General features: G+C 57.0%; 55 protein-coding genes, 1 tRNA gene and 1 pseudogene (1 of these 57 running past the window's edge). 28 read left to right on the top strand and 29 right to left on the bottom strand.

Annotation, left to right across the window (positions count from 1 at the left end; genetic code table 11):
- Positions 1 to 667 carry the 3' portion of a mannose-1-phosphate guanylyltransferase/mannose-6-phosphate isomerase gene (locus AWM69_RS13710; RefSeq protein WP_218727182.1) on the top strand. 797 nt of this gene lie to the left of the window's left edge, so the window shows 667 of its 1,464 coding nt (coding positions 798-1,464); the start codon falls outside the window, past its left edge; it ends in the stop codon at positions 665 to 667.
- Positions 668 to 692: 25 nt separating this feature from the next.
- Here the strand turns inward: AWM69_RS13710 and glp are convergent, their stop codons facing one another.
- Both glp and moaB read right to left on the bottom strand, forming a co-directional pair.
- The gene (glp, locus tag AWM69_RS13705) at positions 693 to 1,919 is read right to left on the bottom strand and encodes a gephyrin-like molybdotransferase Glp (RefSeq protein WP_218727180.1); all 1,227 of its coding nucleotides are present in this window, start codon (positions 1,917 to 1,919) and stop codon (positions 693 to 695) included.
- Positions 1,903 to 2,442: a molybdenum cofactor biosynthesis protein B gene (moaB, locus tag AWM69_RS13700; RefSeq protein ID WP_131655224.1), complete on the bottom strand. Its 540-nt coding sequence runs from the start codon at positions 2,440 to 2,442 to the stop codon at positions 1,903 to 1,905. Before moaB ends, glp begins: the two co-directional genes overlap by 17 nt.
- A 78-nt stretch (positions 2,443 to 2,520) precedes the next feature.
- On the opposite strand from moaB, the gene AWM69_RS13695 reads away from it, so the two are divergent.
- The gene (locus AWM69_RS13695; protein ID WP_218727187.1) at positions 2,521 to 2,730 is read left to right on the top strand and encodes a hypothetical protein; all 210 of its coding nucleotides are present in this window, start codon (positions 2,521 to 2,523) and stop codon (positions 2,728 to 2,730) included.
- Between the two features lie 78 nt (positions 2,731 to 2,808).
- Positions 2,809 to 3,030, top strand: coding sequence for a YgdI/YgdR family lipoprotein (locus AWM69_RS13690; protein ID WP_048382314.1), 222 nt, complete (start codon positions 2,809 to 2,811; stop codon positions 3,028 to 3,030).
- 60 nt (positions 3,031 to 3,090) lie between these two features.
- Here the strand turns inward: AWM69_RS13690 and AWM69_RS13685 are convergent, their stop codons facing one another.
- On the bottom strand, positions 3,091 to 3,981 hold the full coding sequence (locus AWM69_RS13685; protein ID WP_131655226.1) for a pseudouridine synthase: 891 nt from the start codon (positions 3,979 to 3,981) through the stop codon (positions 3,091 to 3,093).
- Between the two features lie 263 nt (positions 3,982 to 4,244).
- Between AWM69_RS13685 and AWM69_RS13680 the strand changes: the two genes are divergently transcribed.
- From AWM69_RS13680 to AWM69_RS13665, 4 genes and pseudogenes are all read left to right on the top strand, one after another.
- Positions 4,245 to 4,946, top strand: a complete 702-nt coding sequence (locus AWM69_RS13680; RefSeq protein WP_218727178.1) for a PspA/IM30 family protein — start codon at positions 4,245 to 4,247, stop codon at positions 4,944 to 4,946.
- 51 nt (positions 4,947 to 4,997) lie between these two features.
- Complete coding sequence (locus tag AWM69_RS13675) at positions 4,998 to 5,627, top strand: hypothetical protein (RefSeq protein ID WP_218727176.1); 630 nt, start codon at positions 4,998 to 5,000, stop codon at positions 5,625 to 5,627.
- Positions 5,628 to 5,723: 96 nt separating this feature from the next.
- Positions 5,724 to 7,766 (top strand): flotillin family protein, encoded by a 2,043-nt coding sequence (locus AWM69_RS13670; RefSeq protein ID WP_218727175.1) that lies wholly within the window; start codon positions 5,724 to 5,726, stop codon positions 7,764 to 7,766.
- Positions 7,767 to 7,885: 119 nt separating this feature from the next.
- Positions 7,886 to 12,829 (top strand): annotated as a pseudogene (locus AWM69_RS13665) (DNA repair ATPase); the annotation flags it as partial.
- 84 nt (positions 12,830 to 12,913) lie between these two features.
- Here the strand turns inward: AWM69_RS13665 and AWM69_RS13660 are convergent.
- Positions 12,914 to 13,150: a glutaredoxin family protein gene (locus tag AWM69_RS13660; protein ID WP_131655338.1), complete on the bottom strand. Its 237-nt coding sequence runs from the start codon at positions 13,148 to 13,150 to the stop codon at positions 12,914 to 12,916.
- 257 nt (positions 13,151 to 13,407) lie between these two features.
- Between AWM69_RS13660 and AWM69_RS13655 the strand changes: the two genes are divergently transcribed.
- The 7 genes from AWM69_RS13655 (at position 13,408) to AWM69_RS13625 (ending at position 22,471) form a co-directional block, all read left to right on the top strand.
- On the top strand, positions 13,408 to 15,144 hold the full coding sequence (locus AWM69_RS13655; protein ID WP_131655339.1) for a monovalent cation:proton antiporter-2 (CPA2) family protein: 1,737 nt from the start codon (positions 13,408 to 13,410) through the stop codon (positions 15,142 to 15,144).
- Positions 15,145 to 15,249: 105 nt separating this feature from the next.
- Positions 15,250 to 15,564 (top strand): YqjD family protein, encoded by a 315-nt coding sequence (locus tag AWM69_RS13650; protein ID WP_131655340.1) that lies wholly within the window; start codon positions 15,250 to 15,252, stop codon positions 15,562 to 15,564.
- A 1-nt stretch (position 15,565) separates the two neighbouring features.
- Positions 15,566 to 15,943, top strand: a complete 378-nt coding sequence (locus tag AWM69_RS13645; protein ID WP_048382309.1) for a phage holin family protein — start codon at positions 15,566 to 15,568, stop codon at positions 15,941 to 15,943.
- Positions 15,940 to 16,278 (top strand): hypothetical protein, encoded by a 339-nt coding sequence (locus AWM69_RS13640; protein WP_131655341.1) that lies wholly within the window; start codon positions 15,940 to 15,942, stop codon positions 16,276 to 16,278. Before AWM69_RS13645 ends, AWM69_RS13640 begins: the two co-directional genes overlap by 4 nt.
- Before the next feature lie 216 nt (positions 16,279 to 16,494).
- Complete coding sequence (locus AWM69_RS13635; RefSeq protein ID WP_131655342.1) at positions 16,495 to 17,826, top strand: deoxyguanosinetriphosphate triphosphohydrolase; 1,332 nt, start codon at positions 16,495 to 16,497, stop codon at positions 17,824 to 17,826.
- A gap of 392 nt (positions 17,827 to 18,218) precedes the next feature.
- Positions 18,219 to 18,845, top strand: a complete 627-nt coding sequence (locus AWM69_RS13630; protein WP_131655343.1) for a response regulator transcription factor — start codon at positions 18,219 to 18,221, stop codon at positions 18,843 to 18,845.
- Positions 18,846 to 18,853: 8 nt separating this feature from the next.
- Positions 18,854 to 22,471 carry a transporter substrate-binding domain-containing protein gene (locus AWM69_RS13625; protein ID WP_218727171.1) on the top strand — a complete coding sequence of 1,206 codons (3,618 nt, stop codon included), beginning with the start codon at positions 18,854 to 18,856 and terminating at the stop codon, positions 22,469 to 22,471.
- A gap of 86 nt (positions 22,472 to 22,557) precedes the next feature.
- Here the strand turns inward: AWM69_RS13625 and AWM69_RS13620 are convergent, their stop codons facing one another.
- Together AWM69_RS13620 and AWM69_RS13615 are read right to left on the bottom strand one after the other, a co-directional pair.
- A complete protein-coding gene (locus AWM69_RS13620; protein WP_048382304.1) occupies positions 22,558 to 23,040 on the bottom strand; it encodes a GAF domain-containing protein in 483 nt (160 codons plus the stop codon).
- Entirely contained in the window at positions 23,033 to 23,926 is an 894-nt protein-coding gene (locus AWM69_RS13615) for an ATP-binding protein (RefSeq protein ID WP_218727169.1), read from the bottom strand. The genes AWM69_RS13620 and AWM69_RS13615 overlap by 8 nt, the downstream gene beginning before the upstream one ends.
- A 175-nt stretch (positions 23,927 to 24,101) precedes the next feature.
- Here AWM69_RS13615 and AWM69_RS13610 point away from each other — a divergent pair, with 175 nt between their 5' ends.
- Entirely contained in the window at positions 24,102 to 26,420 is a 2,319-nt protein-coding gene (locus tag AWM69_RS13610) for a response regulator (RefSeq protein WP_218727168.1), read from the top strand.
- 78 nt (positions 26,421 to 26,498) lie between these two features.
- Here AWM69_RS13610 and AWM69_RS13605 read toward each other — a convergent pair whose 3' ends face one another.
- On the bottom strand, positions 26,499 to 26,981 hold the full coding sequence (locus AWM69_RS13605; protein ID WP_218727166.1) for a glutathione peroxidase: 483 nt from the start codon (positions 26,979 to 26,981) through the stop codon (positions 26,499 to 26,501).
- A 16-nt stretch (positions 26,982 to 26,997) separates the two neighbouring features.
- Positions 26,998 to 27,393: a peptide-methionine (R)-S-oxide reductase MsrB gene (gene msrB, locus AWM69_RS13600; RefSeq protein WP_131655348.1), complete on the bottom strand. Its 396-nt coding sequence runs from the start codon at positions 27,391 to 27,393 to the stop codon at positions 26,998 to 27,000.
- 222 nt (positions 27,394 to 27,615) lie between these two features.
- Between msrB and AWM69_RS13595 the strand changes: the two genes are divergently transcribed.
- Together AWM69_RS13595 and htpX are read left to right on the top strand one after the other, a co-directional pair.
- Complete coding sequence (locus tag AWM69_RS13595) at positions 27,616 to 28,827, top strand: pyridoxal phosphate-dependent aminotransferase (RefSeq protein ID WP_131655349.1); 1,212 nt, start codon at positions 27,616 to 27,618, stop codon at positions 28,825 to 28,827.
- Positions 28,828 to 29,199: 372 nt separating this feature from the next.
- A complete protein-coding gene (gene htpX / locus AWM69_RS13590; RefSeq protein WP_048382298.1) occupies positions 29,200 to 30,087 on the top strand; it encodes a protease HtpX in 888 nt (295 codons plus the stop codon).
- Positions 30,088 to 30,144: 57 nt separating this feature from the next.
- On the opposite strand, the gene AWM69_RS13585 is transcribed toward htpX, so the two are convergent.
- The gene (locus AWM69_RS13585) at positions 30,145 to 30,804 is read right to left on the bottom strand and encodes a thiopurine S-methyltransferase (protein WP_218727164.1); all 660 of its coding nucleotides are present in this window, start codon (positions 30,802 to 30,804) and stop codon (positions 30,145 to 30,147) included.
- A gap of 101 nt (positions 30,805 to 30,905) precedes the next feature.
- Between AWM69_RS13585 and AWM69_RS13580 the strand changes: the two genes are divergently transcribed.
- Positions 30,906 to 31,673 carry a class III extradiol ring-cleavage dioxygenase gene (locus AWM69_RS13580; RefSeq protein WP_218727163.1) on the top strand — a complete coding sequence of 256 codons (768 nt, stop codon included), beginning with the start codon at positions 30,906 to 30,908 and terminating at the stop codon, positions 31,671 to 31,673.
- Positions 31,674 to 31,786: 113 nt separating this feature from the next.
- Here AWM69_RS13580 and AWM69_RS13575 read toward each other — a convergent pair whose 3' ends face one another.
- Both AWM69_RS13575 and AWM69_RS13570 read right to left on the bottom strand, forming a co-directional pair.
- Positions 31,787 to 33,457, bottom strand: coding sequence for a DEAD/DEAH box helicase (locus tag AWM69_RS13575; protein WP_048382295.1), 1,671 nt, complete (start codon positions 33,455 to 33,457; stop codon positions 31,787 to 31,789).
- Between the two features lie 371 nt (positions 33,458 to 33,828).
- Positions 33,829 to 34,584 carry a spermidine synthase gene (locus AWM69_RS13570; RefSeq protein ID WP_048382294.1) on the bottom strand — a complete coding sequence of 252 codons (756 nt, stop codon included), beginning with the start codon at positions 34,582 to 34,584 and terminating at the stop codon, positions 33,829 to 33,831.
- A gap of 159 nt (positions 34,585 to 34,743) precedes the next feature.
- On the opposite strand from AWM69_RS13570, the gene AWM69_RS13565 reads away from it, so the two are divergent.
- Complete coding sequence (locus AWM69_RS13565; protein ID WP_131655352.1) at positions 34,744 to 36,090, top strand: class II 3-deoxy-7-phosphoheptulonate synthase; 1,347 nt, start codon at positions 34,744 to 34,746, stop codon at positions 36,088 to 36,090.
- A gap of 69 nt (positions 36,091 to 36,159) precedes the next feature.
- Here AWM69_RS13565 and AWM69_RS13560 read toward each other — a convergent pair whose 3' ends face one another.
- Entirely contained in the window at positions 36,160 to 36,381 is a 222-nt protein-coding gene (locus tag AWM69_RS13560) for a DUF1127 domain-containing protein (RefSeq protein WP_218727161.1), read from the bottom strand.
- Positions 36,382 to 36,477: 96 nt separating this feature from the next.
- Between AWM69_RS13560 and AWM69_RS13555 the strand changes: the two genes are divergently transcribed.
- The gene (locus tag AWM69_RS13555) at positions 36,478 to 37,335 is read left to right on the top strand and encodes a LysR substrate-binding domain-containing protein (RefSeq protein ID WP_048382291.1); all 858 of its coding nucleotides are present in this window, start codon (positions 36,478 to 36,480) and stop codon (positions 37,333 to 37,335) included.
- Here the strand turns inward: AWM69_RS13555 and AWM69_RS13550 are convergent.
- The 3 genes from AWM69_RS13550 to earP form a co-directional block, all read right to left on the bottom strand.
- A complete protein-coding gene (locus AWM69_RS13550; RefSeq protein WP_131655354.1) occupies positions 37,325 to 38,077 on the bottom strand; it encodes a sulfite exporter TauE/SafE family protein in 753 nt (250 codons plus the stop codon). The two genes, AWM69_RS13555 and AWM69_RS13550, sit on opposite strands and share 11 nt — an antisense overlap.
- Before the next feature lie 141 nt (positions 38,078 to 38,218).
- Positions 38,219 to 38,791 carry an elongation factor P gene (locus tag AWM69_RS13545; RefSeq protein WP_048382289.1) on the bottom strand — a complete coding sequence of 191 codons (573 nt, stop codon included), beginning with the start codon at positions 38,789 to 38,791 and terminating at the stop codon, positions 38,219 to 38,221.
- Positions 38,792 to 38,840: 49 nt separating this feature from the next.
- On the bottom strand, positions 38,841 to 39,977 hold the full coding sequence (earP, locus tag AWM69_RS13540) for an elongation factor P maturation arginine rhamnosyltransferase EarP (RefSeq protein ID WP_218727159.1): 1,137 nt from the start codon (positions 39,975 to 39,977) through the stop codon (positions 38,841 to 38,843).
- Positions 39,978 to 40,136: 159 nt separating this feature from the next.
- On the opposite strand from earP, the gene AWM69_RS13535 reads away from it, so the two are divergent.
- Positions 40,137 to 40,619: a GreA/GreB family elongation factor gene (locus AWM69_RS13535; RefSeq protein WP_218727158.1), complete on the top strand. Its 483-nt coding sequence runs from the start codon at positions 40,137 to 40,139 to the stop codon at positions 40,617 to 40,619.
- A 37-nt stretch (positions 40,620 to 40,656) separates the two neighbouring features.
- Here the strand turns inward: AWM69_RS13535 and AWM69_RS13530 are convergent, their stop codons facing one another.
- Entirely contained in the window at positions 40,657 to 40,908 is a 252-nt protein-coding gene (locus tag AWM69_RS13530) for a hypothetical protein (RefSeq protein ID WP_003446553.1), read from the bottom strand.
- Positions 40,909 to 41,086: 178 nt separating this feature from the next.
- Between AWM69_RS13530 and AWM69_RS13525 the strand changes: the two genes are divergently transcribed.
- Complete coding sequence (locus AWM69_RS13525; protein WP_048382286.1) at positions 41,087 to 41,407, top strand: YqjD family protein; 321 nt, start codon at positions 41,087 to 41,089, stop codon at positions 41,405 to 41,407.
- Between the two features lie 5 nt (positions 41,408 to 41,412).
- Here AWM69_RS13525 and AWM69_RS13520 read toward each other — a convergent pair whose 3' ends face one another.
- Positions 41,413 to 41,556, bottom strand: coding sequence for a hypothetical protein (locus AWM69_RS13520; protein WP_218727156.1), 144 nt, complete (start codon positions 41,554 to 41,556; stop codon positions 41,413 to 41,415).
- A 41-nt stretch (positions 41,557 to 41,597) separates the two neighbouring features.
- Between AWM69_RS13520 and AWM69_RS13515 the strand changes: the two genes are divergently transcribed.
- Together AWM69_RS13515 and AWM69_RS13510 are read left to right on the top strand one after the other, a co-directional pair.
- Positions 41,598 to 42,800, top strand: a complete 1,203-nt coding sequence (locus tag AWM69_RS13515) for an MFS transporter (RefSeq protein WP_131655357.1) — start codon at positions 41,598 to 41,600, stop codon at positions 42,798 to 42,800.
- A 106-nt stretch (positions 42,801 to 42,906) separates the two neighbouring features.
- Complete coding sequence (locus tag AWM69_RS13510) at positions 42,907 to 43,203, top strand: DUF6388 family protein (RefSeq protein WP_218727154.1); 297 nt, start codon at positions 42,907 to 42,909, stop codon at positions 43,201 to 43,203.
- A 53-nt stretch (positions 43,204 to 43,256) separates the two neighbouring features.
- Here the strand turns inward: AWM69_RS13510 and AWM69_RS13505 are convergent, their stop codons facing one another.
- The 3 genes from AWM69_RS13505 to AWM69_RS13495 form a co-directional block, all read right to left on the bottom strand.
- On the bottom strand, positions 43,257 to 43,787 hold the full coding sequence (locus AWM69_RS13505; protein ID WP_131655358.1) for a DUF4142 domain-containing protein: 531 nt from the start codon (positions 43,785 to 43,787) through the stop codon (positions 43,257 to 43,259).
- A 490-nt stretch (positions 43,788 to 44,277) separates the two neighbouring features.
- Positions 44,278 to 44,367: transfer RNA gene (locus tag AWM69_RS13500), tRNA-Ser, on the bottom strand.
- Positions 44,368 to 44,375: 8 nt separating this feature from the next.
- Positions 44,376 to 44,588, bottom strand: coding sequence for a hypothetical protein (locus AWM69_RS13495; RefSeq protein ID WP_218727152.1), 213 nt, complete (start codon positions 44,586 to 44,588; stop codon positions 44,376 to 44,378).
- An 88-nt stretch (positions 44,589 to 44,676) separates the two neighbouring features.
- Here AWM69_RS13495 and AWM69_RS13490 point away from each other — a divergent pair, with 88 nt between their 5' ends.
- The 3 genes from AWM69_RS13490 (at position 44,677) to AWM69_RS13480 (ending at position 47,418) form a co-directional block, all read left to right on the top strand.
- Positions 44,677 to 45,366, top strand: coding sequence for a crotonase/enoyl-CoA hydratase family protein (locus AWM69_RS13490; protein WP_218727151.1), 690 nt, complete (start codon positions 44,677 to 44,679; stop codon positions 45,364 to 45,366).
- Positions 45,367 to 45,581: 215 nt separating this feature from the next.
- Positions 45,582 to 46,364, top strand: coding sequence for a 1-acyl-sn-glycerol-3-phosphate acyltransferase (locus AWM69_RS13485; RefSeq protein ID WP_218727149.1), 783 nt, complete (start codon positions 45,582 to 45,584; stop codon positions 46,362 to 46,364).
- A gap of 82 nt (positions 46,365 to 46,446) precedes the next feature.
- The gene (locus AWM69_RS13480; RefSeq protein WP_218727147.1) at positions 46,447 to 47,418 is read left to right on the top strand and encodes a magnesium and cobalt transport protein CorA; all 972 of its coding nucleotides are present in this window, start codon (positions 46,447 to 46,449) and stop codon (positions 47,416 to 47,418) included.
- 34 nt (positions 47,419 to 47,452) lie between these two features.
- On the opposite strand, the gene AWM69_RS13475 is transcribed toward AWM69_RS13480, so the two are convergent.
- Positions 47,453 to 48,178 carry an amidotransferase gene (locus AWM69_RS13475; protein ID WP_218727146.1) on the bottom strand — a complete coding sequence of 242 codons (726 nt, stop codon included), beginning with the start codon at positions 48,176 to 48,178 and terminating at the stop codon, positions 47,453 to 47,455.
- 661 nt (positions 48,179 to 48,839) lie between these two features.
- On the opposite strand from AWM69_RS13475, the gene AWM69_RS13470 reads away from it, so the two are divergent.
- Positions 48,840 to 49,637 (top strand): cytochrome c, encoded by a 798-nt coding sequence (locus tag AWM69_RS13470; RefSeq protein WP_218727144.1) that lies wholly within the window; start codon positions 48,840 to 48,842, stop codon positions 49,635 to 49,637.
- 123 nt (positions 49,638 to 49,760) lie between these two features.
- Here the strand turns inward: AWM69_RS13470 and AWM69_RS13465 are convergent, their stop codons facing one another.
- The 8 genes from AWM69_RS13465 to AWM69_RS13430 form a co-directional block, all read right to left on the bottom strand.
- The gene (locus AWM69_RS13465; RefSeq protein ID WP_131655261.1) at positions 49,761 to 50,102 is read right to left on the bottom strand and encodes a ribonuclease E inhibitor RraB; all 342 of its coding nucleotides are present in this window, start codon (positions 50,100 to 50,102) and stop codon (positions 49,761 to 49,763) included.
- Positions 50,103 to 50,374: 272 nt separating this feature from the next.
- Positions 50,375 to 50,977 carry an START domain-containing protein gene (locus tag AWM69_RS13460; protein ID WP_131655262.1) on the bottom strand — a complete coding sequence of 201 codons (603 nt, stop codon included), beginning with the start codon at positions 50,975 to 50,977 and terminating at the stop codon, positions 50,375 to 50,377.
- A 47-nt stretch (positions 50,978 to 51,024) separates the two neighbouring features.
- The gene (locus AWM69_RS13455; protein WP_131655263.1) at positions 51,025 to 51,279 is read right to left on the bottom strand and encodes a YkgJ family cysteine cluster protein; all 255 of its coding nucleotides are present in this window, start codon (positions 51,277 to 51,279) and stop codon (positions 51,025 to 51,027) included.
- 153 nt (positions 51,280 to 51,432) lie between these two features.
- On the bottom strand, positions 51,433 to 51,906 hold the full coding sequence (locus AWM69_RS13450) for a translation initiation factor 2 (RefSeq protein WP_218727143.1): 474 nt from the start codon (positions 51,904 to 51,906) through the stop codon (positions 51,433 to 51,435).
- 103 nt (positions 51,907 to 52,009) lie between these two features.
- Positions 52,010 to 53,449 (bottom strand): PLP-dependent aminotransferase family protein, encoded by a 1,440-nt coding sequence (locus AWM69_RS13445; RefSeq protein WP_218727141.1) that lies wholly within the window; start codon positions 53,447 to 53,449, stop codon positions 52,010 to 52,012.
- A gap of 321 nt (positions 53,450 to 53,770) precedes the next feature.
- Entirely contained in the window at positions 53,771 to 54,586 is an 816-nt protein-coding gene (locus AWM69_RS13440; RefSeq protein ID WP_131655265.1) for an OmpA family protein, read from the bottom strand.
- Positions 54,583 to 54,939, bottom strand: a complete 357-nt coding sequence (locus AWM69_RS13435; RefSeq protein ID WP_218727139.1) for a DUF4398 domain-containing protein — start codon at positions 54,937 to 54,939, stop codon at positions 54,583 to 54,585. The genes AWM69_RS13440 and AWM69_RS13435 overlap by 4 nt, the downstream gene beginning before the upstream one ends.
- 9 nt (positions 54,940 to 54,948) lie before the next feature.
- Positions 54,949 to 55,767 carry an ABC transporter substrate-binding protein gene (locus AWM69_RS13430; RefSeq protein ID WP_218727137.1) on the bottom strand — a complete coding sequence of 273 codons (819 nt, stop codon included), beginning with the start codon at positions 55,765 to 55,767 and terminating at the stop codon, positions 54,949 to 54,951.
- Positions 55,768 to 55,958 lie beyond the last annotated feature (191 nt).

Below are 55,958 nucleotides of genomic sequence, written 5' to 3'. Positions count from 1 at the left end.
AAAAGTCGCTGTGGTTCCATGTCAATTAGGCTGGAGTGATATCGGCAGCTGGCAGGCGGTGCGCGAGCTGAGCCCGGGGGATCACAATGGCAACCACTGCAATGGCGAACACGTGCTGCACGACGTGCATAACTGTTACATCGATTCACCCAAACGTCTGGTGGGCGGGGTCGGCCTCAATGACCTGATCATTATCGACACCCCGGATGCCTTGCTGGTTGCCGACGGCAAACGCAGTCAGGAAGTGAAGTTCATCGCCCAGGCGCTTAAACGCCAAGGCCATGATGCCTACCGTTTGCACCGCACCGTTACGCGCCCATGGGGCTCATACACCGTGCTCGAAGAAGGTCCGGGGTTCAAGATCAAACGCATCGTGGTCAAACCCCAGGGTGCACTGTCCCTGCAAATGCACCAGCACCGGAGCGAGCACTGGATCGTCCTCAGCGGTACCGCGCAGGTGACCAATGGCGATCTCGAATACCTGCTTGCCACCAATGAGTCCACGTTTATCAAGCCCGGCAAGCACCATCGGCTGGTCAACCCGGGCGCCGTGGATTTGATGATGATCGAAGTGCAAAGCGGGGAGTATGTCGGCGAGGACGACATCGTGCGTTTCGCCGACATTTATGGCCGGATGCCGCTGGAGACTGATCCGGGCAGCGCCTGACTGCCCGGCCCTTCACTGCCGTGATTTAGCCCAGGATTTCGCTCAACGGGATAAAGCCGACCGGGTCGCCCTCGGCCAGAGTGCTGCCTTCAAGGACCTCCACCAGGCCGTCGGCCCAGGCCGCGCTGCGCAAAACCCCCGAACTCTGGTTTTTGTAGATCACCGCGCGACCGTTCTCCAACCGCCCGCGCAAGTATTCCCGGCGGTTACCGGGTTTAGTCCAGGCAAACCCGGCCGGCACCTGGAACGTCAGCGGGTCGACAGCCTGCACTCCCAGACGACGCAACAGATAAGGGCGAGCCAACAGCGCGAAGGTCACCAGCGTCGAAGCCGGATTGCCCGGCAAGCCAATGACCGGGGTTCCTTTGAAATGCCCGAAGGTGAGAGGCTTCCCGGGTTTGATTGCCAGCTTCCACAGGTCAAGTTCGCCGGCCTCACGCAAGGCCATGCCGAGAAAATCCGACTCGCCGACCGAAACGCCACCCGTGGATAAAATCAGGTCGGCGGCACCCAGCTCCGCCAAGCGTTGACGGGTCGCGGGCAAGTCGTCAGGCAGGATGCCTGCATCGATAACCTCACAGCCCAGTCGAGCCAACCAACTGCACAGCACCCTGCGGTTGCTGTTGTAAATTTGCCCCGGCCCCAAAGGCTGACCAGGCTCGATCAACTCATCGCCCGTCGACAGGACCGCGACTTTAAACCGGCGGACCACCTCCAGCGTGGCGCATCCCAAGGACGCTGCCAGCCCTTGCTCGATCGGTCCGAGGCGAGTCCCGGCAGACAGTACGATTTCGCCAACCGTGGTTTCCTGACCCTGGGGACGAATGTTCTGACCTGTCTTTAAGGCTTCGGTAAACAGCACCCGGCCGTCGGCCATCACCTGGGCGTTTTCTTGCATTTCAACGCAGTTGGCACCCGCCGGCACCGGAGCCCCCGTAAAGATCCGCGCGCAGGTGCCCGGAACCAAGGGTTCGGGTGCATGCCCGGCGAAAACACGTTGACTGACCGCCAACGGCTCACCTGTCCAGTCAGCCAGGTTCAGCGCGTAGCCGTCCATTGCACTGTTGGGCCAGGGCGGAAGATCGAGGGTTGAAATCAAATCGCGGGCCAGAACCCGCCCATCGCTTGCGGCCAGTGCCACCGACTCGCGTTCGCGGACAGGCGAAGCATGCGCCAGCGCCAACAGACGCTCCCGGGCCTCCTCAAGAGGCATCAGCGCGCCGGTGCGACCCGGCTTACCCACGAGAGTCACAGGCCGGTGCCTGCTTCAAATGGGCCACAAAGTTGCAGGGACGATGCCGTGAGTCCAGCTGCTCGGCCAGAATGCCGTCCCAACCGGTGCGTACCGCATTGGTTGAACCCGGCAGGCAACACACCAGCGTGCCATTGGCCAAGCCGGCCAAGGCTCGCGACTGCACGGTCGAAGTGCCTATGTCTGCCAGCGAGATGTGGCGGAACAACTCGCCAAAACCATCAACCTGTTTGTCCAGCAGGCAGCTCACCGCCTCGGGTGTACTGTCGCGGCCGGTAAATCCGGTGCCACCGGTAATCAGCACCACCTGCACGCGCTCATCGGCAATCCAGGTTGCCACCTGAGCGCGGATTTTGTAGAGATCATCCTTGAGCAATACTCGCGCCGCCAACTGGTGGCCGGCAGCATTCAGACGATCGACAAAGACCTGCCCAGAGGTGTCGGTTTCGAGGGTACGCGTATCACTGACTGTCAGCACAGCGATGTTCAAAGGGACGAAGGGTGCGTCAACCTTGGCTTTCATAGGCGAGGTCCAGGGAATAGTAGAATCAGCCCGGAGTTATATCACAGGCCTCTTTTATCGGGTGGAGCAGAGTCCTGCATGAACCCGTTTCAACGCTCCACCCCGTTACTCGCGGGGCTGGCACCCGCGTTCGAGCCAGCCTGGCAGCCGGGCGAGCGCAGCACGCACAAAATCATGCTTCAGCTCAATGCACAGGCCTGGCAATGCGCAGAGAATGGCCCTCGAACAAGCAGTTTCAGCCCCCCGGACTTGCTCTGCCAGGCATTCCTGGCGCATGAACGCCACTAGCCAAGGAACTTGCGGACGATGTATACGTCTCAGGGACAGTCATTTAAAAAAAGTACATTCATTTGTTGGAGAAACACCATGACACATCGGACTCTCGCTGCTCTTATGCTCGCTGCCGGCATGGCCGCTCTTGCTGGCTGTGCTTCGCCGACAGTGATCACGCTCAACGACGGCCGCGAAATTCAGGCAACCGATACACCACAGTACGATGAGGACTCGGGCTTCTACCAGTTCAAGCAACTGGACGGTAAAGAAACCCGCATCAACAAAGATCAGGTGCGCACCGTTAAAGAGCTGTAAGCCTTAACGTCAAAACAAAACCCGCCCTGTGCGGGTTTTGTTGCTTGTGGGCGACGCACATCACCAATCCAGTCGAATCCGGCTTTCAAAGTAGCGTTCCTCCCCGGTCAGCGGGTCGGCAAACCGCAAGCTCCGGGCCAGCAGTTTCAGCGGATTGGCATAGTCATCCGGCGCATCCTTGAGCACGTCGGGGTAGAACGGGTCATTACAGATCCCGGCCCCCAATGCGGCCATGTGTACCCGCAGCTGATGTTTTTTCCCTGTCACCGGGTATAAAGCATAGCGCCACAAGTCGGCATTTTTCTCACAGACCTCGACCCGAGTCTCGGTGTTGCTGACGCCCGGTCCTTCCTGCATCCGAAAAAAAGGCTCGCCTTCTACCAGGCGACTTTTGTGTACCCGCGGCAGTTCGAGATCCGGCAAGGCCCGGGCGATGGCCTCATAGTGCTTTTCAATCCTGCGGGTCGGAAACAACGACTGGTAGGCCGAGCGACTCTGCGGATTGGCAGAAAACAGCACCAGCCCCGCCGTGTGCCGATCAATCCGGTGCAGCGGCACCAGATGCGGATTGTCCAGGGTTCGGATCAAGCGCCGCAGCAGGGTTTGCTCAACGTATTCACCGGCAGGGGTCACCGGCAAAAAATGCGGTTTGTCCGCCACCACCAGATGCTCGTCGGCATACAGAATGGTCTCTTGCACCGGGATCGGCACTTCGTTGGGCACTTCACGAAAGTAGTGAATGCGCAGGCCTTCCTTGTACCCCAACTCAAGGCCAATCGGCGCACCGCTGGCATCCAGCACCCGGCCACGGGCGATGCGATCGAGCCACTGCTCACGACTGATGGCCTGAAAGTGCTCGCACAAACAGTCAACCACCGTCCGCCATGTGCCAGGAGGCAGATACAAGGTACTGGCTTGGTGCTCGGCGGCGTTAAACGGCTGGGTCGACATAGAAAACTCGGAGGGATCAATACAATGCGCGATTATCACTCAGGGGTTGGCGATGGCCTAAGGTAAATCACCTCTCGTTTGCATGACATGACAACCAGAAACGTACTCCAGCGACAACCATTAAGGAATATACCTACATACAAGCATGGGATCCAAACGCTTAACTTCACGGCCAGCATACGAATGATTCCACCCCTCCCAGGCTGGCAATCCAACGTACGGCCAAGAAGCTCTCAAGCCCGCTATCTGTCAGGAGACTCACCATGAATATCTGGAGCAAATTGCTGACCGCACTACGTGGCGGTGCCAATGAAGTCGGAGAAACCATCGTGGATAGCCAGGCCCTTCGCATTCTCGACCAAGAGATCCGAGAGGCTGGCAGCGAGCTACAAACATCCAAGGAAGCACTGGCAGGTCTCATGGCCAAGCACATGCTGGCCAACGTCAATGTCACCGACACCCAGTCCACCATCCACGAGCACGAACAGCACGTTATCAAGGCCCTGGCAGCGGGAGATGAAAGCCTGGCGACCGAGGTGGCGCATAGAATTGCCGCGCTTGAAACGGAGCTCCCCGTCAAGCAAAACCAGGCTGCGAACCTCGGTTCCAGCGTCGCCCAACTACGCAAAGTCGTCACCCGGGCGCAGGAACACCTCACACACCTCACGCAACAGGTGGAGCTGGTCAAGGCGACCGAAAGTGTGCAGCAAGCACAACTAGCCGTGAGCAAACGCACAGGCAACTCTCAGAGCAGCCTGCAAGCTGCACTCCAGTCACTGGCACGACTCAAGCAACAGCAAGCGGAGCGTGAAGCCCTGATCGAGGCCACCACACAACTCGCCGATGAAGAGGCGGTCGATGACGTCCTCGAAGCCAAACTCAAAGCCGCCGGCATAGTGACCACGCAGCCCAGCGCCAGTAGCGTGCTGGCCCGTTTGAGAGAAAAAAGCCTGCGCTGTACCTGATTGTCAACTTGCGCGACTTCCCGATATCCCATTGCTTGAGCCGTACTAGAGATGGAACTTTTTCTGCACACCTCCCTGCACTTTCCCGTCGTACTGTTCAGCTTCCTGCTATGCCTCTCCATCCTGTACTGGATCGTCGCAGCAATGGGAATCCTTGAAGTTGATCTCCTCGACATAGACGCCGATTCATCATCAACACCCGAAGGCCTGGCTGGTGTCTTGCTCAAGCTGGGTCTTCACGGTGTTCCTGTGACCCTGACTTTGACCCTTCTGTTCTTCTTTGCCTGGCTGATGACTTACTACATCGACCTGCTTTTACTGCAGCGTTTGCCCTTGGGCATCTTGCTGTATCCACTTGGTCTGATCGTTTCCGGTATCTGCTTGATGGCAGCAGTCCCTCTGGCCGGGCTACTGGTCAGACCGCTACGTCCGTTTTTCAAAAAACTTGAAGTCAACAGCAATACGTCAGTCATAGGCCGCACCGTGGTTGTTCGCAGCGGCAAGGTGACCTCCGTGTTCGGGGAGGCAACCCTTGAAGATGGAGGCGCCAGCTTGATCGTGCATGTGCGGGCCGATGAAGCAATGGGCTTCAAACGTGGCGATCCGTTGGTCCTGATCGAATACCTGGAGCACGAAAACGCTTATCGGGTTGTATCCGAATCTGCTTTCCAAGGCGATTAAGGACCTCATTCGCCAGCAAGCAACATTCAAAAAACACATCCGGAAGCAACGCTCGGGACAGGCCCCTGCCCCGTGTATTTAAGGAGATGAACTGTAATGAGCTTAGCGATTCTAATGCCTTTCCTGACGAGTCTCGGCTTGTTTTTTCTGTTGATCATCGGATTCTTCACCTTGTTCAAGGCCTTCTATATCAAGGTCCCGCAAGGTACGGCACTGATCGTCAATGACATGTCCACCACCCCGAAGGTGCACTTTACGGGAGCTCTCGTTTATCCGGTCATCTATAAAAAAGAGTTCATGAAGATCTCTCTGATTACCCTGGAGATTGACCGCCGCAGCAAGGATGGCCTGATCTGCCGCGATAACCTGCGCGCCGACATCACCGTCGCGTTTTATTTGCGAGTCAACGAAACCTCTACCGATGTACTCAAGGTTGCCAAAGCTATTGGCGCAGAGCGCGCTTCAGACCGTATCGCCGTCAACGAGCTGTTCAACGCCAAGTTCTCGGAAGCCCTTAAAACTGCAGGCAAGCAATTTGACTTCGTGCAATTGTTCGAAGAACGTCAGAACTTCCGTGATCGCATCCTTGAGGTGATCGGCAACGACCTTAATGGTTACGTGCTTGAGGACGTGGCAATTGACTATCTGGAACAGACGCCAAAGAACTCTCTCGATCCGAGCAACATCATGGACGCTCAAGGCATTCGCAAAATCACTGAGTTGACGGCGACACAAAACATCATCACCAATGAATTCGAGCGTAACGAAGAGCTGGCCATAAAGAAGAAAAACGTCGAGACACGTGAGGCAACGCTGGCACTCGAACGCCAGCAAGCAGATGCAGAGGCCCGACAGAAACGCGAAATCGACACCCTGCTTGCCCGTGAAGAAGCCGAAACATCCAAGGTTCAGGAAGAGGAACGACTGAAAGGGGAAGGCGCACGCATTCAAACTCAGCAGGAACTGGACATCCGTGCCGAAAACCATCTTCGCGAAGTGGAAGTGGCTCAACAAAACCGGCAACGCGCCGTCGCCATCGAAATTGAAAAAGTGACACGTGCCAAAGACCTGGAAGTTGTTGCCCGTGAGCGCGAAGTTGAGTTACAGCGTATCGACATGGAGAAAGCACTGGAAGTGGAACGCAAGAACATTGCCAGCGTGATCCGGGAACGCGTTGCAGTAGAAAAAACCGTCGCCCAAGAAGAGGAGCGAATCAAGGAGGTTCGCGAAGTTTGCGAAGCAGAACGTGGCAAACAAGTGGTTGTATTGCACGCCCAGGCCGAGGCAGAACAGGAGCTGGTTCGTCAGGTCAAGCAAGCCGAAGCAAACGAAACCTGCTCCAGACACAAGGCCATAGAGATCAATAACCTGGCACAGGCCGAACTGGAAGCGGACGCCAAGCGCGCCGACGCCAAAAAGAAGCTGGCCGAAGGTGTGTCAGCGGAGCGTGCCGCGCCCGGTATCGCCGACGCCAAGGTCATCGAAGTAACGACCGCGGCCAAGGAGAAAGAAGGCTTTGCCGAGGCCAGGGTGCATGCCGAACGCTTGCTCGCCGAGGCCAGGGGAGAAGAAGAGAAAGGCCTCGCCCACGCCCGCGTTCAGGAAGCACAGGCATTGGCCAAGGAGAAAAATGGCTTGGTCGAAGCCAGAGTCATGGAAGAAATGCTCACGGCTCAAGCCCGGGGCGAACAACAGCTCGGTAGCGCCAAGGCAACGGCAACCCAGGAACTGGGAGCAGCTCAGGCACAGGTACTTCTGGAGCGTCTGAGTGCTGAAGCCGAAGGCCTGAGCAAGAAATTCAACGCACTGGATGCGCTCAGTGACAACGCCCGTCAGCACGAAGAATTTCGTATGCAACTGGAAAAAAACCTCGAGGAAACATTGGCCACTATCGCAGCCAACAAAGACATCGCCAAAGATCAGGCAGAAGTACTGGCAGCGGCCATGTCCAAGGCAAACATCGATATCGTCGGTGGCGAGGGCGACTTCTTCAACGCTTTTGCCAAGTCTCTTTCCGTAGGCAAGGCAATAGAGGGTGTTGTGGGTAAAAGTCCCGTGGTTCAGGACATTCTGGCCCGAGTCCTGAACATTCGTAATCAGGACGCCTCCCCTCTTGCCACATGTGACGACCAAAACTAGAACAACTTAGCAGCCTTCGTTCGACGGCCAACCTTATATCAATCATCCACCTCCATTTGCCGGGCGAGCAATCATCCGCCCGGCTTCCGTCTAGCCGTCGCAACCTCAGGACTATCACAATGTCGGATGCTATCGTCGTACCCCAGGAAAATAGAGCGGACATGGCGGTCGCAGAGGGCGGCGCCTATGAAGTTCTGCAAAAACGGCTTCAGGAGCAAGGTCAACGTTTACAGCAATTGAGCGACACACTTAATCAACAACGCCTGAACACGTTTGGCAGCAGTCAAATGGAAACAATCGGGCGAGTCAGAGTGCGGACTGAGAACAATTGTATAGCTCGTGACATTGTCCAGGTCGGTGATTATCTGTTATTCGGTTACAACGTATTCATCGGCCTTAAAAGGGAAACTACGGTCGAGGATGTATTCTCGCTGCATCGACTGGTAGAGCTGGAGGAAAGCTATGAGGCTGAGTCAGTACCGCTGATAGGTAGCTTTCTGACACAACCCGGCTTCGTTAATGACTTCAATGAGCTTTATACCTACTACAAAAGCACACGCTTACTGCAATTAGCCATTCAAGACGGCAAGCTTCTGGCCAGCTTTCAAATCGGTGAGCGAATCACCGACATCAGGGTTTTTCGCTGGTCAATATCCGTTGACGGTCAGAACGTGCGCTATATCGACAACCGAGGTGAGCGCGATATAGCACTTCCCGCAACCTTCGATTTCGAATGGAAAAAAACCTCACGCGAGATGATCGAACAAGGACGCCATCCTCACATCAACATCCTCGATACTGTTTTCGTCGAAACCATTGGTGGCCATCTGACCCTCAAGGTCGAAAACAATACCCGGGAAGGTAACGGTATTTACAGTGAACCCGTGCAAGACTTGACGCAATCGCTGGACGACGCCCAAATTGAATTTGCTCGGCTTGGTAGTCTGATTTTGCTCAAGATCCTCCCTTACCAAGAGGAACAATGGCGCTACCTGGTGTTCAACAGCCTGATTCAGCAGGTAATACGAATAGATGCGATAGGGCTGGCATGCATGCAGCTGCCTGAGGATCACGGCATCATATTTCCGGGCGGCTGCTATTTGCAGAGTGGCGAATGCAAGACCTTTGAGCAGAGCATGACCGGCATGCGTTTCAAGCGCATCGCACGCTCACCTAATGGCGAAGACGTTCAATTTATTTTCTACAACCCTGAACAGGGTCGTTCGGCACTGTTCACCTACAACCTGATCAACCGCCAGTTGCAAAGCCCGATTTTCGGCCATGGCTACGCACGCCTGGAAGACGGTCGAATGGTTATATTTTCTTCTGAAGGGGATGAGCCTACTCGTATACACCCTATGCAAATCTGGCAGACACCTTTCTGTAGCGAAGAATTTGCCGCTAGACAGCCGGCTCGTAATGACTTCTTCGGGCGGATTGGGAACTCCGATCTGGTACGAGGTATTTCCGATCTGATCAAGCTTTGTCGCGAAATTGAAAGCCGGGAGATCTCGGTCGCACGTTATGTGCAGCTCTGCCAAACCACACGCAGGCTATTCGACGCTTATCACTGGCTGGAAGACGCACAATGCGATGGTCTGGCTCCGCTTTTGAGGGACATTGCCGCCACGGGTGAGCGGGTACTGGATGAATTTGAAAAGGTGCATGACATCCAGCAACAGTCGATCAAAGTCATGGCTGAGGCTGAAACCCAGATAACGTCGTTGTTTGAGACAGTGGCAACCAGCAGTCGAAGCAGTGCGCAGGATTTTGTTGACGCCTTAAATGCCCTCAATGCCCAGCAAGGCCGGCTCCTGACCATTCGCAGCTACCGCTATATCGACATGGCCCGCATCGATGCCATGCAAGCCGAACTGCTCGAAATACGTGATAGCGTGGCCGCCGAAACCTCCGTCTTCCTGACCACAAAGGCTGCACTGCAACCTTTTTACAAACAACTGGATGAGTTGAACGCCCTCGCCCAAAAAGCTGAAACGGCCAGCCAGCTAAGCGCACCTTTCACGGCAATGCAAACCATGGCCGGGGATCTGGACATGCTCAGCGAATTAATGACATCGCTGGACATTACTGACGTCACCCGACGCACGATGATCGCCGAATCGATCTCGGAAATTTACGCCCGCCTCAATCAGGCCAAAGCCCAAGCAGAACAGTTGCGCAAAAAATTGGGGACTACCGAAAAACAGGCCCAGTTCGGAGCTCAGCTCAAACTGTTCGGCCAGAGCATAACCAGTGCTATTGCACAGGCCCTGGACCCGGAACGTTGCGATGAGCAGCTATCACGCCTGCTGCTGCAGCTTGAAAACCTGGAAAGCCAGTTCGGCGAACATGAACAGTTTCTAAACGACATCCTCATAAAACGCGAAGAGCTTCTGGAAACGTTCGAAACGCGCAAACTAACCTTGCAGGACGAGCGCCAGCGGCGAGTTCAGGTTCTGTATGACGCAGCGTTGCGCACATTGACCAACCTTACCCGCCGAGCTTCGCGCATCGCGCACATTGATGAGATTAACGCTTTTTTTGCAGCTGACCCGATGATCCTCAAGCTGCACGAGATGATCGAGCGTTTCCGCAAACTCAAGGACAGTGTCAAAGCTGAGGACATCGAAACCCGTCTGAAGAACGCAAGGGACCAGGCAGTACGCTCCCTGCGCGACAAGCATGAATTGTTTGAGGAGGGTGGCAATGTCATCCGGCTCGGCCCGCGACATCGATTCAGCGTAAACATCCAGGATCTGGATCTGACCCTGATGCCACGCGGCGACCAACTATACCTGCATCTGACCGGCACCGACTTTCTAGAGCCTTTGGAACACCCTGAGCTGCAAGCCCTGCGCCCTTACTGGCAGATATCCCTGGAGTCCGAATCTCCGCAACTGTACCGAGCGGAATATCTCGCTGGTGAGGTATTGGCTGCCGCAGACTCAGGCAAGGAGGAGGTCGACCTCGACCAACTCAAGCAACTTGTGGCAGATCCCAACAGGTTGGCCCGCCATATCCGTGATTTTGCTGCATCACGCTACAGGGAAGGCTATGAAAAAGGCATTCATGACCATGATGCCACCTTGATTCTGAGCAAACTGTTACCTCTGCGCGAGCGTGCAGGTTTGCTACAGTTCTCGCCTGAAGCTCGTGGCCTGGCCAGTTTTTTCCTTGCTCAGCAATTGAACGCCGAAAAAGATATCCCCCTGGCCAGACGAACGACAAACCTTTGGGGCGCACGCGCTCGTAACAGTCGTCATATCGAGCAGCTATTTGGCCTTCAAGACGGACTGCGGCAGCTTGAACAAGACGCCACCCTGCATATTCATGACTTTGTTGAGCGTGAAGGCCTTAAGCAATCCCAGGCTATCCGTATCGAGGCGGCAGAATACCTGGTGAGAGAACTGGCAGCCGATCGGCTAGAGCTTTCCTTCAGTAAATATGCCCGCGATCTGCTTTCTGCGTTGCAAGCCCAATTGATTTCAGCAAACGCTCTGGATGAATACTTACAGACACTCACGGACCTGGAAGGCAACCCGGCACAACAATGGTTCCAGGTAGAAAACTGGTTGCTGGGTTTGTGCAGCAAAGGCGAAATGGCAGAGTTTTCAGCCTATGTCCCCGAGGCAGTTTCTCTGACGTTATCGCCTGATGCACTCAGCAAACATATTACTGAGGTGGACCTGAGCGTTACCCTCGATAACATGATGGGCGAGCATCCCCGGGTCAACAAACAGCACCTGGTGCTGACGCTGGATGATTTCTTCTCTCGCTTGCGTCTTCACCGCCAACAGTTTCTTCCTGCGCTGCATCATTACCAGACGCTGCGCCAAAGCGTGATTCACCAACAACGAGAAGCCTTGCGCCTTGACGAGTTCAAACCGCGTCCCTTGTCTTCATTTGTGCGCAACAAATTGATCAATGATATTTACCTGGGCTTTATTGGTGACAATCTGGCCAAGCAGATAGGTGCATTGGGCGTAAATAAACGCACTGACCTTATGGGGCTGCTGATGCTGATTTCACCCCCTGGTTATGGCAAGACCACCCTTATGGAATATATCGCGCATCGCCTGGGCCTGGTCTTCATGAAGATCAATGGCCCAGCACTGGGCCATCAAGTGCGCTCCATTGATCCAGGCCAAGCGCCGGACGCCACCTCGCGGCAGGAGCTTGAAAAACTCAATTTGGCACTCGAAATGAGTAACAACGTCATGTTGTATGTTGACGATATTCAACACACCCACCCAGAGTTTCTTCAAAAGTTCATCTCCCTGTGTGACGGTACCCGTCGGATGGAGGGTGTTTGGCGAGGAAAAACCAAAACCTACGACCTGCGAGGCAAGAAGTTCTGCGTCGTAATGGCTGGCAACCCCTACACCGAGTCCGGAGAAGTTTTCGCCATTCCTGACATGCTGGCCAACCGTGCCGATATTTATAATCTGGGTGATACCCTGAGTGGCATGCAGGAGACTTTCGACCTTAGTTACCTGGAGAATACGCTGACGTCCAACCCCATACTTGCCCCCTTGGCGACACGCGACATGAGCGACGTATATCGCTTCATTGCACGGGCCGAAGGCAAACCCTTTTCATCAAATGAACTGATGCATTCCTATAGCACCGCAGAGATCAACGAGATCGTCGCGACGTTTGAGCGTTTGATGCAGGTCCGGGATGTGGTTAGTGAAGTCAATCGACACTACATAATCAGTGCGGCACAAGCCGACGCCTATCGTACTGAACCACCGTTCAAACTTCAGGGCAGTTATCGCAACATGAACAAAATGGCAGAAAAGGTCAGCGCTGCGATGAACGACTCTGAGCTGGTCCAACTGATTGACGACCACTATCAGGGGGAATCACAGCTGCTAACGACGAGTGCGGAAGAAAACCTGCTCAAGCTGGCTGAGTTGCGCGGAAGCATGAGCAGTGAGCAACGGGAACGCTGGGAACAGATCAAGCACGATTTCATGCGTAACAGGTCAATCGGAAACAGTGATGTCGATACCGGGTCTCAAGTGGTCGCACAACTTGGCGATCTGGTTGAAGGTTTGCGCGTCGTCGGTAACAACTTGCAGCGCCAGTCATAAGCATGATTTCAACCTGAGGGAATCCTAATCCGATCCCCTCAAACACAGCCGCTACTGAAGAAAGTGCACGACCTGCTCGGCATCAAACGGCCAGCCAAGCTCTTCACCGGTATCGACACGACGCAGGACCGGAATCCGCAAAGAGTAGGCTTCAAGCAAGGCGTCACTGTCGGCAATGTCGACCAGTTCAACCATCAGCCCATGCTCAACCAAAGGCATTACTACCTCTTCGGCAATTTCGCAGAGGTGGCAGCCCAATGTGCCGAACAGTTGACATTCGGGTGGCATAAATAACGGCCTGAATTAAATAGGCCTTCAGTTTAAGAGCCTTGCCAGCCCGCGTCGACCCGGAGAATTTTCTGAATGCAGTCACCCCCGTCAGCATCGGGCGACTACGCTTGCTCCATATCCGGAAGAATTCGCGTTAAGCGATGATGTGCATCAGCGCCATGCTTAAGCAATTGATAGAGTCTGTGACTGCGTTGTAAGACCCGAACTTTTGATTACTTGCGACTTGTGTACTCGTACTGACAAGGAAGACCTTTGTGTTTGCCAATTTGCTCATCATCCTGGCCTCATCTCTGGTGGTCATCGCGCTGTTCCGGCGCCTCCAGTTACCACCGGTTCTGGGTTACTTGTGCGTCGGCCTGCTGGTCGGCCCCACAGCACTGGACTGGATCAACGACAGCCCTAACCTGCCTGATTTGGCCGAGTTGGGCGTTGTATTTTTGCTGTTCTCGCTGGGACTGGAATTCTCGCTGCCCAAGATGCTGGCGTTGCGCAAAGTAGTATTTGGCCTTGGCAGCCTGCAAGTAGCCTGCACCACTGCCGTGCTGGGCAGCCTGTTGTATGCATTTGGCATGAGCCCCACCGCCGCGTTTCTGCTCGGCGCCGGGCTCGCGCTGTCATCCACGGCCATCGTTAGCAAAGAGCTCACCAGCCTGAGCGAAATTTTCAGCCGCCACGGCCAGAATGCCATCGGTGTGTTGCTGTTTCAGGACGTGGTCGCGGTCCTGCTGTTGACGTTGGTGCCCGTTTTCGCTGGCAACAGCGATCAGGTCTGGTATTGGGCCTTACCGGTAACGCTGGGCAAGACCATCATTTTGTTCGTCGGCCTGCTGCTCGCCAGCCGCTACCTGCTGCCGCGGCTGTTTCACGAAGTGGCCGCCTCCCGCTCCGCCGAGCTGTTCGTCATGCTCGCGCTGGTCATCGTCCTGCTGACGGCCTGGCTCACTCACCTGCTCGGCCTGTCGCCTGCACTGGGCGCGTTCCTGGCGGGAATGTTGCTGGGTGAAAGTCACTACCGGCATCAGATCGAAGCCGACATCCGCCCTTTCCGCGACATCCTGCTTGGCCTGTTTTTCGTCAGCATCGGCATGCTGATCGACCTGCAACTGTTCATCCATGACGGCTTTTTGATCATGGGCCTGACACTGGGCCTGATGTTGATCAAAGGCTGCGTGGTCGCGGTGCTGGTCAAGTTGCGTGGCAGTGACGGCGAAACAGCGTGGCGCAGTGGATTGGCATTGGCTCAGGGCGGCGAGTTCTGTTTTGCGCTGATGGCGCAGATGCAACTGAACTCACTGATCCCGGCGAATATGGCGGGCCACTTGCTGGCTGCCACGTTCACCTCAATGTTACTCACCCCTCTGCTGCTGCGCGCTGCGCCGAAAATCGCCGCAGGCTTGCACCACAAGTCTTTTGAAGAGGCTGAACTGGAAGACATCGCGTCTCAGAGCGCCGAACTGCAAGGGCACGTCGTGATGTGCGGCTATGGCCGCGTCGGGCAGTCCATTGGCCGGTTCCTGCGTCAGGAACGGCTGGACTTCATCGCGCTGGACTACGATCCGGATCGTATTCAGGAAGCAACAAAAACCGACAACAGCGTGCATTACGGTGATGCCCGTCGAGGGGATCTATTGCGCGCGGTGGGCCTGGACCGTGCTCGCCTGCTGGTCATCGCGGTGGATAACACCGAGATTGCCATGAACGTACTCAAGGAAGCCCGACGCATTACACTCACGGTACCTGTTCTGGTCAGGACCCGGGATGACAGCCTGCTCACTGAACTCAAGGCCGCAGGCGCTACTGAAGTCGTGCCCGAGTTGCTGGAGTCGAGCCTGATGCTCGCTTCCCACGCACTGATCATGCTCGGCCTGCCGGAAAAAACCGTGCAACGCCGGGTGGATGAAGTTCGGGTTGGTCGTTACCACTTACTGGAAGGCTGTTTTGAAGAGAACGATCCCCGTGACGTTCCCGGTTTTTCCCGCGAGACCGAGTAATTTAAGCTACTGTCTTGACCGACTCAGTCGGTCCCCGCGAAATGCAGTGAACCTTCAACGAGTGCCTACACTCGAACCCTCAAGAAGCCACTAATGGAGTTCATCATGGCCCGCAAAACAGCAACGAATGCTCAAGACATACTGATGGCGGATTTCCAGGCCCTGGTCAGCGACACCGAACGTCTGCTGGAACACACTGCGTCTTTGGCTGGCGACCAGGTCGACGAACTGCGTGAGCAAATCAAAGAAAGCCTGCTCAAAGCCCGCGAGTCCCTGGAAGAAGGCAAGGAAACGCTGGAAGCCCGTGGCCAGGCCGCTATGGTTGCCACTGAAGAGTATGTTCAGACAAACCCTTGGCAGTCAGTGGGTATCGCGGCTGGCGTTGGTTTTTTGATTGGTCTGCTAGCAACTCGGCGCTGATATGACAAACGAAGACTCCGACTCCTCTCGTTCTTCACCGCGGCGCTTGGGCGCTGCGTTTCTGGGACTGCTGCACAGCCATGTCGAGCTGCTGGGCATTGAACTGCAGGAGCAGAAAGCGCGCACCGTCAGCCTGTTGCTATTTGCCGGGTTGGCACTGGTGTTCGGGTTGCTGCTGCTGGTGGGGCTTTCAGCACTGGTGCTGATACTGTTGTGGGACAGCTACCGGCTTCCCGGCATTATCGGACTGTGCCTGTTTTACGCGATCGCCGCTGTATTCTGTGGCCTGCGCCTCAAAGCCGCCGTGTTCGACGAATCCTCTCCTTTCAACGCCACGCTCGAAGAGCTGGCCAAAGACCGCGAGCGCTTGCTGCCATGAGCCTGCCTGAAATGCCGCATAACCCCTCACGCCGGGAAATGCGCAAAATGCTGATCCGCTTGCGGATGGAAATGCATCGCCAAGAGATTCGCCACGAATCCCAACAGTTGATGGAGCCTTTGCTCAAAATGCGTGGCATGACCAGCAACTGGCGAGAAAGCCTGGGGTTCAAGCATGCACCTTTGTGGGGTATCGGGGCGGTGACCCTGCTCGGGTTCCTCACCGGCAAAGGCGCCAAGAGCAAAGGCGGCGGCATGTCGCGCTTGATCGGACTGACGACAGGCCTGCTGCCACTGATCAAGATGATCATCCAGGGCTCTTCGCGCAAACCGTGAATTCCGGGCGACACACAGCGCTCACTCGCAAAGGAAGCGATCTTCTGGAGGCAAGGCAACCCATGCTTGCCCGACCTCGAACCAGAAGATCGCAGCCTCGGATGATTCCTCCCCCGCCACCCAGGCCTGCCGAGCGCGACTAAACGTTGCTCCCCCTTGCGCCATCAAGCCTGAGGCGAGAAGCTGCGTCATCAGTCACTTACGGAGCACAGCGCCTTGGATTGGCATACCCTGCTTAATCGCGAACGCCTTGGCAAACCTCACCCGAGTCCCGAAGAGCTTGGGCGCAGTCCTTTCCACAAGGACCATGACCGGATCATTTTTTCGGGCGCATTCCGGCGCCTCGGGCGAAAAACCCAGGTTCATCCCGTCACCAGCAACGATCATATCCACACCCGGCTCACCCACTCGCTCGAAGTCAGTTGCGTGGGCCGTTCATTGGGCATGCGCGTAGGCGAAACCATCCGCAGCGTCTTGCCTGAATGGTGCGATCCCGCCGACCTGGGCATGGTGGTGCAATCGGCCTGCCTGGCCCATGACATCGGCAATCCGCCGTTTGGTCATTCCGGTGAAGACGCCATACGCAACTGGTTTCTCCAGGCGGCTGACCGCGGCTGGCTGGATGACATGAGCGAGGCGGAGCGCAACGACTTCCTGAGCTTCGAAGGCAATGCGCAGGGCTTCAGGGTGCTCACCCAACTGGAATACCACCAGTTCGATGGGGGAACTCGCCTGACCCACGCCACGCTGGGCACCTTTCTCAAATACCCGTGGACAGCGCGCCATGCGGACTCCCTGGGCTACAAGAAACACAAGTTCGGGTGCTACCAAAGCGAGTTGCATCTGCTTGAAGGCATTGCCCACAAGCTGGGCCTGCCCCAGATAGAAGACCAGCGCTGGGCACGTCATCCCCTGGTGTACCTGATGGAAGCGGCCGATGACATTTGCTACGCGCTGATCGACCTGGAAGACGGTCTGGAAATGGATCTGCTGGGGTACGCCGAAGTCGAGTCCCTGCTGCTGAATCTGGTAGGCGATGACTTGCCGCAAACCTATCGTCAGCTGGGCCCGAGGGATTCCCAGCGGCGCAAACTGGCGATCTTGCGCGGCAAAGCGATCGAGCACCTGACCAACGCCGCTGCGAAGGCGTTTGTCGAACAGCAGGACGCCTTGCTGGCGGGTACCCTGCCGGAGGATCTGGTCGAGCACATGCATGGCCCTGCAAAGCGCTGTGTGCTGGATGCCAAAAACATGGCACGGAACCGAATCTTTCAGGACAAACGCAAAACCCTGCATGAAATCGGTGCCTACACCACGCTTGAAATTCTGCTCAATGCCTTTTGCAGCGCTGCACTTGAGCAACATGGCGGTCGTACGCCGTCCTTCAAAAGCCGTCGCATCCTGGATCTGCTAGGTAATAACGCGCCCGACCCGCACTGGCCCTTGCATCGCTCATTCATGCGCATCATCGACTTTATTGCGGGGATGACCGACAGCTATGCCACTGAAATGGCCAGAGCAATGACCGGGCGCTCAGGTCAGGTCTGAACCTGGCCGATACGCCCTATAAACCGGAGAGTAACCAGTGTCCTTTAACCAGGACACTGGGTGTCACCGCGCGAGTGAGTACACAGTTCATCACTTGTTTATTTAAACGTGAAAGTCGCCAAATTAAACACCCAGCCTTATATAAGAAAGCAACTGTAGGAATAGTCCTGCAACTACAAATAATATGTAAGCACACACAAAGTTTTACATTAAAAAACCGACACCAAGGCGCTTCCAGACACCTGCCACCCATTAATTAAATCGTGAGTCTACGCCTTATTTAATGTAGGAATATTCCCATACTACGTTTGTAGGCCGCTCGATTCGTGTCCCCATCCATATATCTAAGCTAAGGTGCGCGCTTTCTATGCAGTACTTTATGGGGATCCCACATGAACACGGTTTTTATTGTCGACGATCACCCGGTAATCCGGTTGGCCATTCGCATGTTGTTAGAGCATGAAGGGTATGAAATAGTCGGCGAAACCGACAATGGTGTAGATGCAATGCAAATGATCCGCGAGTGCGTCCCTGACTTGATCATTCTCGACATCAGCATTCCAAAACTTGATGGCCTGGAAGTTCTGGCGCGCTTCAACGCAATGAATTCGACCTTGAAAACACTGGTCCTGACAGCTCAGTCACCCGCATTGTTCGCGATGCGCTGCATGCAATCAGGGGCTGCCGGGTATGTATGCAAACAGGAAGACCTCAGTGAACTTATCAGCGCGATAAAGGCGGTATTCTCTGGCTACAATTACTTCCCCAGCCAAGCATTGACTCCTGAAAAACACGAGGACGACAACTTTTCCGAAATCGAGCTATTCAAGTTAGTCAACGACCGTGAACTCATGGTTCTGAAGCTCTTTGCCCAAGGCAAAACAAACAAGGAAATTGCCACCGGCATGTTCCTGAGTAATAAAACCGTGAGCACTTACAAAAAGCGGCTCATGCAAAAATTAAAGGCCGACTCCCTGGTTGATCTCATCGAACTGGCCAAACGTAACGCCTTAGTGTGAGAAACAGGATGCCCACGCGGTTAAACAAGTACCTATCACTGCTCGCAGGCGTACTCTTCTGCGTGCCCGTGTTTGCCGACTCATTACGAACAGAACGCTATTCCCTGCTCAGCCGTTCGGGCACCTATCACATGGAAGTCCCGCTGGATAAAAAGCAGCGCTACTGGCTTCAGGAGAAACGCGAACTCGTGGTGGGAGCTTCCTACCCGGACTATCCACCGTTCGACATGACCGTCAGCAGTCAGGACTATGAAGGCTTCACTGCCGATTACGTCGGCCTTCTGGCCAACGCCCTGAACGTATCGATCACCGTGCAGCGTTTTCCGTCCCGGGACGCTGCCATCCAGGCACTTGAAGACGGCAGGATTGACCTGCTCGGCACTTCGAACGGTTTCGAGGCTGCCAACCCTGAGCTGAAACTTTCCCGGCCTTATGCCATCGACCAGCCTGTGCTGGTGACCCGCGAGGGAGAGACGCGCTCGCTCTCCCAGGGTCTTGCAGGCTTGCGCTTGAGCATGGTCTACCATTATCTGCCTCTGGATGAAGTCAAAGCGCTTTATCCCAAGGCAATCATCCAGTCATACCCGTCTTATCAAAATGCGATCAACTCAGTGGCTTTCGATCAGGCCGACGTGTTCCTGGGGGACACGGTGTCAACTCACTACATGATCAACAAGGGGTATCTGAAAAACATCAAAATGGCCAATTTCGGCAAGCACGAAGCTCACGGTTTCAGTTTTGCCGTACGCCGCGATAACACCCAATTGCTGGACATCATCAATGCCACACTCAGCGCGGTCCCCAACTCTGAGCGGGAGAGCATTGCCAAACGCTGGAGCGCTGGCAGCGACATACTGCTGACCGACCAGAAATTGCAACTGACGGAGCGCGAGGAGCGCTGGCTGGCCCGGCACCCGGTCGTCAAAGTGGTGATCAATGACACACTGGCCCCCCTGACCTTTATTGACTCAGAAGGAAACTTCAGGGGAATCACGGCCGACCTGCTGGAAGTCATACGCCTGCGCACCGGGCTACGCTTCGAAGTACAGCGAGCACGCAGCGTCAACGCCATGATCGAAATGATCAATCGGCATGAGGCCGACATCATCTCGGCCATCAGCCCTTCGACTTTTCGGGAAAACGCCCTTCATTTCAGCCGCCCCTATCTCGAGAACTCCTTTGTCCTGCTCACCACCAAAGGCTACGAGCAGCCGTCAAGCCTTGAACAATTGGCCGGTAAACGCCTGGCCCTGCCCCTGGGCAACCCCCTGACCGACTACCTGCGCAAAGAGTACCCGCAGATATCGCTGGTCGAAACCGGCGATCTTTATCACGCCACGGAATTATTGGCGCAAGGCGAAGTGCAAGGCGCGGTCAGCACCCTGGTCATTGCCAACTATCTGCTGTCATCCCAACTGTTTCAGAATCGCTTGCAGATCAGCGCAACGATCGGCACGCAACCCGCAACGTTCTCATTGGCCACCGCCCGGGATGCCACCGAGTTGAGCTCAATCCTCAACAAGGCATTGCTCAGCATTGCGCCTGATGAACTGGGCATCATCAATAGCCGCTGGCGCGGATACGTACCGGCATCCGACACTTATTGGCGCAATTACCACCGCCTGATTTACCAGGTCATCATCGGCACAAGCCTGTTGTTGATGTTGTCGCTGCTCTGGAATGCCTATATGCGGCGCCAGATTCGTCAACGGGAAATGGCCGAACGGGCCCTGAACGATCAGTTCGAGTTCATGCGGGCGCTGGTCGATGGCACCCCTCACCCGATTTATGTCCGTGATCGCCGAGGGGTTCTGCAAACCTGCAACGACAGCTACTTGAAGGCCTTTTCGGCCAGACGCGAAGACGTCATCGGCAAAACGGTGATGCAGACCTGCAGCATTCTGAACAACGAGCACGAAGCCCATGATTATCAGGCCGACTACCTGAGGGTCATGCGCGAAGGCACACCGATGATCGTCGACCGCCCGCTGCATATCGGCGACAGAACGCTCACTATCTACCACTGGATCCTGCCCTACCGGGACTCTCTGGGTGAAGTACAGGGCATCATTGGCGGCTGGATCGACATCAGCGACCGGCGCCAGCTTTTCGATGAACTGCGCACAGCCAAGGAGCTGGCAGATGACGCCAACCGCGCCAAAAGTACGTTCCTGGCCACCATGAGTCATGAGATCCGAACCCCGATGAACGCCGTCATCGGCTTGCTGGAGCTCACCCTCAAGCGTGCAGACCAGGGGCACCTTGACCGCCCCTCCATCGAAGTCGCCTATAACTCGGCCAAAGACCTGCTGGAGTTGATCGGCGACATTCTGGACATCGCCCGCATCGAGTCGGGGCGGCTGAATCTGTCTCCGGAACGGGTCAATCTGCAAGACCTGGCACACTCGGTGATCCGTGTCTTCGATGGACTGGCCCGACAAAAAAACCTGAGCCTCTCATTGATTTTCAAACCGGCCGACCAGGTCACCCACGTGCTGATCGACCCGCTTCGATTCAAGCAAATCCTGACCAATCTGGTCAGCAATGCCATCAAGTTCACCGAGCGCGGCCAGGTCATTCTCGAAATCAATATGCTGCCAACCGGGAACGCGGATCAGGTTGAACTGCACATGAGCGTTACAGACACCGGTATCGGCATCAGTGAAGCTGATCAGGCACGTTTGTTCGAACCCTTTGCCCAAGTTGAAAACAGCGGCCAACTGGCGCTCAATGGCGCCGGGCTAGGGCTGGTGATATGTCGCAGCCTGTGCGAAATGATGGGGGGCAGCCTCGAGCTGAGTAGTCAGCCGAACGCAGGTACTCAGGTACGTGTCTCGCTCAGGATCCCGAGACTGGCACCTGGCTTGTCCCCCGCCACACAAGAACCGGAAATCACCCCCGCCACCTGTCCGTTAAACGTGCTGGTGGTAGACGACCATCCTGCCAATCGTTTGTTGATGTGCCAGCAGCTGGGGTTCCTGGGGCATTGTTTTACCACCGCGCAGAACGGGGCTGCCGGGTTTGATCTCTGGAAAGAAGGCACATTCGACCTGGTTATCGCTGACTGCAACATGCCAGTGATGAACGGCTATGACCTGACCCGGGCCATCCGCGCGCATGAGCAGGCGTCGCAACGCCAGCGCTGTACGGTGCTGGGTTTCACTGCCAATGCTCAACCCGAGGAACGCTTGCGTTGCCAGCAGGCAGGCATGGACGACTGCCTGTTCAAGCCCATCAGCCTGACACTCTTGAACCAACGCTTGAACAGGCTTGAGCCGCTCACCCCGTCGGAAAACGTGTTTAACACAGAAAGCCTCTACTCGCTTTCAGGGCAAGACGACGCACAAATCCAGCACTTGCTTGAAGAGCTGTTGCGCAGCAACCGACAGGATCTCAAGGTGCTGCTTGAACTGCGTCCCGAAGACGGCTTGCAACGTTTTGCCGAGATTGCTCACCGGATAAAGGGCGCCGCGAGAATTGTGGGGGCCCATGAACTGATCAGGCACTGCGAAACACTGGAACACGCCAGCCCGTCCACACTTGAACCAAGCCGCGAGGCCGTGAAAAACGCCATGATGTCTCTGGAGCGGGCGTTGACCCGGGAGCTGGCCAGGTCCAGAGCGTAACGCTGGATGCGCGGCGCTTTCGAGCCTGAACACATCGCCCGGGGCGATGCGTCGAGGCTCAGGGCTGGCTGCACATCAATTGATGATCAGCACTCGCTCAAACGCATGAAAATGGCAGCCAGGGCTTCAATCCCTTGCTGATCCTGCTCTGTAAACCGGCCTATACAAGGACTGTCCAGATCCAGTACGCCGATCAGACGACCCTCCTTGATCAAAGGCACCACCAACTCGCTGTTGGAAGCACTGTCGCAGGCAATATGCCCGGGAAACGCGTGTACATCTTCCACGCGCTGGGTTTGCCTGCTTGCCGCCGCCGCCCCGCACACACCCCGCCCGAAAGGAATACGGACGCAGGCGATCTGGCCCTGGAACGGTCCCAGCACCAATTCTTCATCGCGATTCAGGTAAAACCCCGCCCAGTTCAAGTCTTCAAGCTGGTGGTACAAAAAAGCCGAAAACTGTGACGCATTGGCAATAAAATCGCGTTCATCCGCCAGCAAGGACTCCAACTGGGCCTTTAGCAAGGCGTAGCCGTCCAGGCCCGCGCCCGTGGCGTTCAAATCAATCATGAGCTTGCTCCAAGAGTTTCAATCCAACCCAGTAACGTGCGAACTGATAAGCACAGCGGCCGTTACGGTTGCCACGCCCGGTCGCCCAGCGTACGGCCAAAATATCCAGCGCCTCATCGCGCTGCCATTGCAAACCGGCTTTGCCGGCCAGTACATCAATCCAGTGCTCGACGACACTCAGGAAGTGTTCCTGGGTAAAGGGATAGAACGACAGCCAGAGACCGAAACGATCGGACAAGGCAATCTTGTCTTCCACCGCTTCGTTGGGGTGCAGTTCGCCATCGACGTTCTTCCAGTTTTCGTTGTCGCTCTCTTTTTCAGGCACCAAGTGCCGGCGATTAGAGGTGGCGTAGAGCAAGACGTTGTCCGGAGCCTGCTCCAGCGAACCATCAAGCACGCTTTTCAGCACCCGGTAATCGCTCTCGCCAGCCTCGAAGGACAAATCATCGCAAAACAAGACAAATCGTTGCCCCAACCCCTGCAGCTGTTCAACCACACGCGGCAGGTCGGCCAGATGATCACGTTCGATTTCAATCAGGCGCAAGCCCGCCGATGCATACTCCGCGAGCAAGGCCCGAATCAGCGAGGACTTGCCAGTACCGCGCGACCCCCAAAGCAGGGCATGATTGGCCGGCAGCCCGTCGATGAATTGTTTAGTATTGCGGCCCAACTGATCACGCTGATTATCGACACCGATCAAGTCTGTCAGACGCATTTCAAGGCTGACATCCAGCGGCATCAGATAACCCGAACGCCCCTCACGTTGCCATCGGGCAGCCAGACAATCGTGCCAGTCGATGGGCTCACGAGGGGCCGGCAACAGCGGCTCAAGACGCGCCAGAACCGCTTCGGCACGCTCTAGGAAGGCATTCAGTTTAGACTCCACAATATCTCCTTGGACTGATACACATGGATGGCATGTTAGTGATGCATGCATGGAACGTCCCTCTACGAGCCGACTCACATGCAATACCCGGAAACAGCGCAGTTCGCCTGCCGGTCAGGTCGTTAATCGACTACTCTTGCCCGCCGACAGAAAATGGAATCAGGTGCAGCACCCTATGGATATAAAACTCGCTCACCGCCTGTCTTTCAAGCAAGCAAGGCTGACAGTGCTGGTCGGCTTTATTCTGGGGACATTGCTCAGCCTGCTGCAAATCGGCATCGATTATGCCAGCGAAAACGCGGCTATCAATCGTGAAATCGACTCACTGCTTGAGATCAGTCATAACCCGGCATCACGCATTGCCTACAACCTGGACTCAGAACTCGCCCAGGAGTTGGCGCTGGGCTTGTTGCGCTCACCGGCAATCGTTGGCGTGCAGATCCTTGATAACGATAAAGCGGCGCTCGCCTCGGTACGGGATCAACCTGAAGATGGACGTTATCGGGCACTCAGTGATTTTTTATTCGGGACCAACCGCTCATTTGACGACCGGCTGTACTTCGATCACTTGCCTGAACAAAGCGTGGGTGTACTGCACGTTGAAGTGGACACTTATCCGTTTGGCAGCCGATTCCTGCACCGCGCCGAAATCACGCTCTTATCCGGTTTTGCCCGCAGCCTGATCTTGATATTCATCCTCCTGGGTTTGTTTTACGTGATGCTGACCCAGCCGCTGGTGCGGGTTATTCGCGAGCTCAGTAACAGTAAGCCGGGGGATCCCAAGCAATCGCGGATCCATTGCCCGCCCGGCCATAAAGACGATGAAATTGGCGTGCTGGTCAATGCCGCCAACCAGCAATTCGACGCCATGGCCCGTGAAATTGAACATCGACGCAACGCCGAGAACCGCCTGACCGAATACCTGGCGCAGCTGGAAACCATCGTATCGGCACGCACTCAAGAACTGAAAGCAATCAACGACCGGCTCTGCCTGTCCAATCAAGCGCTTGAAACCGCACGAAGCACCGCACTGGAGATGGCTCAGGCACGATCGGCCTTTCTGGCCAACATGAGCCACGAAATACGCACCCCTCTCAACGGCCTGCTTGGCATGCTGGCTCTGTGCCTGGACAGCCCGCTGAATGCCGAGCAACACCAGCAGCTATCGATTGCCCACGATTCGGGCAAAGTGCTGGTCGAACTGTTGAACGACATCCTCGACCTGTCGAAATTCGATGCCGGCCAACTGGAGCTTGAACATATCGCGTTCGACCTCGGCGCGCTGGTTGAGGATACGGCCAACCTGCTATCGCAGAACGCAGCCCCCAGTGTCGAGCTGACCTGCCTGATCGACCCGCACTTCCCTGCGCTGGTGCTGGGAGACCCGACCCGGGTTCGCCAAATCGTCAGTAACCTGCTGTCCAACGCACTGAAATTCACCCGCTTTGGCCGTGTGGATGTACGTCTTCACGCCCAGGACGATCGTGTTCGCATCGAGGTGTGTGACACCGGCATTGGCATCGCCCAAGAAGCCCAGGCAAAGATATTCAGACCCTTTACCCAGGCAGGAGCCGGTATCACTCGCCAGTTCGGCGGCACAGGCCTGGGGCTGGCGCTGACGTGCAGCCTGTGCGAAGTCATGCAAGGGCGGTTGACCATCAGCTCAGAAGTCGGCTTTGGCAGCCAGTTCTGTGCCGAACTGCCCCTGCCCTGCCATACCCCTGCGCCGCCGCCAAAACAGTTGTCTGGCTGTGTCATTGCGGTCAGTGCTGCAAGCAGCGGCCTGAGCGAGTTGCTGAGCCTGTATTTGCCATTATGGGGGGTGAATTATCAGCGCTTTTCAATGAACGATTCATTGGCCGGCATCGACCCGCAACTGCTGATTACGGACTGTCCCGAATGCCTGTTTGGCCTGCGCCCCGCCATCAGCGCGCCCATTTTGCTGGTTACGGCCTATGGCAATTTCATGCCCGGGGATCAAGTCAAGGCGCTTGCCCCGTTACAGCAAAAAGCCCGTCCTCTGTCACGGCATGCGTTGTATCAAAGCCTGCAGTTATTGCTGCAAAAAGAGGCCGGCGAAAACACCGGCACCCCCGTCGACAGCAAGCCAGTGTCGCATCGCGCACGCATCCTGCTGGTCGAAGACAACCCGGTCAATCAACTGGTGGCCAAGGGAATGTTGAGCAAATTGGGATGTGACGTGGTGGTCGCAGCCCATGGCGGCGAAGCACTCAGTCAGTTGGAACAGCACAACTTTGATCTGGTGCTGATGGACTGCAACATGCCGGTGATGGATGGCTACGAGGCTAGCCGCCAAATCCGGCACAGCGGGCGCTGGCCGGAGCTGCCCATCGTCGCATTGACGGCCAATGCCATGCCCGAAGAACGTGAGCGCTGCCGCTCGGCAGGCATGAACGACTACCTGGCCAAACCGTTCCGTCGCGAAGAACTCGCCGCCCTGCTCGACACTTGGGTGCCGCATCCCCCCCTGTAGGAGCAAGCGCGTGCTCGCGGCGGGATCAGCCAGGTTGAACGACCTGCCGCGCTGCCTGCATCGCGAGCAGGCCCGCAGCTACAGACAGGCTTCGATATCACTTTTGAGTGCTTCTGGCCTGGTGGTCGGGGCATAGCGTTTAACCCGCTGCCCCTGTGCACTGATCAGAAACTTGGTGAAGTTCCATTTGATGCGTTGAGACCCCAACAGCCCGGGCGCGCGCGTTTTCAACTGGACAAACAGCGGATGCGCCTGGTTGCCATTGACTTCGACCTTCTTGAAGAGCGGGAAGCTCACACCGAAATTCACTTCGCAAAACCCGGCAATGGCCGCCTCGTCACCGGGCTCTTGCTGCCCGAACTGATTGCACGGGAAGCCCAGCACGACCAGACCGCGATCCTTGTATTGCTGCCACAGCGCTTCAAGCCCGGCGTATTGCGGAGTGAAGCCGCATTTACTGGCCGTATTGACCACCAGCAGCACTTTGCCCTCGTACTCCGCCAGCGTCTTGTGCTGGCCGTCGAGGGTGATACAAGGGATATCGAGCAAGTTGTCGTTCATGCCAGGCCTCGAAAAGTCAGTCGCGGGGAACCAGATCCAGGCAGACCGAGTTGATGCAGTAACGCAGCCCGGTGGGCGGCGGGCCATCGGGGAATACGTGTCCCAGGTGCGCATCGCAGGTGGCGCAGACCACTTCGGTACGAATCATCCCGTGGCTCACATCACGGATCTCGACCATCGCACTGTCGCCAATCGGCTGATAAAAGCTCGGCCAGCCACAACCCGAATCGAACTTGGCGCTGGAGTCGAACAGTGGCTGACTGCAGCACACGCAGTGATAAACACCCTCGGTTTTGGTTGCGTTGTACTTGCCCGAAAATGGGCGTTCGGTGCCTTTCAGGCGGCACACGTTGTACTGCTCCGGATCGAGCATGGCCTTCCATTCATCCAGGGTTTTGCTCAACTTTTCCATTGTTCTGCCTCTGCTGCTGAAAAACCCCGACCTGTGGCTTTTCCAGGGGTCGGGCGGCACGTATGATTGGGCCTCGTTATGCGCCAGTCTGGCACCCGCTCAAGTTGCATTCAAACGGATTCTTGAAGCGAAGCGGTGTTAGTTACTGTGTGAAAACGCAGAATTTCCCAGCGCAACAGTGTCCTCACTGTCTGGATCGTTCATTTTCGGGATCACATCGCCATGCAGGTCAGCAAATCAAACAAGCTCGCCAACGTCTGCTATGACATTCGCGGCCCAGTGCTCAAGCACGCCAAACGACTGGAGGAGGAAGGACATCGCATCCTCAAGCTGAATATCGGCAACCCGGCACCTTTTGGTTTTGAAGCGCCGGACGAGATCCTTCAGGACGTGATCCGCAATCTGCCGACAGCCCAGGGCTACAGCGACTCCAAGGGGTTGTTCAGTGCCCGCAAGGCGGTGATGCAGTACTACCAGCAAAAAGAGGTAGAAGGCGTCGGGATCGAAGACATCTACCTGGGCAACGGTGTTTCCGAGCTGATCGTGATGTCGCTCCAAGCACTGCTTAACAATGGCGATGAAGTGCTGGTGCCCGCACCGGACTATCCGCTCTGGACTGCCGCTGTGACGCTGGCGGGCGGCCACCCGGTGCACTACCTGTGTGACGAGCAGGCCAACTGGTGGCCTGATCTGGAAGACATGAAGGCCAAGATCACCCCGAACACCAAGGCCATGGTCATCATCAACCCGAACAACCCGACCGGTGCGGTGTATTCCAGGGAAGTGCTGCAGGGCATGCTCGAGCTGGCACGCCAACACAACCTGGTGGTGTTCTCCGACGAGATCTACGACAAGATCCTTTACGATGACGCCGTTCACATCTGTACGGCCTCGCTGGCCCCGGATGTGCTGTGCCTGACCTTCAACGGCCTGTCCAAATCGTACCGGGTCGCGGGTTTCCGCTCCGGCTGGATTGCCATCTCAGGGCCCAAGCACAACGCCCAAGGCTACATCGAAGGCATCGATATGCTGGCCAACATGCGCCTGTGCGCCAACGTGCCTAGCCAGCATGCCATCCAGACCGCGCTGGGCGGCTACCAGAGCATCAATGACCTGGTGCTGCCAAACGGTCGCCTGCTGGAGCAACGCAACCGTACCTGGGAGTTGTTGAACAACATCCCTGGCGTCAGTTGCGTTAAACCGATGGGCGCGCTGTACGCCTTCCCGCGGATCGACCCTAAAGTGTGTCCGATCATGAACGATGAAAAGTTCGTCCTTGACCTGCTGCTCTCGGAAAAGCTGCTGGTGGTTCAGGGCACCGCGTTCAACTGGCCGTGGCCCGACCACTTCCGCGTCGTGACCTTGCCGCGTGTCGATGAGCTGGATCAGGCCATTGGCCGCATCGGTAACTTCCTGAAAACCTACAGCCAGTAAACGCGTGCAGGACACCGAGAATCCGATCTGGAAATTATTGATAACCTGCTGTCAGTAATTTCTTTACATGGTGTGCGACCAAGGAAAAGTCGCACAACATGTGTCGAATGAAAAAAACTTCACCCGCGCCCCCAGCCCCGCTTCTTTCGCCACCTTACCCACGTCAAGACATGACAGCGCCCAATATTTACAGGGCCGCAACTGAATTTTCGGGCCAAAAAAAAGTCAATCCGTATTAGGAAATGGCTGGCCTTGAATCAGAATCCAGCTGTAGGACACAGTTTGAAATAGTCACTCGGTTGAATAGCCTGTAGCAGCACCTTATATACCCGCATACGGCAACACCCTTAAGACGAGGAGATTCTTACAACCATGATGCGCATCCTGCTGTTTTTGGCCACTAACCTGGCGGTCGTGCTGATAGCCAGCATCACCTTGAGCCTGTTCGGCTTTGACGGGTTCATGGCGGCCAACGGGGTTGATCTGAACCTCAATCAGCTGTTGGTATTCTGTGCAGTCTTTGGTTTCGCCGGGTCTTTGTTCTCGCTTTTCATCTCGAAATGGATGGCGAAAATGAGCACCAGCACCCAGGTGATTACTCAGCCTCGTACCCGTCACGAACAATGGTTGATGCAAACCGTTGAACAATTGTCCCGCGAAGCCGGGATTAAAATGCCTGAAGTGGGGATTTTCCCGGCTTACGAGGCAAACGCCTTTGCCACGGGCTGGAATAAGAACGATGCATTGGTCGCTGTCAGCCAGGGCTTGCTGGAGCGTTTTTCGCCCGATGAAGTGAAAGCCGTACTGGCCCATGAAATCGGCCACGTTGCCAACGGCGACATGGTCACGCTGGCACTGGTGCAAGGCGTGGTAAACACCTTCGTCATGTTCTTCGCCCGCATCATCGGCAACTTTGTCGACAAAGTGGTGTTCAAGAACGATGAAGGCCGCGGCATTGCGTATTACGTCGCGACCATCTTTGCCGAACTGGTGCTGGGTTTCCTGGCCAGCGCCATCGTGATGTGGTTCTCGCGCAAGCGTGAGTTCCGCGCAGACGAAGCCGGCGCTCAGTTGGCCGGCACTGCAGCCATGATCGGCGCCCTGCAGCGCCTGCGCTCGGAGCAAGGCCTGCCGGTGCACATGCCGGACACCATGGCGGCCTTTGGCATCAATGGCGGGCTCAAACAAGGCCTGGCGCGGATGTTCATGAGCCACCCGCCTCTGGAAGAGCGCATTGACGCACTGCGTCGTCGCGGTTAATACCCGCGGCCATTAAAAAAGGGCGACCCGGGTCGCCCTTTTTTATGCCCATCCATTTCAGGCCGTTTTTTGCAGCCGATACACCCTCTCCACCAGCCGGGTGGCCCCGCCCTTGAGGAACTTCCAGCTCTGACCAAGGATGTCTGGCTGTTCGATGATTGCCAATGCCCAGGCAGGCCCCAGCAAACGCTGAACCTCGGCATCCGGCACCGAGAATGGCGGCCCCTTCATTTCGCTCTGCTCATAATCAAGCGTGATCAACAAGCCCTTGCAGCCCTGCGGCAAAATCCGTGACAGGTGTTGCACATAGGCTTCGCGCATCTCGGGTGGCAAGGCAATGATTGCCGCCCGGTCATAGATCCCGACACAGTCCGCGACATCCGCCGCACCCAGGGCAAAAAAGTCTCCGCACCAGATTGTCACCGGCCCCGCCTCGTACACCGTGAAGGCGCCTTGCTGGCGAACCTGCGGCGTGACCTGCTGCTCAGTGAAAAAGCACTCTACGGCGGTCTGGGACAGCTCTATCCCCATCACCTCATAGCCTGTTGAAGCCAGCCAGCTCAAATCCAGGCTTTTTCCGCACAACGGCACCAGTACGCGACCGCCCTGGGCCAGATCAAGCGCTGGCCAATGACGCTGAAGGTACGGATTGACCTCCTCCAGATGAAAGCCGATCTGATTGCGGTTCCAGCGGTCGTGCCAAAATTCGGGCTGCATGATTCACCTTTAAATTCGATAAATAAGCACTAAAACTTATATTGGATTTAGATCAATGATCCGACTGAAGATAGCGCATCTTACCTCTGAGGACCCTCACCATGCTGCCCAGCCTGTTCATCTCGCACGGCTCCCCGATGCTCGCGCTGGAGCCCGGCGCCAGCGGTCCTGCCTTGAAGCGCCTGGCCGCCGGGCTACCCCGCCCAAAAGCGATCGTACTGGTATCGGCCCACTGGGAAAGCCCTGAACTGAGTGTCACCAGTCACCCCGCACCGGCCACCTGGCATGATTTTGGAGGCTTCCCCCCTGCCCTGTTTGCCGTGCAATACCCGGCCCCGGGCGAACCCGCCCTGGCCGCACGGATTGTTGAGCTGCTCGCAGCCCACGGCCTGACGGCCAGGCTGGACGCCAAACGGCCATTCGACCACGGCGCCTGGGTACCAATGTCATTGATGTACCCAGCGGCCGACATTCCGCTCGTACAAATCTCGCTGCCCAGCCAGCTCGGCCCGACAGGTCAAACCGAGATAGGCCGTGCGCTGTCCAGCTTGCGCAACGAAGACATTTTGCTCATTGGCTCGGGCAGCATCACTCATAACCTGCGCGAACTGGACTGGCAGGCAGGGCCTGAAAGCATTGAGCCGTGGGCCAAGGCCTTTCGCGACTGGATGATCGACAAGCTCACCGCTGACGATGAAATTGCACTTCACGATTACCGTCGTCATGCGCCGTTTGCAGTGCGCAGCCACCCCACTGACGAACATCTGTTGCCGCTGTATTTTGCCCGCGGGGCAGGCGGGTCGTTCGGCCTGGCTCACCAGGGCTGGACTCTGGGCGCGCTGGGGATGGATATCTACCGGTTTGATTGACCCAAATCTGTAGCCCTTATCGCAGCCTGCGCCAGCGTCTACAGCAAATTGCAGGCAAAAAAATCCCCGAACCAGTCGGGGATTTTTTTAGCGATCAATCACTGCAGCAGTGATTAATCTTCGCGATAGCGACGCAGCTTGAGCTGCTTGCCGGCAACGCGGGTGTCTTTCAACTTAGCCAGCAGTTTTTCCAGGCCATCTTCCGGCAGTTCTACCAGGCTGAAGCTGTCACGCACCTGGATGCGACCGATTGCTTCACGTGCCAGGCCACCCTCATTGAGGATAGCGCCCAGCAGGTTCTTGGCAGCGATACCATCACGCGCACCCAGCGCGGTACGGCAACGAGCACGGCCTTCGGCCAATGGAACCGGAGCACGACGCTCGCGATCACCACGATCCGGACGGTCACCCGAACGCTCGGAACGCTCACGCGGTGCGCTGTTAGGCACCAGTGGACGCTCACGCTCGATGGCAGCCAGGGTCAGGGCCTGACCGTTGGTTGCCTTGCGCAGCAGGGCTGCGGCCAGGGCACGCGGGCTGCAACCGATATCGGCAGTCAGACGATCCAGCAACTCGCCATGAGTCGATTCAGCGTCAGCAACCAGTGGCGCCAGGCTGTTGGTCAGTTTCTTGATGCGTGCATCGAGAACGGCCTGAGCATCCGGCAGGCGGACTTCAGCAACCTTTTGACCGGTTACACGCTCAATCACTTGCAGCATACGGCGCTCACGCGGCGTTACCAGCAACAGCGCACGACCTTCGCGACCTGCACGGCCAGTACGGCCGATACGGTGAACGTAGGACTCTGGATCGTAAGGCATGTCAACGTTGAACACGTGGGTGATACGTGGAACGTCGAGACCACGAGCAGCTACGTCAGTCGCTACAACGATGTCCAGACGGCCATCCTTGAGGGAATCGATAACGCGCTCACGCTGGTTCTGAGCAATGTCACCGTTCAGCGCAGCGGCTTTGTAGCCTTTGGCTTCAAGGGCGCTGGCCAGATCCAGGGTCGCTTGCTTGGTACGCACAAACATGATCAGCGCGTCGAAATCTTCAACTTCCAGCAGGCTCAATACAGCCGAGGTCTTCTGGTCAGCGTGAACCAACAGGTGAGCCTGTTCGATCGCGGTAACGGTCTGAGTCTTGGTCTGGATCTTCACGTGTTGCGGATCGCGCAGATGGCGTTCAGCAATGGCACGGATCGACTGCGGCAAGGTTGCCGAGAACAATACGGTCTGACGGGTCGGTGGCAAGGCCTTGAAGATAACTTCGAGGTCGTCCATGAAACCCAGTTTGAGCATTTCGTCGGCTTCGTCGAGAACCAGGTGGTTCACGGTTGCCAATACTTTTTCGTCACGACGCAAGTGGTCGCACAGACGGCCCGGAGTGGCGACAACGATCTGTGCGCCATTACGGATTGCTTTCAGTTGTGGGCCCATCGGGGCGCCGCCGTAAACGGCTACAACAGTAACGCCCGGCATTTGCTTGGCGTAGGTTTCGAAAGCGGTTGCTACTTGCAGCGCCAACTCACGGGTTGGCGCCAGGATCAGGGCTTGCGGCTCGCGCTTAGCAGGATCGATGCGGTGCAGGATCGGCAGGGCGAACGCGGCGGTTTTACCCGTACCGGTTTGCGCCTGACCAATCATGTCGTGACCGGCCATGATGATCGGGATCGATTGCTGCTGAATAGCCGAAGGCTCTTCGTAGCCAGTCGCGATGACGGCTGCAAGAATATTCGGATTAAGATTAAAAGCGGCGAAGCCGCCGGTTTCCTGGGTCATGGGTCTGCCTCTAAGTGCATCCGCAAAGACCCATGCTCCAAAGCTGCGCATGCCGTGTAAGACTCAAGAGTCGCCCTGGCTGCTTTGTCGGCGGGGATTTGCGAAAACGTTTAAATGAATGGAGCGTTCAGGGTAGTCCGCGAAACGGACGAGCAGCCGAAGCGTGCTTCGGGAAATGCAACACCTAAACGTGGCCCGGCTAAAGGCCGGCGCGCACTATACCGGATTTATCAAAAAAAAGAAGCGCTTTTTTAGGGCGCAATCGTCTGTATGCCTCTACGGAGGGGGCTTTGACGATATTTTCGATCGCGAAAATATCGTCAGCCCCTGGCCCCGCAGGGGCAAACGCTAAAACGGTTCATCTTGTTGCGTCAGGTGGCCGGACGAATAGCCTTGATCAGCGACTCCAGCGAATAGCCCAGGCGTGGGGCCAGGGCTTGTGCCCGCGCCATCAGCGCGTCCATGTCCAGGGTCTGATCGAGATCGCCGGGAACCAGCAGGATAACGTTGCCTTCCTTGACGGGCAGTTCCCAGTAATGGCGATGGTACAAGCCACGGAACAGGGCCGCGCCTAGCGGTTTGCCGTCATCGGTTGCCCACTGATTAATGATGAGCCAGCCGTTGGGGGCGAGCTTCTTTTGGCAGTTCTCGAGGAATGTCCACGCCAGATGACCGGCAGCGGGGCCCAGGTCGTTGTACAGGTCGACGAAGATCAGGTCGGCGGGCTCGGCGCTGTCCAGCAGCTCCAGAGCATCACCGATGCGGATGTACAGCCGTGGGTCATCGTCCAGCCCCAGGTATTCGATGGCCAGACGCGGCACGTCGGGGCGCAGCTCAATGGCTTCAACATCTTCGAGGGGCAAAAACTTGAGGCAGGCTTGCGTCAGGGTGCCCGCCCCCAACCCCAGGAACAGAGCGCTTTCAGGGGCTTCAGGGCACAGTGCGCCAATCAGCATGGCGCGGGTGTAGTCGTATTCGAGCCAACTGGGATCAGCGGTGAATACACAACTTTGCTCGATCGCATCGCCAAATTCGAGGAAGCGGTAGTCTTCCACCTCCAGCACCCGAATCGTGCCGAAGTCATCATGGACTTCAGCGAGCAGACGCTCAACGCGCTCCTCAGACATTTCCTCTCCTTGCCGCGCCCCGGCCTGTCCCGGGCATCGCGTTAAAAAACTACCACTCGGCGCCGAGCAGAAAACGCAGATTGTCGGCCATTGCAGCGCAGCAGGTCACGCACTAATTGCTGCTAACATGCAGCATCCCCATGAATATTTGAGTCTGCGATGAGCCAACCCTGGAGCCCTGACAGCTGGCGCGCCCTGCCGATCCAGCAACAACCCCACTACCCTGATGCGGCTCATTTGCTGCGCGTCGAGCAAAGCCTGGCGAGTTATCCGCCGCTGGTGTTTGCCGGGGAAGCCCGTGAATTGCGCCGTCAATTTGCCGAAGTCACTCAGGGCCGCGCCTTTCTGCTGCAAGGCGGCGACTGCGCCGAAAGCTTTGCCGAGTTTTCGGCTGCCAAGATCCGCGACACCTTCAAGGTGCTCCTGCAAATGGCCATCGTCATGACATTTGCCGCGGGCTGCCCGGTGGTCAAGGTCGGGCGCATGGCCGGACAGTTCGCCAAACCGCGCTCGGCCAATGATGAAACGATCAACGGCATCACGCTGCCGGCCTACCGCGGCGATATCGTCAACGGTATCGGCTTCGATGAAAAAAGCCGCGTCCCCGATCCGGAGCGCCTGCTGCAGTCCTATCACCAGTCCACCGCCACCCTGAACCTGCTACGTGCCTTTGCCCAGGGCGGCTTTGCCGACCTGCACCAGGTGCACAAATGGAACCTGGACTTCATCGCCAATTCGGCGCTGGCGGAAAAGTACAGCCAACTGGCCACGCGCATCGACGAAACACTGGCCTTCATGCGTGCCTGTGGCATGGACAGCTCGCCTCAACTGCGCGAAACCAGCTTCTTTACCGCCCACGAAGCGCTGTTGCTGAACTACGAAGAAGCCTTTGTCCGCCGCGACAGTCTGACCAATGATTATTACGACTGCTCGGCGCACATGCTGTGGATTGGCGACCGAACGCGTCAGCTTGACGGGGCTCACGTGGAGTTTCTGCGCGGGGTGAACAACCCGATCGGGGTCAAGGTCGGACCGAGCATGAATACCGAAGAGCTGATCCGCCTGATCGACATTCTCAACCCCGATAATGACCCGGGCCGCCTGAACCTGATCGTGCGCATGGGCGCCAATAAGGTCGGCGATCATTTGCCGCAGCTGATCCGCGCCGTAGAAGGCGAAGGCAAGCAAGTGCTCTGGAGTTGCGACCCGATGCACGCCAACACTATCAAGGCCAGCAGCGGCTACAAGACCCGCGACTTTGCTCAGATCCTCGGCGAGGTAAAGCAGTTCTTCCAGGTGCATGAGGCCGAAGGCAGTTATGCCGGCGGGATTCATATCGAGATGACCGGGCAGAACGTCACCGAGTGCATCGGCGGGGCCCGACCGATCACCGAAGACGGCCTGTCGGACCGCTACCACACTCACTGCGACCCGCGGATGAACGCCGATCAGTCACTGGAACTGGCCTTCCTGATTGCCGAGACACTCAAGCAGGTCAGGCGCTGAATTGAAAAGCCCTCACGCCGCCGTCTCTTTGCGTAAGAAGGTGGCGCGAGGGCTTCAGGCGTTGCGGACTCACTTGTTGAACGGGTCATCCCAAAAAGCCCGATGGCTTTCGATCTCGATGTCCGCCCTGCTCAACCCAAGATCCTTGAGCGCCGCATCACTGATTTTCCTCAGGCTGGCCCTTTCCCGCGACAGCTGATGCCAGCGGGCGACGCGCACGAGCAAGCGTTTTACCCAGGATGAATGACTGTCGGGCTGTGCAACCCAGTACACACTTCTCAGACCTTTCATCGCTTGATACCTCCTTAGGGATGGCTCAAGTCTCAACCCGGGCATAAGATCAATCCAACGAATGTTTCTTATGTGACTCATCTGCGAGATTGATCAATGGCCGAATTCCCCAGCATCGATACCGACCTGCTGCGCACGTTCGCCGCAATTGCCGACCATGGCGGCTTTACCCGTGCAGCCGATGTCGTCAATCGCACGCAGTCGGCGGTGAGCATGCAAATGAAACGCCTGGAGGAGGATGTACTGCAATGTGCCCTGTTTCAGCGTGAGGGCCGCAATGTCACCCTGACAGCCGAAGGTGTGGTGCTGCTTGGTTACGCACGGCGAATCCTCAAGCTGCACAGTGAAGTGTTCAACACGCTGCGCCAGCCGCACATGGTGGGAACGGTCAAGATTGGCTCGCCCGATGATTATGTGATGCGCTTTTTGCCCGGCGTACTGGCGCGCTTCGCCCAGGACTACCCGTTGATCAACGTTGAGGTTCACTGCGAGCCTTCGGCGAACCTGCTGCAACGCAATGATCTGGACCTGAGCATCGTCACTCGCGAACCCGGCAGCGAGGTGGGCCAGATCCTGCGCCAGGAACGCTTCGTATGGATGGTGGCTCAGGGTTTTTCACCTCACGAACAAGCGACGCTGCCCCTGGCCATGTTCAATACCGACTGTTTTTGCCGGACCTGGGCCTGCAATGCGCTGGACGTCATGGGCCGCGCCTATCGGGTGGCTTACACCAGCGCCAGTCTGGCGGCGATCAATGCGGTCGTGAGCACCGGTCTGGCCGTAACGGCGCAGCTTGAGAGCTTGCTGACACCGGACCTGAGGGTGATTGGCGAGGAAGAACACCTTCCCCGATTGCCGTCGGCCAGCATTGTGCTGCTGCGCAACCCCAACAGCACCGCCTCCCCCATCATCGAATGCTTTGCGCAGTACATCGTCGACGGTTTTAAATCTTGATCGCGAGCAATGCTGCGCAGAGCAGCAAAAAGGCGCAGTAAAAGCCGCGCAGCTTACGTTCGGGCAGCGCGTGGGCCACTTTCACTCCCCAACTGATGCTCAGCATGCCGCCCACGGCCATCGGCACGCCCATCAGCCAATTGACCTCGTCATGCACTGCGTAAGTGAGCAGCGTCACGCTGGTACTCGGCGCTGCCAGCGCCAGCGAAAGCCCTTGGGCGACCACTTGGGAAGTGCCGAAGACGCTGGTCAAAACAGGTGCCGCCACTACGGCCCCACCCACACCGAACAAACCGCCTGTGGTACCGGCCACCGCCCCCAGCACGCCAAACCAGGGCCAGCCATAGCGTGCTCCCGTCACTGGCCGGGCAGGTTCGCCGTAGAGTTTGATCAGGTTGTAGAGCGTTATCGCCAGCAGAAAACCAATAAACCCCCAGCGAATACTCCGCGCATCCAGCCCGACAGCCAGCATCGAGCCCAGCCAGGCGAAGCAAAAGCTCATCACCACCAGCGGCAAAGCCTGGCGCAAATCAATGCGGTTTCGCTGGTGATAGCGGTACAACGCGACAAACACATTGGGCACCGACATGACCAGTGCTGTCCCTTGTGCAATCTGCTGATCCAGGCCAAACCACAACCCCAGCACCGGAATCGCGATCAGACCGCCGCCAATCCCGAACAAACCGCCCATCGCGCCCAGAACGATGCCCAAGGTTGTGTACATTGCAAAATCGATCAGCATTGCGCCCCCTCACTGTGAATGACCATGCTACCCAGTCGCCTGTCAGCGGCAAAGCTCAAATCCGGAGCTGCGCAGATTATCCGGGGCAAAAAAAACCCGGCAGTGAGGCCGGGCTTTTCAGTGGTGCGGTTAACGCAAGGTTTAAACCTTGGCGCGGCCCTTGTAGGAGCCACCGTCACGGGTATCGATTTCGATCCAGTCGCCGATTTCAACGAAATCTGCAACGCTCAGCTCGGTACCGTTTTTCAGTTTGGCAGGCTTCATCACCTTGCCCGAAGTGTCACCGCGAGCGGAACCTTCGGTGTAGTCAACCTGACGCACGATAGTGGTCGGCAGCTCTACGGAAACCAGACGCTCTTCGAAGAAGATTGCTTCGCAAACGTCGGTCATGCCTTCTTCGATGAATGGCAGAACGGCTTCGATGTCTTCAGCGTTCAGCTCGTACATGGTGTAGTCAGTGGTGTCCATGAACGTGTAGGTGTCGCCGCTGATGAAGGACAGGGTCGCTTCTTTGCGATCCAGGATCACGTCATCCAGCTTGTCATCAGCGCTGTATACGATTTCAGTCTTGTAGCCAGTCAGCAGGTTCTTCAGCTTGGTCTTCATGATTGCGCTGTTACGACCGGACTTGGTGAATTCAGCTTTCTGAACCAACCAAGGGTCGTTTTCGAGCTTGATGACTGTACCGGGTTTAAGCTCTTTACCAGTTTTCATTGCGAGTATCCGAATTTGGATTGAGATTTACAAAAATCTAGGCCGCGTATCATAGCCAATTTCGATAAAAGTGTACTAGCGCTTGCGCAAGATCAGCCTGTAAAGACTGTTGTAGACACCAGCGTTCGGCATGCGCAGTGAGCTCCGGCCAGTGTTCAAGGGTCGAATTCCACGCGCACCCCATGTCCGAGCCTGCATTCCAGGCTTGCCAGAGGGCATTAAACGCCTGTGCTGCGGCAGGTGAAAGACCTTTGAGGTAGACGTCGAGGAACGCATTGAGCTTGACCCAGTGCGCGTCCTCTTCCTGCTCATAGATATGCCACAGCAGCGGGCGCCCCGCCCACTGCGCCCGGACAAACGAGTCTTCGCCACGCACCGCGTTGAAGTCACAGCTCCACAAAATGTGGTCGTAGTCTTCCTGGCGGACGAACGGCAAGGCCTGGATCACCAGCGATCCCCGCTGCTCAACTGCTCCGAGCGGCAGTTCGCTGACCCCAAGCCAGCGCAACAGATCACCCATGATCCGGCCCTGAGGCACCAATAGATGCGTCGCCACGCTGCCCGCGGCCATCGCATCCAGCCAACTGGCCAGGCCGGCGTTTTCATAAGCAAACAAGGAAATCAGCCGGGCATTGTCGGCCGGGAACACACCCACCCCCCGCAAAAACTCGCTTCGCGCCCGTGGATCCTGCTCGAACGCTCGCCGACGCTGGATCAGGTCGGCCTCACGCAGTAGACCGCCGGTGCCCGCCTCGAACCCCGGGAAGAAGAACATGCGCTTCAGGCCATCCGGGCGCAAGGACGGCAACCCGTGACAACCGCTGACCCAGTCCTCAGCGCTCAAATACTCAAGATTGATCCACAGTGCCGGCTTTTCGCGGACCTTCATTGCCTGTAGATAGCCTTCGGGCAACTTGCAGGCGAACGCTTCGACCACCACATCGGCAACCTCTACAGAGGACGGCCACTGCAGCGGCCACTGGCACACCTCGACGCCCTGCCGGGTTTGCCGCAGCGCCGTGGCATCCGCGTCGGGGCACAGCGCAACGAATGCCTGCAAATCGTCAACCCACAGCCTGACCGCCTGCTGATGCTCGGCCACCATTTGTCGAGCCAAACGCCAGGTCACACCAATGTCGCCGTAGTTATCGACCACACTGCAAAAAATATCCCAGGAGGCTTTCATTCCGGGTTTCCTACATTAAAAAATTGATTGTCCGTATGAATCGACCCATACCGAAAGCTGAAGGCAGGTCATCTGCCGGGCGCTCGTGCGACAATCCTCGCTCGCCTGAACCCAGCGCCTGCCAAGCGGCGGCCATGCCCCTATTGAAACCCACGACCCATGAACAAGAACGCCGTCTACCTGCTGATGCTGGAAAAGCTTGAAGTTGACCTCGACGTGTTGCAACGCGCAGCGCAAACCGCCTACGAAGCTGCCACACACGAAGAAAACGTAGCCGAGAACAAATACGACACCCTCGGGCTTGAAGCCTCTTATCTGGCCACGGGCCAGGCACGCCGGGTAGAGGAAATTCGCCAGGCACTCAAGCACTGCCAGGCCATGAATCTCGCCCCCTGCAACGCTGCGCACGGCATTCAAATCGGTGCGCTGGTGAACCTGCAGGCCGAAAACGGCAGTGAGCAGTGGTTATTCCTGGCACCGGATGCCGCCGGCCTCAAGCTCAGCCACGACGGACACACGATCACCGTCATCACCCCGCGCTCCCCCCTCGGCGCGGCCTTGCTGGGCAAGCAACAGGATGATGAGGTGTGGATCAACGTGGGCGGCGTGACGCAGGGGTTTACCGTCTGCGTGGTTGATTGAGGGCAACCCCTGCAAAAGCCTGTTAAGGCGTATCCGGTTACTTGGCGGCCATCAGGCGATTGACTTCACTGCGTACCATATTGGCGTATTCCGGGGGCGACATCGCGTCCAGTTCCGAACGAACCCATTCAGCCCATTTGCCCTTGCGCTTGGCGCGCTCACCGAACAAACGCGCCGCGTCGCCTTTGGCCTTGCCCAGATTGCTCTGCCAAAGGTCGTACAAACGGGACTTTTCGTCTTCCAGTGCAGCACGCTCAGCGAGAGGCTTGTTGGCGAGGTTAAAGCTCATGAGGATTTCCTGCGGCGTAAATTAGGCGACATCTTACACCTTCAAAAGAACTGTCTCAGTCTGGTTTTTAACTACGCTGTCAGCTCAAGCTCCAGACCGGCCCAAAAACAGATGCAACTTTTTAGCACGGGCCTGACTCCATTACTCATCACCCTATTCACCTGCAAGGAGTACCGCAATGGCTCGAAAAAATGCCGTACAAGCCGCTGAAGATCAAATCAAGGATCAAGCGTTCAGCGAGCTGCAAGAATTGATTGCCGAATCTGACAAACTGCTCAAGGACAGCGCGTCACTGGTCGGCGAAGAGGGTGAAACCCTGCGGGCGCAGGTTGGCCTCAAGCTCAAGCAGGCGCTGGACTCGGTGAATAATGTGCGTGAGCGCACCAAACCTGTGGTGGACGCGACAGAAAGCTATATCGGCGGCCATCCGTGGCAGACCGTGGCCATCTCGGCCGGCTTCGGCTTGGTGGTGGGCCTGCTGTTGGGGCGCCGTAACTAACGCATTCAACGCCCTTTTTTAATACCGCCTGCGGCGATGTTATCGAAAAGGCTGTGCAACACACGAAGCCCCTCATCGTCTCGACGAGGGGCTTCGCGCTTCAAAAAGCAAAATTCTTTGACATATTCAGTGACATTCAAGGCAGGCATTCCCGATACTCCCCCGCTCTCTCACGCCAACGAGACAGCCAATGTCTGATTCCGCACCCGCTACCCAACCCCTGAGCACGGCCCTGATCCTGCTGATGGCGATCGCCACCGGCCTGGCCGTCGCCAGTAACTATTACGCGCAACCCTTGCTGCACACCATTGCTCAAGAGCTGGGTCTGGGCATGAGCAGCGCAGGTACCGTCGTGATCACCGCGCAATTGAGTTACGGCGCGGGCTTGCTGTTACTGGTTCCGCTGGGCGACCTGTTCGAGCAGCGTCGGCTGATCGTCAGCATGACGGTACTCAGCGCGCTGGGCTTGCTGCTCAGCGCCTTTGCGCCCTCCTTGACCTGGCTCCTGATCGGCACGGCCATGACCGGATTATTTTCAGTCTCGGCCCAGGTGCTGGTGCCCATGGCCGCCAGCCTTAGCGACCCGTCGAGCCGCGGCCGCGTGGTCGGCACTTTGATGAGCGGCCTGTTATTGGGCATTTTGCTGGCACGCACCGTGGCCGGCGCATTGTCATCGGCGGGTGACTGGCGAACCATTTATCTGGTGGCTGCAGGCCTGATGTTTATCAGCGCCATTGCACTGCAACGCGGCCTGCCCCGGCACCACCACAGCGCCGGCCTGAGCTATCCGGCGCTACTGGGGTCGGTGTTCAAGCTGTTTGTCGAAGAACCCATATTGCGCCTGCGCTCGATCCTGGGCCTGCTGACCTTCTCTTTGTTCGCCTTGTTCTGGACACCGCTGGCCTTTTTGCTGGCCGTACCGCCCTACAGTTTCTCGGACGCGGTGATCGGCCTGTTTGGACTCGCGGGTGCCGTTGGCGCAATCGCCGCAAACTGGGCCGGGCGCATGGCCGATCGCGGCAAAGGCCAGTTGGCCACCACCGTAGGGCTAATGGTTCTGCTCGGTTCCTGGCTGCCCATGGCCTTCGCCGGACATTCATTGGTGGCCCTGCTGATCGGCGTGCTGGCACTCGACTTTGCTGTCCAACTGGTTCACGTCAGCAACCAGAACGCCGTCTTCAAAGTCCGCCCGGCAGCGCGCAATCGCCTGAATGCCGGTTACATCACCTGTTATTTCATCGGCGGCGCACTGGGCTCGCTGGTCGGCGCTCAGACCTACCCCGCGTACGGCTGGGACGGCATTGTGATCGTTGGGGCCGTGGTCGCTACGCTGGCGCTGGCGATCTGGGGCTACACCTTGCAGCGAGAAAGCAAGCTGCAGCCCGTCGACTGACTGCCTATCTGGCACTTTCCATCACTTGGCGAACTCGCTAGCATGCGAGAAAACGCCCTGACGACGGTCTGCACACACAGACCGTTCCAACGATCCGAGACGCCACATGACCCCTAAAGAATCCCGTAACGAACTGGCCCTGGATACTTTCATCAAGGCGCACCCTGAACTGCTCGAAGAAATGAAAGAGCTGAGCGCCGAAGACCGCCAGCAGCAAATCCTCTGGGCCTTCGAGAATGAGGCCGACGACCTGGGTATCGAAGCCTGGGAGCTTGCCCTGCAATTGATCGCCCGCTCGCCCGAAGAGCTCGCGGCCATGCGCCTCGAAGTCCATCAGGAAGTCGCCGAGGCGCTGGAAATGAGCTGGGAAGAATACTGCGGGCTGAATGACATCGCCGTCTGACCCACCTCTCGCATGACGCAACGGTTGCCGTGCAACCGTTCGCCTGCGCAGCACTAAACGCCGGTATTACCCTTGATATGAGAAGCTGCCAGCTTCCTGGCCATGTCCAGGTGCATCTCCAGCTTAGGCAGGTACTTTTCGGCAAAAGCCTTCAATTCAGGCGAGCCGGGTTTGTCGATCTGTTCTTTGAACAGGGCAATTGCCTCCTCATGGGCCTTCATCTGATTGGCCACATAGGCCGCATCGAATGACTCGCCTTCCGGCACCTCAAGCATCATTTTCCTGGCCTTGCCGAGCACCTCCTCTTCGCTCGCCACTTTCAGGCCCTGCCTTTGCGCGAGATCCTTAAGATCCCGATTGGCATCCGTGTGATCCTTGATCATCTCAACCGCATAACTGTTGATATCCGTGGCAGAGGTTTTCTGAATCGCCAAGCGGCTGGTTTCAATCTCCGCAATCCCTGCCGCAGACGCCTCGTCAACAAAATCAGCCGGCGTCGCAGCCACAGCGGCCCCCGCCATGAATACGGCGCAAGCCAATGCGCAGCCAGTGACAAAACGTTTAGGGGCACTCGGGGTTTTCATCGCTTCCTCCAGAAAAAGGCAGGTTTATTCCCTGCAACGAATCTGAAGGCACCTGCCGGCAAAGGTTTAGAAAAACCCATCCCAACCGACGAGCGGTGACCTCGACTCACGAATACTGCGAGTCACACTTGGGCTCTGCTGCAGCGGATGCCGTACTTGCCCGGATCTTCGAGACACCGGAGCAATTGGAAACCTTCACAGGGCTCGAGCGTCCTTCATAGACGCCTCCGATGGGCCTTACCGGAGGGTGGGATGCATATCGCCTTGACCACAAACTCCACACCAATGCAGGGGTTGCGGTTCAGTGTTGAGGACAAGTCCGCCTGTGGACTGGCATTAGCCGCGGCTGACCCGCACCTGGCAGGGGGTTATTCACACCCAAGATGGGCCAAGCATGATTAAGCTCTATCGAACAGGCCCTTTTTCAGGCGCCAGAAACCACAAAACCCCCGGCTTCGCGTGGAAGACCGGGGGTTTTGCGTACTGAATGTGGCGGTGAAGGAGAGATTCGAACTCTCGATACAATTTCTTGTATACACACTTTCCAGGCGTGCTCCTTAAGCCACTCGGACACTTCACCGTATCTCTTCAAACATGTTCTGTCTGTCGAGGCGCGCTAATGTAGTCGAAAGCTTTCGATATGACAAATGTTTTTTTCAGAATTTTCATGCGCTTACGGGGCTCGAGGTTTTTGCCACTCGGGCATGGCGGGTGATTCTGCCATTTTCCGGGCTTGCCGCAGGCGGTGCTGGCCAGTACGGCCGCCGCAGCGCTGGTGTCTATATAGAAGGTGAAGGCCATTTCCCTGACTCACTGGTCAGTCTTAGCGCTTTACCTGCGCGGTGGGGCTGGGTAACGTCTGCTCCACTTCAATACAAGGAATTGCGCCATGAGTGACTTGATTTCCTATCTCCTGGAAGACGGTATCGCCACCCTGACCCTGAGCAATGGCAAGGTGAACGCTATCTCTCCGGATGTGATCGCGGCGTTTAACACCGCGCTGGATCAGGCCGAGCAGGATCGCGCCGTGGTCATTATCACGGGGCAACCAGGGATTCTGTCGGGCGGTTATGACTTGAAGGTGATGACGGCCGGTCCTCAGCAAGCCATTGAGCTGGTGCGTATGGGTTCAACCCTGGCTCGCCGCTTGCTGGCGCATCCATTCCCGGTGGTGGTCGCCTGCCCTGGCCATGCCGTGGCCAAAGGCGCATTTCTATTGTTGTCGGCGGATTACCGCATCGGCGTTGAAGGCCCATTCAGCATCGGGTTGAATGAAGTGCAAATCGGCATGACCATGCACCATGCCGGGATCGAGCTGGCCCGTGACCGGTTGCGCAAGTCGGCCTTCCATCGCTCGGTTATCAACGGCGAAATGTTCACCCCGCACAGTGCAGTAGACGCCGGTTTCCTTGATCAGGTGGTCACGCCCGAGGCGCTGCAGGCAACCGCCCTCGAGGTGGCGCGCCAATTGAAGAAGATCAACATGAAGGCGCACAAGAATACCAAGCTCAAAGTGCGCAAGGAGCTGCTGGAAACCCTGGACAAGGCGATCGAGCTGGACCAACACCACCAATTGTAATGTTGCGCCTCTGAAGAATACCTCCCGGCTGCCCCAGCGGCCGGGATCTGCTGCCCCTTCCCGCCGCTTGCGGACTGCCCCCCCTGCCCCGCCGCGCGCCAGCCTCGCCGAAACATATGCTTAAACATCCGCTATCTCCTACACGTGTCGGGGTAATTGCCGTAGACAGTGCACATCCGTACACTGCGCCAACTTTTGTTTTCGCGAGTCTGTAAATGCTACTTTCGATACGTATGTTGTTGATGAGCCTGCATTTTATGATCGCTGGGGTACTCGGTGTATTACTTGGTATGTGCCGCCCTTTTAACCCGGACAACAGCCGTCTGTGCGCGCGCCTGTACGCCTGGCCCTCCAAATGGATCCTGGGTTACAAGCTCAAGGCCGAAGTCGGCCCCTTGATGGACAAACCGCAGAGCTGCGTGATCATCGCCAACCATCAGTCCAACTATGACTTGTTTGTGTTCGGCAACGTGGTGCCTTACCGCACCGTGTGCATCGGCAAAAAAAGCCTGAAATGGGTACCGTTGTTCGGCCAGTTGTTCTGGTTGGCCGGTAACGTACTGATTGATCGGGGCAACGCCCATAAAGCTCGCAAATCGATGCTGGCTACCACCCGCACCCTGCAAGAGAAAGACACCTCGATCTGGGTCTTCCCGGAGGGCACGCGCAATCTGGGCAAAACCCTGCTTCCGTTCAAGAAAGGGGCATTCCAGATGGCGATCAGCGCCGGCGTGCCGATCGTACCGGTGTGCGTCAGCACCTACAGCCAGCACCTGAAGCTCAACCGCTGGCACAGTGCCGATATCCTGATTCGCTCCTTGCCGGCGATTCCAACTACCGGCCTGACGCTGGATGACATGCCCGCACTGATGGCGCAGTGCCGTGAGCAGATGCTCGACTGCATCGAAGCCATGGATCGCGAGCTGATTACCCGAAAAAATCTCCGCCTGCCGCCCGTGGCTGGTAGCAAGACCGCCGCATCTAACCCGAACCTCTGAACGTTTCTCGACTCAAAACGGGGCATTGCACGCTAAGCTGCATCCTGTGCCATAACCCTTTGAAGAAGAAGCGATTAGAACTATGGGGAGAGTCATTGCTGCCGCAGTCTACAGTGCGGGCAAAAAAGTCACCGATATCACGCTGGACGAAGGCATCGCCTGGGCTAACAAGCCCGGCCACTTCGTCTGGATCGGTCTGGAGCAACCCGACGCGCAAGAGCTGAACACCTTGCAACGCCAGTTCAAGCTGCATGAACTGGCCATCGAGGATGCGCTTGAGCAACACAGTCGGCCCAAGCTCGAAACATTTGGCGATGCGCTGTTTATCGTGATCTATTCGCCCGTTCGCCATGAGGGCAAACTGGAGTTCGTCGAAACTCACATCTTTGCAGGCAACGGTTACATCATCACCAGCCGCAACGGCCATTCTGCTTCATACAAATCCGTGCGCTCACGCTGCGAGGCGCGCCCGCTGCTGCTGGAGCATGGCGAAGACTTTGTGCTGTACGCCCTGCTCGATTTCGTGACCGAGAGCTACCTGCCCGTCAGCGAAGCCATCCACGCCGAAATCGACGCGCTGGAAAAAAGCATCATGGGCAGCGCCCTCAATGAAGCCGACATTGTGCAATTGCATGCCCTGCGCCGTGATGTGCTGCGATTGCGACGTTATGTGGCGCCTATGGTTGAAATCAGCGAAGAGCTGCAGCGACTGGCCTTCCCTTTTATTGATAAGAACATGCGCCCGTATTTCCGCGATGTGCAGATCCACGTTACCCGCCAGATGGAAGACCTCACCACCCTGCGTGATATCGCCTCCCAAACCATTGAAATCGTCGTACTGCTGGAGGCGTCGCGGCAAAGCAACGTGCAGCGCAAGTTCGCAGCCTGGGCGGCCATACTCGCCTTCCCTACCGCCGTGGCAGGGATATACGGAATGAACTTCCAGAACATGCCGGAGCTGAGCTGGCATTACGGCTATTTTGGCGTACTGGGCTTTATTGCCGTGGGTGTGACAGGGCTCTGGACCAGCTTCAAGCGCTCGGGCTGGCTGTAACCGGGGCAGGCGCGATCTACGCGCCTGCCCGCACTTAGGCCGACACCTGGGGTTTGTGGGCTACAAATCGCATCATCCACTCGGCCACGGTCTGACCGTGATGACCTTGATCCAGGCTGGCAATCCCGGTGTTATAGATCTGCTCGCCCAGATGCTCCTGACGCAAGTCGAGCAGAGCCCGCGAATAGTCATGGATGAACTCGGGGTGCCCTTGAAAGCACAGCACTTGATCATTGATGTGATAAGCCGCAAACGGGCAAAAATCACTGGATGCAATCACCGTGGCGTTTTCCGGCAGGGCTGTGACCTGGTCCTGATGGCTGATCAACAACGTCAACGCTTCAACCACCGGTGTCATCCAGGGCGCCCTGGCAGCCAGCCTGTACTGATGGGTGCCAACGCCCCAGCCCTGAGTGGCCCGCTCGCTTTTGCCACCCAGCAGCAATGCCAGCAACTGATGACCAAAGCACACGCCCAGCAGCTTGTCTCCCCGCTCGTAACGCGTCAGCAAGTAGCTTTTAAGGGTCTGGATCCAGGGATCGGCACCAAATGAGTCGGCTTTACTGCCCGTGACCAGATAGGCATCAAAGGCTTGATCGTCCGCCGGGTACTCGCCCTGCATCACGTTGAACACCGTGAACTCGGCCGCAATCGGCTGCGTGGAAAACAACCGCACGAACATTTGTCCGTAGCCCTGATATTGATCAACAAACTCTGGACGCAAAATGTCGGTTTCCAGAATGCAGATGCGTAGCGACATAAAAGTACCTGGCACGAAAAAGGCGAAAAAGATGAAAGCGGCACTGCAGAGCCTGCCTCGAAAGCGTATTTCAAGGCAAGTGCCACAGACCGGACCGACTCGCTCAACACGCCCGGACGAACGGTAGGAGCCTAAGCGTTATCCTCCCTGCCCAATCCATTGCGTCTAGCAACGGGCTGACAGAGCAACCTCGAAAATTCTAATAGCGTTTTAGAAACCTAATGCACCTGGATGATGTGAAAGGGTTCTAAGCCATGTGTTATACGGGCTCTAAGGTTAACTTTATCAACCACCGCAGCATTTATTTCAGGCTTTAGCGCCTGATGTGGCGTGTTGTCGTTCAGGAATAACAATAAAAGGCGGATCGCCATGTTCAAACACACGAAAGTACGTCAGGCCGGGCTTATTCTCTTTGCCACCACTTTGCTGCTGATTCTGCCGAATCTGACCAAGGTCATCGGCTAAGGCTCTGTCTGCCCGAGTTTATCGGCCATCGTCTGCGACGCGACGCTTGTGATTTAAAGTGACAGCCTCCACCCTTTCTCTTCAAGCCGAAACCGCGCCTGTTGCGCGCGGGCGTTCGGCCACATCCACCGCTGCGCAACGGGCGCCCGGTGACACTGCCATTGACTGAGGTCGCAATCAGCCATTGAAATACATAATGTTTTTGTTCGCCGCCCTCTTCAGCCTGCCACTGTGTGCGGCGCAACTTACGCTTGATCTGGGTGACCACAGCCGCACCTGGCAAACCGCTGACCTGCTGCTGCACCCTGCTACACAAACCCTGCACGTTGCCGATGATGTTTCGTACAAGCGGGACATGACGTACCGGGCGATCCCCATGTCGGTACTGCTTGAAGGCCTTAAACCCGAAGACCACTTGCAAGCGGTAGCGCTGGATGGATTTGCTGCCGAACTGACCGCAGCACCACTTCTGAGCCAAAGCGGTGCAAAAGCCTGGCTGGCGATTGAAGACCCTGCGCGGCCATGGCCACCCCTGAGCCAGAGCAAGCCCAGTGCCGGTCCGTTTTATCTGGTGTGGACCAACCCTCAAGCCAGCCACATCAGCCCCGAGCAATGGCCGTTTCAGGTTGCCCGCTTCACACGCCAATCACCCGTTGCAGAACGTTTCCCGGCTTTGCGTCCCGACGCCCGGCTGGCAGCCGACTCGCCCATCAATCAAGGGTTTGCACTGTTCCAAAAGCATTGCCTGGCGTGTCACCGCCTGAACGGTGCCGGTGACGCCCAATTCGGCCCCGACCTGAATGTTCCGCACAACCCGACGGAGTACTTCAGTGGCGACTTTCTCCAACAGTACATCCGCGACCCGCAAAGCCTGCGACACTGGCCCCAAGCGCGTATGCCGGGCTTTAACCCGAGCGTGTTGTCCGATACGGAGCTCGACCAGTTGATCAGTTACTTGCGACACATGGCCACGCGCAAGGTCACACTGCCTTGAAAGACGTTTGCCGCCGGGAAATGACAGAGGGTGTGGCATCCTGGCTGACACTCGCTGAAGCGCCTTGTAAAAACCAGAACGGCCAGCCCTGAGGCCAGCCGTTTGCATCTCACTTCACTGCATTCAGTTCAGCAGGCCACGCACCTCCTGCTTAACCCCCCAACCTTCGATGATCCCGCCCAGCGGTACCACGACCGCCTCAAAGTCCTGCTCAAAATCACCAATGCCGCCATAAGTGGCGTACATCAACTTGCTTAACTCCAGATGCCAGACACCGTCTTCACGCACGTTGATCTGGGCATTCAGCGACTCACCACAAAATTTTCCTGCAGCTCTGCGTGCGCCTTCCTCGTCAGGGAATACGGCGTAAAACTCAATGGGATGGATGCGTGCAAAATCAAAACCGCCTTCTTTCATGCGGCGCAGCACATAGCTGCTGAGGTCTTCTTGATGGGCTGTGCTCATGAAACGTCCTCCTCGCAATGGATAGACATTCAGCACTCCCCCAACAGCAACAGATTGGCTATGCAGGGGAGGAAATAAGCATGTAGCGAACAAGATCAGAGTCAGTCGATTACTTCGCTGCTCTGATTGCAGAGTAGCCTCAGCGCGTAATCTCTGCCAAGAGGAGAAACGAAAATAAGCGCGTTTGCGTGCGGGTCAGGCCACATTCTGCGGATTGGGGCCTGGCAACTGGACAGATGCGCTGTCCAGGGCCAGGCACGCTATGGCAGGGATTACTTCTCTGCGCGTGTTTTCAGGGCCTTGAGGGTATTGAACGGCGCATCGACCACGAACTTGTTGGCCAGCCACGACGGCACGCTGCCACCTGGCTCGGTGTGAACCTGGTAAGTCACTTCGGTCTGATCACCCTTGGGCACAAACTTCCAGAAACCCTCGACCTGAGAAACACGGACGAAGCCTTTTTCTTCAGGGATGTATTTGGGCTCGCCCTTGAGTGTGCGGGTCAAGCTGCCATCGGCACCTTCAGTGGTCGTCACCTTCAGCACCGAGTCGCGTGCCGTGACAGGCCAGGGGGTATTGAACTGAGTGTAGGTCCAGCTCTGGTTGCCCTCATGCTTGAGCAGCTTTTGCGATTTGCACTCATGAATCCAGGCGCAAGCGCCCGCCACGTCTTCTTGCAAGGCACGCAACGTGGTGATAGGTGCCTTGATCAGCGTGACGCCTTGATAAGCCTTGTACTGGGAGCCGGGGACTTCGCTCAGCGACACCTTGATGCCGTCTTCGTTTTTGGCGACTTTCCAGTCTTCTGCCTGAGCTACGCCCGTCAACAGAACGCTCAAACCACATGCCAATGCCACTCGATGCAATGAACCCATTGTCTTATTCCTTATTGTTGAAGGTTTGTTCATTGAACAACAACGCACTAGGCCGCGGTCATTTGCTCCCACCAGCCAATCAGATTGATAGCCTCTTCCCGGCTGCTGCCGCACACCTCGATATCCGCCTTGAAGGCACCGCATACGTCAGGGCGTTCCGGCTGCCCGAACAAACCGCACAGATAATCGACAGAGAGATGCACGCAACGCTCCCCCGCGGGTTTGCCATTGGGCATGCCAGGGATCGGTGTACTGATGGAAGGGGCTATGCAACAAGCGCCACAGCCTTCACGGCAATTCATGACGTTAGCTCCTCATTCGGGGCAAAGTGCGTTGATGACAAGGGATAGTACTCGCTGGAACAGGTGTTTGAAATTGACCGTTCAGCAGAATGTACGGATAAACGACAGTGACTGAGCAGTCAGTTTGGAAGCCCGTTTTCGAGCACTCGGCACTTATTGCTTGAACTCGAAATCCAGGGCGGCGCCGTCGATCTCCTTGTCGCGCCCTTCATTGCGTAGCTGAAGGTTCATTTCATTGTTGATCAAACGCCCATTGAGCTGAAAAGGGCTTTCAGCCTGGGGCTTCTCACCAAACATATTCGGCAACAAACGTTTGCGCTTGGGCTGCGTCACCGCACCCAATGGCTGGAGCTGCCTGACCATTTCTGGCGGCAAGCTTAAATCAAGCCGGGGGCTGGGCAAACGCTTTTTGGCGATTTCACGGGCGGACCTGGATTTGGATGAGATGGGTGCACGCTGTTTTGCCGGTACTTTTTTCGGACTGGCTGCGGCTTTTTTTTCCGTCGCGCAAGCGGTATGCGCCCTGGCCGTGGTCACAGACGGTGGTTGAGACGCTGTTGCCGCATCAGCGCCAAGCGCGGTCAGCATGCCCACCAATATGAGTCCCGCACAATAGGTCGCTTTCATGGCTCCACAGTTTTGACGGCCGGGGTGCGTATGCTCGCGCTTTACGCACAGGGTGACAAGTCAGATATTGGCACAATGCCATCCGCGGTAGCCACCCGGAGGATCAAAACAGGCCTGAAGCTTCCTGACAAAGCTGATTGGCAAGCATGCCCAACGTCATCAAAGCCCGCTCAGCCTCGCGGTTCCACGGGATCCCGCAGTTCAAGCGTATGCAATGGTTGAATTGTTCGGTGTTACTGAAGATCAGCCCCGGTGCGATGCTGATGCCTTGTTGCAGCGCCCGGACATGCAGCTCTTGAGTATTCACCCGACCTGGCAGGCTGACCCACAAGATGAAGCCGCCACTGGGACGTGACATTTGCGTACCTTCGGGGAAGTACTGCTGAACCGCCAACTGAAACGCGCTCAGATTCTTCCGGTACTCCTGACGGATGTATCGTAAATGACGGTCGTAGCCGCCATTTTCAAGATAGGCCGCCACGCCCATCTGCGTCACGCTGCACGCCGAATGGGTGGTAAAGGTTTGCAGGCGCTGGATCTCCTGCTGAAACTTGCCGGCGATCATCCAGCCGATTCGCACGCCCGGTGACAGGGTTTTGGAAAAACTCGAACAGTAAATCACCCGATCCAGCCGGTCGTAGGCCTTAAGGGCCTTGGTCCGCCCCACCTCGAACATCAACTCGCCATAGATGTCGTCTTCAACGATCTGGATATCGAAATCAGACGCCAGGCGCAGCAATTGCTTTTGTCGCTCTTCGGGCATCGTGCCGCCCAATGGATTGCTCAAGCGCGTCGTCAGTACCAACGCCTTGATCGACCACTGATTAGCGGCCAGCTGCAGCGCCTCAAGACTCATTCCCGTAGCCGGGTCGCTCGGGATCTCGATGACCTTCAAGCCCAGCAGATCGGCAAGTTGCAGCAATCCGTAATAGGTCGGGGACTCGGCCGCAATCAAGTCACCGGGACGGGTCAATACCCGCAGTGACATTTGCAGCGCATCGACGCAGCCGTGGGTGATGATGATTTCCGAAGGATCAACCACCACACCGGCATCACGCATGCGAATGGCGACCTGGCGGCGCAGCGGTTCAAACCCCGGGCTGAACATGTAGCTGAACGCCCGCGGACTATGAAAACGCGTGACCTTGGCCAGTTGCTGATGCAATGCACGCACGGGCAAGTAATCGACACTCGGCACTGCAGCGCCCAGCGGGAACACCCCTTCACGGCGCGATTCGACCAGGACTTGCTGGATGATGCTGCTGCGGGTGACCAGCCCCGGACGCTCAACCCTGGCGATGTCGGGCGTGGGGGCCGTCAGCGCGGGGGTCTGGTGCACGTAATAGCCCGACTGCGGCCGCGCCCGGATCAGCCCCTGATCTTCAAGATTGGCATAGGCCTGCAACACCGTGGCATGACTGACATTGAGCTGCGAACTCATCTTTCGCACCGAGGGCACACGCTCGCCCGGCTGGTACACGCCACGCCGGATGTCTTCAGCCAACTGCTGGGCAATACGTTGATAGAGCAAAAGATTGGTCATTGCGCAGCACTCGATGTTCAGGCATTTATTTTTGTATGAAGCATTTTTTGTGAAGAACAATACCGGAACAGTTTAGAAGTGTACGGGCACAATTGTCACCCATCTGAGCAGTACAGTCCTGATAGGGGGATAACTGTATGGGTACAGGTGGGCAAGCTAATGAAATCGGGAGCGTGCGAGCCAGGCGTTGCAGCGGCTACGGAGCGAAAAACGAGTGGACGGGATTTGTAGCCGCTGCCGCAGGCTGCGAAAAGGGCCGATGGCCCTTCAAGAGCGGAGGTCGCTCTCTGCAATCTGCGGCGCGCTGAACAGCTGTTGGGCTTAGCGCGCGGCGCCGAGCTGACCTTTTTCGTCTGAGAACACGATCTCGACGCGACGGTTCTGGGCCCGCCCACGCTCGGTGGCATTGACGTCCACCGGATACTGGTCGCCATAGCCTTCGACCTGAATGCGCTTGTCGTCGACACCCAGGTCGATCAGCACATTGGCCACCGCCTGCGCACGGTCACGGGACAACTTGAGGTTGTCTTCCTTGCCACCGGTACTGTCGGTATAGCCTTCGATGCGTACCACGCGCTTGGGGTTCAATTGCAGAAACTGCACCAACTTGAGCACCGTACGGTTGGCCGAGTTTTTCAGGTCGGCCTCACCGGTATCGAACAGCACATCGCCCAGCGTCATGACCAGACCCCGGTCGGTTTCAGTGGTGGCCAGGCTGATGATTTGCTCCTCCAGCCATTGACCCTGCTGCTGAACGCTCAGCAGCTTGGCTTCACGCAGTGCCAGCTGCAGACGCTGACGCTCCAGTTCGAGCTTGGCGGCACGCTCTTCGTTCAGCACCTGCTGAGTGTGCTCACGGGCAATTTCACTGTAGCGCTGGCTCAGATAGGCATAGTGCGCCACGTCTGCGCCGCTGCCCCAGTAACTGCTCAGGCGGTCAGCGCGGGCCAGGGACTCACCGGCCCGGATCACATCCTTGGGTGCGATGCGCAGTACGTTGCTGTCTTCCTTGACGATCTGGAAATCAGCACTGGCCTGCTGAACGGCCTGCTCGTTGCTGTGCTGCCCGGCGCAACCGGCCAGGCCGATGCAACCGAATACCAGCGCAGCGCTGAACACTCTGGACTCAGGGCTCATTGGGCCTCCGCCAGCTGTTTGCGCAAGCGCGCGATACGGGTATTGAGCACGTTCAACTGCTCCTGGCTCTTTTGTGTCAGTACGCGGGCCTCAGCCAGTCGCGCATCAAGTTCCGCTTGCTCGGCCAATATGCGGGCGTCCTTGAAGGATTGCTCGGTCATCTCGGCCTGGGCTTGCGCCAGCTTGCTTTCGGCTTGCTTGAACTCAGCCGTTTCGTCTGCACTTGCACCGACAGCCCTGGCTTGCTCCAGTGCTTGCCCGGTCAAACGCAATTGTTCATTCGGCGCCGGATCGGCTGCACAACCCGCCAGAGCCAGAACGGCAAGGGCAGCGAAAAGAGGTCGAATCGTCACTAAGTATTCCTACTGTTTTGGGGCGCTGAGCGGTTGTTGCAGCTGGGCTTTCCACCGCTCCAGATTGCGTTGCACTGCCGCCTCGGTCAGGCCGGAGGTGCGCAATTCTGTCATCTTTTTGGCGAGCTGTCCGCGCAACCACGGTTCATTGCAGGCCGAGTCATGGGAAACCGCCAAAAAAAGCCCTGGCTGATCGATGGGCAACGGGCGCGGCAAGAGGTCATCGGCAATGCCAAGGGTTTGTACCGTGGCCCTGCCGGAGTAGCGTCCTGCCAGCACGTATTCAACCTCGCCAAGCAGCAGCTTTTGAAAAGCGTGGGTCAGCCCGGGCTGACGCTCAAGGGTTAACTGTTGCTGCGCAAAGGTGTCGAATGTTTCGCTCAGACGGGCCTTTTGCGAAACCGCCCCGACATGCCCATGCAAATCGGCGGGGGTTTCATAGACCAGGGTCGAGGCCTTGCGCGTCCACACCAGATAGTCGTTACGCACCAAGGGTGGATGAATGTAATCGAGAGACAGGAGCCCGGCCAGCGTCAGCGGTGCATCCAGCAGCATGTCCATGCGCCCTGCCCGCACTTCGTCCTGGGCCTCGGAACGTTTTCCGCCATACAGCACTTCAACCTTGATGCCCAACCCTTGGGCCGCCTGCTGGAACAGGTCGGCACTGGCTCCGATCAAGTGACCCGGATCGGCAGGGTCACGCCACAGATAAGGCGGCGCATCCGGGCTGCCGGTTACAACCAGGCGCTCACACTTGCCTGCGGCTTCAGCCAGCACCGGCAACAGTGCCAATCCCAGCAACATCCTGCCCACCTGACGCACATCCATAAACAACCTCTGCACAAAGCCGATTCGAGGGCACTAAAAAGCCCGATCACTCAGGCCATGAAGAACCAGCTGAAACACTCGGTGTTTCGCCCGTCCCCACAGCCCGGATGACCGGGCTCTTTATAAGTGAAGCAACTGGATTAAACCAGCTTCTCCAGCTCAGGTACTGCTTCGAACAAGTCCGCTACCAG

The sequence above is a fragment of the Pseudomonas sp. D1HM genome (assembly GCF_019266105.1).
Lineage (GTDB): Bacteria > Pseudomonadota > Gammaproteobacteria > Pseudomonadales > Pseudomonadaceae > Aquipseudomonas > Aquipseudomonas taetrolens.
Note: the sequence above shows the minus strand (reverse complement) of the source record. Positions and strands in the feature narration are given on the sequence as shown.

Excerpts from the sequence above, each read along its gene's own strand:
- moaB (WP_131655224.1), bottom strand. The coding sequence starts at position 2,442 with ATGAAAGCCAAGGTTGACGCACCCTTCGTCCCTTTGAACATCGCTGTG.
- AWM69_RS13695 (WP_218727187.1), top strand. The coding sequence starts at position 2,521 with ATGAACCCGTTTCAACGCTCCACCCCGTTACTCGCGGGGCTGGCACCC.
- AWM69_RS13690 (WP_048382314.1), top strand. The coding sequence starts at position 2,809 with ATGACACATCGGACTCTCGCTGCTCTTATGCTCGCTGCCGGCATGGCC.
- AWM69_RS13685 (WP_131655226.1), bottom strand. The coding sequence starts at position 3,981 with ATGTCGACCCAGCCGTTTAACGCCGCCGAGCACCAAGCCAGTACCTTG.
- AWM69_RS13680 (WP_218727178.1), top strand. The coding sequence starts at position 4,245 with ATGAATATCTGGAGCAAATTGCTGACCGCACTACGTGGCGGTGCCAAT.
- AWM69_RS13675 (WP_218727176.1), top strand. The coding sequence starts at position 4,998 with ATGGAACTTTTTCTGCACACCTCCCTGCACTTTCCCGTCGTACTGTTC.
- AWM69_RS13670 (WP_218727175.1), top strand. The coding sequence starts at position 5,724 with ATGAGCTTAGCGATTCTAATGCCTTTCCTGACGAGTCTCGGCTTGTTT.
- AWM69_RS13660 (WP_131655338.1), bottom strand. The coding sequence starts at position 13,150 with ATGCCACCCGAATGTCAACTGTTCGGCACATTGGGCTGCCACCTCTGC.
- AWM69_RS13650 (WP_131655340.1), top strand. The coding sequence starts at position 15,250 with ATGGCCCGCAAAACAGCAACGAATGCTCAAGACATACTGATGGCGGAT.
- AWM69_RS13645 (WP_048382309.1), top strand. The coding sequence starts at position 15,566 with ATGACAAACGAAGACTCCGACTCCTCTCGTTCTTCACCGCGGCGCTTG.
- AWM69_RS13640 (WP_131655341.1), top strand. The coding sequence starts at position 15,940 with ATGAGCCTGCCTGAAATGCCGCATAACCCCTCACGCCGGGAAATGCGC.
- AWM69_RS13630 (WP_131655343.1), top strand. The coding sequence starts at position 18,219 with ATGAACACGGTTTTTATTGTCGACGATCACCCGGTAATCCGGTTGGCC.
- AWM69_RS13625 (WP_218727171.1), top strand. The coding sequence starts at position 18,854 with ATGCCCACGCGGTTAAACAAGTACCTATCACTGCTCGCAGGCGTACTC.
- AWM69_RS13620 (WP_048382304.1), bottom strand. The coding sequence starts at position 23,040 with ATGATTGATTTGAACGCCACGGGCGCGGGCCTGGACGGCTACGCCTTG.
- AWM69_RS13610 (WP_218727168.1), top strand. The coding sequence starts at position 24,102 with ATGGATATAAAACTCGCTCACCGCCTGTCTTTCAAGCAAGCAAGGCTG.
- AWM69_RS13605 (WP_218727166.1), bottom strand. The coding sequence starts at position 26,981 with ATGAACGACAACTTGCTCGATATCCCTTGTATCACCCTCGACGGCCAG.
- msrB (WP_131655348.1), bottom strand. The coding sequence starts at position 27,393 with ATGGAAAAGTTGAGCAAAACCCTGGATGAATGGAAGGCCATGCTCGAT.
- AWM69_RS13595 (WP_131655349.1), top strand. The coding sequence starts at position 27,616 with ATGCAGGTCAGCAAATCAAACAAGCTCGCCAACGTCTGCTATGACATT.
- htpX (WP_048382298.1), top strand. The coding sequence starts at position 29,200 with ATGATGCGCATCCTGCTGTTTTTGGCCACTAACCTGGCGGTCGTGCTG.
- AWM69_RS13585 (WP_218727164.1), bottom strand. The coding sequence starts at position 30,804 with ATGCAGCCCGAATTTTGGCACGACCGCTGGAACCGCAATCAGATCGGC.
- AWM69_RS13580 (WP_218727163.1), top strand. The coding sequence starts at position 30,906 with ATGCTGCCCAGCCTGTTCATCTCGCACGGCTCCCCGATGCTCGCGCTG.
- AWM69_RS13575 (WP_048382295.1), bottom strand. The coding sequence starts at position 33,457 with ATGACCCAGGAAACCGGCGGCTTCGCCGCTTTTAATCTTAATCCGAAT.
- AWM69_RS13570 (WP_048382294.1), bottom strand. The coding sequence starts at position 34,584 with ATGTCTGAGGAGCGCGTTGAGCGTCTGCTCGCTGAAGTCCATGATGAC.
- AWM69_RS13565 (WP_131655352.1), top strand. The coding sequence starts at position 34,744 with ATGAGCCAACCCTGGAGCCCTGACAGCTGGCGCGCCCTGCCGATCCAG.
- AWM69_RS13560 (WP_218727161.1), bottom strand. The coding sequence starts at position 36,381 with ATGAAAGGTCTGAGAAGTGTGTACTGGGTTGCACAGCCCGACAGTCAT.
- AWM69_RS13555 (WP_048382291.1), top strand. The coding sequence starts at position 36,478 with ATGGCCGAATTCCCCAGCATCGATACCGACCTGCTGCGCACGTTCGCC.
- AWM69_RS13550 (WP_131655354.1), bottom strand. The coding sequence starts at position 38,077 with ATGCTGATCGATTTTGCAATGTACACAACCTTGGGCATCGTTCTGGGC.
- AWM69_RS13545 (WP_048382289.1), bottom strand. The coding sequence starts at position 38,791 with ATGAAAACTGGTAAAGAGCTTAAACCCGGTACAGTCATCAAGCTCGAA.
- earP (WP_218727159.1), bottom strand. The coding sequence starts at position 39,977 with ATGAAAGCCTCCTGGGATATTTTTTGCAGTGTGGTCGATAACTACGGC.
- AWM69_RS13535 (WP_218727158.1), top strand. The coding sequence starts at position 40,137 with ATGAACAAGAACGCCGTCTACCTGCTGATGCTGGAAAAGCTTGAAGTT.
- AWM69_RS13530 (WP_003446553.1), bottom strand. The coding sequence starts at position 40,908 with ATGAGCTTTAACCTCGCCAACAAGCCTCTCGCTGAGCGTGCTGCACTG.
- AWM69_RS13525 (WP_048382286.1), top strand. The coding sequence starts at position 41,087 with ATGGCTCGAAAAAATGCCGTACAAGCCGCTGAAGATCAAATCAAGGAT.
- AWM69_RS13520 (WP_218727156.1), bottom strand. The coding sequence starts at position 41,556 with ATGCCTGCCTTGAATGTCACTGAATATGTCAAAGAATTTTGCTTTTTG.
- AWM69_RS13515 (WP_131655357.1), top strand. The coding sequence starts at position 41,598 with ATGTCTGATTCCGCACCCGCTACCCAACCCCTGAGCACGGCCCTGATC.
- AWM69_RS13510 (WP_218727154.1), top strand. The coding sequence starts at position 42,907 with ATGACCCCTAAAGAATCCCGTAACGAACTGGCCCTGGATACTTTCATC.
- AWM69_RS13505 (WP_131655358.1), bottom strand. The coding sequence starts at position 43,787 with ATGAAAACCCCGAGTGCCCCTAAACGTTTTGTCACTGGCTGCGCATTG.
- AWM69_RS13495 (WP_218727152.1), bottom strand. The coding sequence starts at position 44,588 with ATGGCCTTCACCTTCTATATAGACACCAGCGCTGCGGCGGCCGTACTG.
- AWM69_RS13490 (WP_218727151.1), top strand. The coding sequence starts at position 44,677 with ATGAGTGACTTGATTTCCTATCTCCTGGAAGACGGTATCGCCACCCTG.
- AWM69_RS13485 (WP_218727149.1), top strand. The coding sequence starts at position 45,582 with ATGCTACTTTCGATACGTATGTTGTTGATGAGCCTGCATTTTATGATC.
- AWM69_RS13480 (WP_218727147.1), top strand. The coding sequence starts at position 46,447 with ATGGGGAGAGTCATTGCTGCCGCAGTCTACAGTGCGGGCAAAAAAGTC.
- AWM69_RS13475 (WP_218727146.1), bottom strand. The coding sequence starts at position 48,178 with ATGTCGCTACGCATCTGCATTCTGGAAACCGACATTTTGCGTCCAGAG.
- AWM69_RS13470 (WP_218727144.1), top strand. The coding sequence starts at position 48,840 with ATGTTTTTGTTCGCCGCCCTCTTCAGCCTGCCACTGTGTGCGGCGCAA.
- AWM69_RS13465 (WP_131655261.1), bottom strand. The coding sequence starts at position 50,102 with ATGAGCACAGCCCATCAAGAAGACCTCAGCAGCTATGTGCTGCGCCGC.
- AWM69_RS13460 (WP_131655262.1), bottom strand. The coding sequence starts at position 50,977 with ATGGGTTCATTGCATCGAGTGGCATTGGCATGTGGTTTGAGCGTTCTG.
- AWM69_RS13455 (WP_131655263.1), bottom strand. The coding sequence starts at position 51,279 with ATGAATTGCCGTGAAGGCTGTGGCGCTTGTTGCATAGCCCCTTCCATC.
- AWM69_RS13450 (WP_218727143.1), bottom strand. The coding sequence starts at position 51,906 with ATGAAAGCGACCTATTGTGCGGGACTCATATTGGTGGGCATGCTGACC.
- AWM69_RS13445 (WP_218727141.1), bottom strand. The coding sequence starts at position 53,449 with ATGACCAATCTTTTGCTCTATCAACGTATTGCCCAGCAGTTGGCTGAA.
- AWM69_RS13440 (WP_131655265.1), bottom strand. The coding sequence starts at position 54,586 with ATGAGCCCTGAGTCCAGAGTGTTCAGCGCTGCGCTGGTATTCGGTTGC.
- AWM69_RS13430 (WP_218727137.1), bottom strand. The coding sequence starts at position 55,767 with ATGGATGTGCGTCAGGTGGGCAGGATGTTGCTGGGATTGGCACTGTTG.